This window comes from Komagataeibacter nataicola (assembly GCF_003207795.1).
Lineage (GTDB): Bacteria > Pseudomonadota > Alphaproteobacteria > Acetobacterales > Acetobacteraceae > Komagataeibacter > Komagataeibacter nataicola.
In genome coordinates, this window is record NZ_NIRT01000011.1 from 53,863 (window position 1) to 107,486 (window position 53,624).

Consider the following 53,624-nt stretch of genomic DNA (forward strand, 5'->3'; position numbering starts at 1 on the left):
CGGCAAATCGTTTCGGATTCAATCTATAATTATAGCCAAAACCGGGCCATTCTTCCGCAACGGGTCGGCAGCGGCCAGCACGGTGCGTCATGCCGCGTGGGCAACGGGAGAGGCATATGGAATTGGCACGGAAGTGGCGGTTGAGGTTCTGCCTTGGTGCAGGCCTGGCCATGGCGGGCGGAAGCCACGCGGCCGGGGCTGCGGAGGCCAGGCATGATGAAATTTTGTGGGACACGTTCGGCGTGCCCCATATCTATGCCACGACCGAGGCGGGTGCCTTCTATGGCTTTGGCTGGGCGCAGGCGCATAGCCACGGCAATATCGTATTGAAGCTTTATGGCACCGCACGCGGGCGGGCTGCCGAATACTGGGGTGCGGCGGAAGAAGAGTCGGACCGCTGGGTGCGGGGCAATGGCGTGTATGAGCGGGCCAGAACCTTTTATGCCCGCCAGACGCCGGGCTTTCGCAAGGATCTCGATGCCTTCGCGCGGGGCATCAACGATTATGCCGCCCGCCACCCTGCTGATATTGCCGGTGACATGCGCGCGGTCCTGCCGGTCAGCGGGGTTGATGTCGTGGCCCACGGCCTGCGGCTGATGAATTATGTCTATATTGCCGAGGAGCGGAAAATGCTCGGCGATGCGCCCGAGCGCAGGGCAGGCGGGTCGAATGCCTGGGCCATTGCCCCCTCGCGCACCACCGATGGGCATGCCGTGCTGCTGGCCAACCCGCACCTGCCATGGAGCACGCCGTTCTATACCTATTATGAAGCACAGCTTAATGGTCCCGGGTTCAGTATTTATGGCGCAACGCATGTGGGCCTGCCGGTGCTGCGTTTTGCCTTTACTCCGGATGTCGCCTTTACCAATACCGTCAACACCATTCTGGGCGCGGTGCGCTACCGGCTGACACCCGATGGCGATGGCTACAGGCTGGATGGCCGAAAGAGGAAATTCACCGCCAGAACCCTGTCCTATAAAGTAAAGCAGCCCGACGGCACGCTCGTTACCCGTAGCTTCCTGCAGCGTTATGCAAAACAGGGGCCGGTTTTCAGTGAGGCGGATGGCACGCCCATTGCGCTGTATGTGGCCGGCCTCGATCGCCCCGGCATGCTCAGGCAGTACTGGGATATGGCGCGATCCCACAATTTCAATGAATTCCAGGCAGCGCTCAGAAAGCTGCAGGTGCCCATGTTCAACATTGTCTATGCCGATCATGATGGGCATGTCATGTATATCGACAATGGTATTCTGCCAAAGCATGATAATGGTGACTTCGATTACTGGAACAATGTTGTTCCCGGTGATCGGTCGGATAACATACCCAAAGGCGTCGTGTCCTATGACAGCCTGCCCAAGGTGATCGATCCGCCATCGGGCTTTGTGCAGAACGCCAATGACCCGCCATGGCTCGCCACCTGTCCGCGCGTGCTCGACCTCAAGGCCTATCCCGCCTATGTGGCGCAGACCGGCCCGATGACGTTGCGCGCGCAGATGTCAACCCGCATGCTCGCGGGCGCGGTGAAACTGTCATTTGACGACATCATGGCCCGCAAGCTCAACACCCATTCGCTACTGGCCGAGCGGATCTTGCCCGAACTCCTCGCCGCCGCCCGAAAGGACCGCCGCGCGGATGTGAAGGCGGCCGTGAAAGTGCTGCAAGACTGGGATGGAGCCGATGACGCCACCAGCCGGGGCGCCCTGCTGTTCGAGACATGGGCGCGGCTGTTCATGGGGCCCAGATTTGCCGGGTCTGACGGATTTGCGCGCCAATGGTCGCTTGATGAGCCGATCAGCACGCCATCGGGGCTGAAGGACCCTGCCCATGCGGTCAGCCTGCTGGCACAGGCGGCGGTCGAGACCAGAAAGCTGTATGGCGCAATCGACCGGCCGTTTGGTGATGTATCGCGTTTTCATATCAATAATGTTGACCTGCCGGGCAATGGCGGCTTTGGCAATACCGGCATTTTCCGCACCATTACATGGGGCCCCATGACAAATGGCGAGCGCACGCCACAGCATGGCGAGACATGGGTTTCGCTTGTCAGTTTTTCCACGCCCATGAAGGCGAAGGGCCTGCTGAGCTATGGCAATTCCAGTCAGCCCGGTTCGCCCCATCATTCTGACCAGCTCTCCTACCTGAGCAGCAAGACGCTGCGTGACCTGTGGCTGAGCCGCGATGTGGTGGAGCAGCATGTGGAAGTGGTTGATCCGCTGCCTGACTGAGAGGCTGCGTATCATTAAAAAAGCTTCGGACAGCGCTGCCCTGTTTGAAAACGGGCGCCAGCCGGAAGCTTTTGTTTGTCATCTTTCAAATGATGACTGCGGGTGAGGTTTCGCCTCGTTACACGATCCTGTAATGAAAACCGCGCCATCTGGCATGCCACAGCACATATCGGCCCCCGCTCGGCGGTGATAAGGAGACACCTCATAATGTCAGCCCCCTGCGTAATGCGGTTCTGTTACCTTGTGGCCTGTGGCGTGCTTGTCAGCCTGTCGCCCCGGCCGGTCCGGGCGCAGGTTGCGGTGCCTGATCCCAACCAGATCTTCAGCCCGGTCGTGATGCCGGACCCGGTCAGCGCCTATCGCTCGGGTGATGGCACGCCGGGGCCGATGGCGTGGAAAAATCAGGCTGATTACCGTATTGCCGTCACCCTCGATCCTGCCAGCCATGAACTCTCGGGCGAGGAAACGGTCACCTACCACAACAACAGCCCAAGCAGCCTGCCGGTGCTGTGGGTGCAGCTTGACCAGAACATGTACCGCGCTGACAGCAGGCGTGCCGTCATGTCCGGCGCCTCTGGCGCGCCGCACACGCAGGGGGTGCAGGTCGGGCCGGTGACCATCATGGAGGGCGCCACCACGCATGAGGTGACGCCACTGATCTCCGATACCCGCATGCAGATCACCCTGCCGCACCCGCTGGCGCCGGGCAAAACACAGGTGTTCCGGGTCAGGTGGCACTATACCATGCCCGGCGCATGGGGTGGGCGCACGGCGGTCAGCCCCTCGAAAAACGGCGATATTTATGAAATCGCCCAGTTCTACCCGCGTATGGCGGTGTTCGATGATGTGCGCGGGTGGGACACGCTGCCCTATGTGGGCGATGAGTTCTATCTCGATTACGGCAATTTCGATTACGCGGTTACCGTTCCCGCCAGTTTCATGGTTGCGGGCTCCGGCGCGCTGGTCAACCCGGCGCAGGTGCTGTCAGGCGCGCAGCAGCAGCGCCTGGCTCAGGCCCGCCACAGCGACACGCGCGTCATGATCCGTGACCTGGCGGATGTGGAGGCGGCCGCCCATGCCCCGCCCTCAGGTAGCCGCACATGGCGCTTTCATATGGAGAACACGCGCGATGTGGCCTTCGTCGCCTCACCCGCCCTGTTGTGGGATGCGGCGAAGCTGGACCTGCCGCCGGTCGCTCCCGCGCCGGGCCTGAAGCCCGAGGCCCGGCTTGGCATGTCGGTCTACCCCGTGGAGGCCATGGGGCCGCAGGCATGGGACCGCTCGACCGAATACGTAAAGCATACGATCGAGTATTTCTCGCGCGAATGGTATCCCTATCCGTGGCCGACCGCGATCAATGTGGGCGGCCATGGCGCAGGCATGGAATATCCGGGCATCGTGTTCGATGGCATGCAGGACCGCGATGCCAGGCTGTTCTGGATTACCACCCATGAACTCGGCCACACGTGGTTCCCCATGATTGTCGGCTCGAACGAGCGCCGCAACGGCTTCATGGATGAAGGCTTCAACACGTTTATCGATTCACTGGCGTCGCTGCATTTCAACGGGGGCGAGTTCGCGCCCAAGCATGATGGCGAATACGCGCCCGATACCGGCAGGCCTGCTGATGATATCGTCAAGGTGCTCAAGGACCCGGTCTACCAGCCCATCATGGCGGCCTCCTACATTCCCGGCAGGGGAGACCGGCATGCCATTGCGTATTTCAAGGCGGCTTACGGGCTGGAACTGCTGCGCAGCCAGATCCTTGGCCCCGCGCGGTTTGACCCGGCGTTGCGCCATTACATTGCCGCCTGGGCCTATCGCCACCCCACGCCATCTGACTTCTTCCGGCTGATGGAAAGTGACGCGGGGGAGGACCTGTCATGGTTCTGGCGTGGCTGGTATTTCACCAACGCCGCACCGGATTACGCGCTGGCGGGCCTGGAATATGTCGGGAATGACTCGGCAAAAGGGGTGCAGGTAAAGGTGCGGAACAACGGGGCCCTGCCGCTGCCGGTAACGTTGCAGGTGACCTGGGCCGATGGAGCGACCACCCGGCGCATCCTGCCCACCGAGATATGGGCGAAGGGCAACGAGGCAGTCGTGCGCCTGACCGATGGCAGGCCGGTGCGCTCTGCCATTCTTGACCCCGACCACGCCATCCCCGATATCGACCGCAGCAACGATGCAAGCACGTCCGTAACACCGGTGGCTGATGGCATTGGCATGGGCATGGCTGTGGCGCGGCGCAACCTGAGGCCATGAGGCATGCCCATGAACCGGGGCAGGAGGGAAGAAATAAAGAGGTTTCAGGGGCAATACATAATTACGAATAAGAAATAAATATGGGTCCGGGAGCGTATTTAACGCGCGCTGGGGTGCTTCATAAAAAATTCACACAGATAAACCAATGTTGTTTCATGGGTGTGGCACTGCCGCACCATCATGAAACCTTCACATTAAAAAGAGTAACCGCGCTGATAGACGATGGCTCGCCTTCTCATCGCGGAGACCTTTCAGGTGTCGATCAAGTTACTATGTAATGGTCATGTTGCTTTTGGCCTGTTCTGCTCTGCCCTTGCGCTCTCCACGGCGCATGCACAGACAGTTCAGCCTGCTTCCGGAGAGCAAAAACCCGAGCGGGCACCGTATAAAAAGGTGGTCGGGGCTCATAAAAATGAGGTGCGGTCTTCTTCCGCCAATGTCGAGCAGATCATGGCAACGGCACGCCGCACCCGCTCCGAGCAGACCGTAAACCACACCCAGCTGCAGCGCATCCTGCCCGGCATCAACCCGGTCAAGGCACTCGAGATCCTGCCGGGCGTCGTGTTTGAAAATGCTGACCCATGGGGCAATAACGAACAGAATTCATCGCTCTACATTCATGGCTTCAACCAGAACCAGCTCGGCTTTACGCTTGATGGCGTGCCGTTGGGTGACCAGTCATATGGCAACTACAACGGTCTCTCCCCCCAGCGCGCGGCAATAAGCGAAAACATTGGCTCCGCTACCGTTGCAACGGGTGCGGGCGCGCTTGGCACGGCCTCGACCAGCAACCTTGGCGGCTCGCTGGAATTCACGACACAGGACCCGCTGCACAAGGCCGGTGGCCAGATTTCGCAAACCTTCGGCAGCTGGTCCACCTTCCGCACCTTTGCCCGGGTTGATACGGGCGATTTTGGCCATAACAACTCGGCCTATGTTTCATGGGCGCGACAGGATGCGCGGGCATGGGACTTTGCGGGCCATCAGGGCGGCAATCAGGTCAATGCCAAGTTCGTGCATGATGGATCGCACGACAAGATCACGACTTTCTTTGACTGGTCCGACAAGGTGGAACCCAATGAGGACGGGATTGTCGAGCCATCAGGGGGGAGCATGTACGTGCGCCCGTTCCTGTACCCCAACCTGAACGAAGCCGTGAACTATTATAAGAATGCGGCCAATATTGCAGGAAACAATTACCGTAACTATTACTCCGATGCGCAGCGTGAAGATTTCCTGGCCTATACAAAGTGGACGCATGATTTCAGTGCGCACCTCCACTGGACCAACCAGATCTATTACCATCATGACATGGGTGAGGGCGTGGTCGCCGGTCCGATCAGCGCGGCCGGGCTGCCGACCCTTTTCGGGGCGTACTTCCCCAATGCGTCTTCATCCGACCTGTCCAACGTGTTTGGCGGCTCGGGCATGGCAACGCGCACGACCGAATACTGGGATAACCGCGGCGGCCTGATGTCCACCCTGCGTTATGAGGTTGGCCACCACCATATTGAACTGGGCGGCTGGTACGAGCGCAACAACAACACCCAGGCCCGGCGCTGGTACGCGTTTGACATCAATAACCCCACCACGCCCTATGACCGCCAGCAGAACCCGCTGATCCACCAGTACACCAACTATTTCTATACCAATACCTGGACCACACACCTGCAGGATAGCTGGCAGATCACCAGGAACTTCATGCTGAATGCGGGCTTCAAATCGGAGCTGGTCTATACAAACGGTACCCTGCCGGTTGCTGCCCTGCCGGGGTCGCTTTCCCCCAAAACGGCTGAAACCATTCCCGGTGGCCGGATTGCGGCGGTCAGGCCGTTCCTGCCTTCCTTTGGTGCCCTGTGGAATTTTACGCCGCATGAGCAGTGGTTTGCCAATATTCAGGAAAACATGCGCTCGTTCCAGGATACGGGCTACGGCAATGCCAGCCCCTGGGGCATGACCAGCCAGCAGGCATTCGAGAACTTCAAGAAAAATGGCAAGCCTGAAACATCATGGACCTATGAGACCGGCCTGCGCACCAACCGCAACGTCAAGCTTGGGCCGCTGACCCATATCAGCGGACAGCTTGAATACTATCATGTCCATTTCTCCAACCGCCTGCTGGCCGTGGCCTCCTCGGCTTACAATAGCAATGTTTCCTATATTATCGGTTCATCCACCATCCTGACCAATGTTGGCTCGGTCTCGACCGATGGCATGGATTTCTCGTTCACGGCGCAGTTCGGGCCGCATTTCTCGTTCTATAATGCGCTGTCCTATAACAAATCCGTTTATAATGATGATTATTTCTCAGGCACCACACAGGTGCATACGGCGGGCAAGAATGTTGTCGGCCTGCCTGACTGGACCGAGAAGTTCGTGGCTTCCACCAACTGGGGCAATTTCTATGGCCAGTTCATCGGTGATGTCATTGGTCGCCGTTACACGACCTATACCAACGACCTTTCAGTCAAGTCCTATGCCCTGTTCAGCATCAATGCCGGTTATACCATCAAGGGCATTCCGCATGTGCAGGGGCTCAAGGTGCAGGGCAACATCACCAATCTGACCAACACCCGCGCCTGGTCCACCCTCAGCACCTCGCAGGCCAGCGGGCAGTATACGGCCTACCCGATGGCACCGCGCATGTTCTTCCTGACGGTTGGCGCAAGCTTCTAAGCCAGCCTGCCCGATAAGGCCCCGGTGACATCACGGAACCGGGGCCAAAGTCTTTTTGCAAAAAAGCGGCGTCCTCTGCGGCTTTTTAGAAAAAGCTTCACCAAGAACTTTTATAATTTCAGGATATTATTGAGCCTGACTTTTCAAACAGACTCTAACTTTCAGTCTGGCGCAGAACCGTTCGATCACGCCAGGGAATGCCCGCGCGATAACGATACGGCACGGCCTCGATAAACAGACGGTTATCCGCGGCTGCGCCACCGCCATGCCCTAGAACCCGTTTACCGTTGTCTGTCCCGTGGCCATGGAATACGAGCAGGCGCGGTCCCCATCGGTTACGACCAGCCAGATGATGTTGCGCAGCCCGGTATAGAACTGCCCCGCATCGCGCAGCGAGGTGTAGCCGTGATGGCGGAACCATGAGGCGATGATGGTGGTGGGCTGGCTGCCAAACGATTTACGGATCGTATCAAGCAGCTTGTCGCATTGCGTGCGGCTGAAGCTGTCATGGTTCTGGTACCATATGCCCACCAGGATGCTGTTGCGCCGGGGGTCGAAGTCAGCCACGGGCACCATGTCGCTGTCATAGGTGTCGGGCAGGCTGTCAATTTCGTGCTGCATGGCGCGCTCGGCGCGGATCAGGCCGAGATCCATCATGGTCAGCTTGTCGGAAAACAGGGTGCTGATGACCTGTGAGGCCGGTGTCTGGGCCGCGGCGGTGGCATACCCCCACCCCAGCAGGGCAAGAAACACGAACAGATGGCGCAAGATATCCCCCATGGCGGACTAAGTCGGTTCATCCTTGTCATGGATGGGCGGGCATGATGGCCCGCATCGTGGCAGGCAGCGTTCATGTCATGACAGGAATTAGATAAAAATAACCTTTCAGGCCATATGTGTTGTCTTGAATGTTATGCACATAATGCCTATCTGCTATGAGCATAATAACTGACGTGGCGGTGAACGGGAGTGCGCGCGATATGACACGGATGAAGCTTGCCCTGCGCGGCTGGTTGCAGGTGCTGTGGGGGCAGATCGTGCGCGAAACGGGTTATGCCATCAGCCATGAACGCCTGCAGCGCCGGGGCCTGCTGATCGAAAAACTCGGCCACGGCCTGCTCTATCGCGCCCACCGGCTGGGGGTGGCGCCAGCCGCCCCGGTGGCGGACCCCTACGCCACGCCCTCACGCGCGACCGAAGGCTGAAGCCGGGCAGGCCATCGTGCCTGTTATGTGAAGGATTCGTGACAAGCGTGCCCGTTTTCCCCTGTTTCTGACAGGTCTTTCCACAGGGTTGCCCGAAAATCAGTCCCCCGAATCTGGGGATAAACGGGTTCTCGTATCGCTGATAAGAAAAGGAAAGTTCTTGGGTGCCGCCTTTTTTCAAAAAGGGCGACGTATTCTGAAGCTTTTTGCAAAAAGCTTCACCAGAAACTCTTATCCTTTCACCCGCCTTTAACGGTGCCCGGCCAGGTGCTGCATGTCATCGCCCACATGGCGCAGGGCATCGCGCACCGACATGTGGCGGCGGTTCCCCGCCTCTGACACGACCGTGACGGTGGCGGTCATGCCTGCGGCAAGCACGAGGTCTTTCGGCACGGTATCGATATGTACCCGCACCGGAATGCGCTGGGCCAGCCGCACCCAGGTATAGACCGGGTCCACTGCTGGCAGCCCCTGTATGGAGGTGGCGGCGTTGTTGCTGGCAATGCCGCGCGTAATGCTTTCCACATGGCCGAACAGGGGTTCATGAAACCCCATCAGGTCCAGCCGCACGGGTTCGCCTTCGCGGATGGAATGGATTTTCGTCTCCTCGAAATAGCCATCCACCCAGTAGGAATCCGCATCGATGATCTGGATGTTCACATGCCCCGCGCTGGCATAGTCGCCCGCGCGCATGGTCAGGTTGGTGACATAGCCGTTGAGCGAGCTGCGCACCTCGGTGCGCTCAAGGTCGATGCGCGCCTGCCGCAGGTCGGCCAGGGCCGAGGCATACTGCGCTTCCGCCTGCTGGGCCACGGCCTCGAACTGCTGCTTTTCCTCGCCCGATACCGCCACGCCGGATATTTTCTGGCGGCGTTCGTATTGCGATGTCTTGAACTCAAGATCAGCCCGGCGCTCGTTGACCGCCGCCTCGGCAATATCGACTTTCACGCGGAAGTCGAACGGGTCGATCACGTACAGCACGTCGCCCTTGTGCACGAACTGGTTGTCATGCACGCGCACTTCATTGATCTGGCCTGAAATGCGCGGCGCGATATTGGCCACCTGCGCACGGACCTGCCCGTTCCGCGTCCACGGTGAGGCGGTATAATAATCCCACAGCACGATCACCACGATCGCCGCGACAAAAAGAATGGTCGCGGTAATGGCCAGGCGTACGAAGCGGTTTGCATATGCGAACACGTCAGCAGTCTTTCACAACATCAGGGTATACAGGCCAACAAGGCAGATCAGCAGGCCGAACTGGGCCAGCGGCGGGTTCCACACAAAGCGCCACAGGTTGAACCACGACAGCGCCGCGCGCAGCACGAGCAGCGTGCACAGCGCCAGTCCGAGATTCATGACAAAGGCCGAGACCAGCACGCCTTCCACATCAACGACCTGCCGCATCAGCCTGCCTTTCCTGTCTTGATGATGCCGTAATGGCGCAGCCTGGGTTGGGCTGCGCGCCATGAGTGCAGCACCGCATCCAGCCCGGCCAGCAGGTTGATCGCCGCGACCTGCTCAGGTGGCGGCAGGTGGGGGGAGGGGGCAGGCACGGCGGCACAGGCCTGTTGCAGGCGCGCGTCAAGGTCGCCCCAGGGCGCGTGCAGCCGCAGTTCGCGCGCTGCCAGTTCAGCCGCGGGTCGCAGCAGGGGGGAGCCCGTGGCCTGGCGCGCATAGGCGCGTGCCCGCGCCAGCGCACCATCGAGTTCGGTAAAGGCGGTAAAGCTTTCAAGCTGCCGGGCGCCGCTGGGGCTGGGCGGTAGACGGTCATTCCAGAACTGCATCTGGGCCAGCCGGTCATAGGCGCGGGTGAGGCGGGTCGGGCCATCGGCCTCGCCCTTGCCCGCCATCTGGCGTTCAAGCGCGCGCACGATGGTTGACGCCATCCAGAAGCGCTGCCTGCGCGCCGAGGGCGGAAACAGCAGCACAAGGATGATGAAGGCCAGCAGGGCGGCCAGCAGATAGAAGATGTTGCGGTTGAGGAATTCGGTCGGGTTGTAGCTCTGGTGGTTGTCCAGCCCCAGCATGGCGAAGAAGAACACCCCGTAATTGAACCCGATCGCAGCCGTGCCCGGCCGCATGAGCAGCAGGCAGGCCAGAAAGGTCTGCGGCAAAAGCGCCAGGGCGAGGAAGGGCATGTCCGCCCCGTGCAGCAGCACGAAGAAGTTCAGCGCCGCCGCCGCCAGCACGCTGCACGGAATGCCGATCACCGCCCCCATGCCAAAGCGGGCTGTATCGACATTGGTGGCCGCCAGCGTCAGGGTCAGCGCGGTCTGGGCCAGCGCCACGGTCGCCCCGGGCAGGCCGGTCATCACACACACACCTGCCGCGAACGAGAAGCCCACCAGCACCCGCAGCGCCCCGATGAAGGCGAGCAGGATGTTGGGTTGCGTTGCGATGGCGATGGTCTTGCTGTCAGCAGCGCTGCCGGTGCCTTCAACCAGCATCTGCTGGCCTGCATGCAGGCGCACACGCGCGGTGAGCATGCGGGCCGCGCGCTCGATGGCAAACGCCTCATCGGCATTGGGCACATGGGCAGGAAGCGCCTCACGGATGGCCTCAAGAATGCGTAGCGTAAACCCCGCCTGGTCCAGCCGCAGGTCGGTCTGGCGCGCGATGCGGGCAATGGCGTCCTCAACGGCGGGGTCGATGTTGCCATGGCCCGTGTGGCGGCCAAGGCCGCGCGCGCAGTCCAGCACCGTCAGCATGGACACCATGGCCAGCCGCGCCCCGTTGGCCCGCATGCCGCCACGCTCGAATTCCGTGCGGGCATAGGACAGGCGGGTGGTCAGCGCCAGAATGCCCCCGGCCAGCCTGATGTCGGCCTGCGCACCCCGGTCATACAGGTGCTGGAGCGCCGCGCGCGCGGTCTCGCTGATGGGGCGGGTAAGCTGCTTCAGCCCGGCGGCCAGCCCGCCCGTGGCTTCGGGCGAGCCGGAGAGGATATTGACCACCGCCACCGCAAACACCCCGATGGTAATGGCCGAAGCCCGCGAGACGGCAATGTTGAACACGTTCTGCGGCGTGTCGATGCAGTTGACCGCCACGAGTGCCACCGTATAGCCCGACAGCAGCGCGCCATAGGAGCGGAAGTCACGCTCCAGCGACCCCACGAACGCACACGCTGCAAGCCACAGCGCAACACCGCCCAGGAACGGCCCGCGCTGCTGGTTCCACACCGCCACGAGCACGATGGACACGCCCATGCCCACCACCGTGCCCAGAATGCGGTAAAACGCCTTGGAGAGCGCCTGCCCGCGCAGCGGCTGCGCCAGGATCATCACGGTCACGCCCACCAGCAGCGGGTTGTCGATCTGGACCCAGAACGCCGTGGCCAGCCCGATGACGAGCGAGCACCACGTGCGCAGGCTGAAGCCCAGCCACCCGGCAGGCAACCGCTCGGCCCAGGGAAAATAGAGATGTGCCATGTCGCGCAGGCGATGCCCTGCGTTTGTTGCCGATGTGTCGGACATGGCCTCCCTGACCGTCTGGTGGTCTTGGCATTCCATACAACGGAAGTTGCAGTACATTCATAACAAATGATGTACGGCGGGCTGCCTTTCGGCAGGTTTTATGCCGGCGAGAGCACCCGGTGGCGCACCACTTCGCCCACGATAATCAGCGCGGGGCTGGTCACGCCAGCCTGTGCGGCCTGCGCGGGCAGGTTGCCCAGCGTGCCGGTCAGCACGCGCTGGTCGGCCCGCGTGCCGCGCTCGACAATGGCGGCGGGCCACTGGGGCGGCAGGCCGTGCTCGACCAGTTTTGCGCACAGCGCGGGCAGGGCGGAGACACCCATATAGATCACCACCGTCTGGCCGGGGCGGGCCATGCTGTCCCATGGCAGGTGCAGCGTGCCGTCGGCGCGGGCGTGGCCGGTCACGAACAGGCAGGCCTGCGCGCAGTCGCGATGGGTGAGCGGAATGCCCGCATAGGCCGCGCAGCCATTGGCCGCCGTAATGCCCGGCACGACCTGGAAGGGAATGGCGGATTCAAGCAGCGCCTCGATTTCCTCCCCCCCGCGCCCGAACACGAACGGGTCGCCACCCTTGAGCCGCAGCACGCGCTGGCCCGCCTGCGCGCGGCGGATCAGCTCGGCGTTGATCTCTTCCTGCGGCATGGTGTGCCTGTTGCGCTGCTTGCCCACGAACACCAGCTCCGCATCGCGGCGCACACGGTCAAGCAGGGCGGGCGAGAGAAGCTGGTCATACAGCACGCAGTCGGCATTCTGCATCAGGTGCAGGGCGCGCAGCGTGAGCAGGTCCGGGTCGCCGGGGCCTGCGCCCACCAGCCAGACCTCGCCGCGCGTGGCGGTGGTGGCGATGATGTCATCAAGCACCGCACGTGCGCGGGTGGCATCACCATTGCGCGCGGCCTGGGCGCCCGCGCCATCGAGAAATGTCTCCCACACCTGCCTGCGCCGCGAAATGTCGGGGCAGGCGGCGCCCACATGCTCGCGCTGCTGCTGCATGAACACGGCCAGCGCGCCCGTGCCCTCGGGTATGGTGCTTTCCACCTGTTCGCGCAGGCGGCGCGCCAGCACGGGGGCTGCGCCGCCGGTGGAGATGGCGATGCGCACCAGCCCGCGATGGATCTGGGCAGGCGTGATGAAGGTGGAAGGCTGCGGGTCATCCACCGCGCAGACGGGAATGTTCATGCCGCGCGCGATCGAGGCCGCCGCGCGGTTGACATCCCGGTCATCGGTCGCGGCATAGACCAGCCGGCAGCCGGGCATGGCGGCGCGTAGTGTTGCCTCATCGGCCGTGGGAGCGATGCGGGTGATGCTGCCGTCATCCTCCCAGCGCTGCATCTCGGCATCGAGGCGGCCTGCGATCACCTCAACCCGCGCACGGTGGGCGAGCAGCAGGCGCACCTTGTTGGCGGCGATCATGCCACCACCCACCACCAGCACCCGGACACCGTCCAGCCGCAGCGCGATGGGAAACCATGCGGGTTCGGAAATATTGGTCATGCGCTTAAAGTCGCCGGGCGTGCCGGCATCCTGTCAACTGGGGAGGTGTATCGGTTGCGCGCCGGCTGGCGGCATGGGGCGGTTTAGTGGGAGGCGACGTTCTTCACCCCTTCGGCATAGCCCCAGCGTGCCCATGTCGAGCGGTCCTTGACCGATCCTGGCGTGTTGGTGGCGCAGGCGGCCAGTGACAGCACGATGGCACAGATGCCAAGAACGGGAAGAAAACGGGCCAAAAAAACCTCCTGCACGACGCAGCCGCCAGCCTAGCAGAAAAGCCCCGCCATCACCACGCCCCGCGTAAAGGGATGCGCACGCGCCCCGCCTCTCGCCTGCTGCGGCCAAAAGATGGTAAGCCGCACAGGCATGAAGCCCATGGCATGCCGGGGCGCGAACAGGGGGATTGCCACTGATGGAAACCGTAAGCACCGTGGCCGAACTGCGCGGGCATGTCCGTGCATGGAAAGAAGCAGGCGCGCGCGTGGGCGTGGTGCCGACCATGGGGGCGCTGCATGAAGGGCACCTTTCGCTGGTGCAGGCGGCGCGTGCGCGGGCGGACCGGGTGATTGCCACGGTTTTCGTCAACCCCATCCAGTTCGATAACGCGGATGACCTGGCAACCTATCCCCGCACGCTCGTGGAAGATGGACGGCTCCTGGCCGAGGCCGGGGTGGACCTGCTCTACGCGCCCACCGTGGCGCAGATGTACCCGCCCGGCTTCGCCACGCGCATCAGCGTATCGGGCGTGTCGGAGGGGCTGTGCGGTGGCGCCCGCCCCGGTCATTTTGATGGCGTGGCCACGGTCGTGTGCAAGCTGTTCATGCAGACGCTGGCCGAGTGCGCCTTTTTTGGCGAGAAGGATTTCCAGCAGGTGCAGGTCGTGCGCCGCATGGTGACCGATCTTGACCTGCCCATCGAGATCATATCCTGCCCCACCCTGCGCGAGGCGGACGGGCTGGCCCTGTCCTCACGCAACCGGCGGCTCAGTGCGGCGCAGCGGCAGGTGGCCGTGGCGCTGCCGCGTGCGCTTGCCGCCTGCGCGGATGCGATCGCCACCGGCGCGGATGTGGCCACGGCCCTGGCTGGGGTGGCGCAACAGTTGCGTGCGGCGGGCTTCGGCCCGGTGGATTATGTGGAACTGCGCCACGCAGCCAGCCTGCAGCCGCTGGCCGCCTGCCCGCCCGGCGCGCCCGCGCGCGTGCTGGCGGCCGCATGGCTGGGCGATGTGCGGCTCATTGATGGCATGGCCGTGCCCGTAGCGGGCAGCTGATCAAAGATAAAAGTTTCCGGATGCCGCCTGTTTTCCGGAAAAGGCGGCATTTCCTGAAGCTTTTATGATGTTCAGGCATCCAGCCTGCGGGCTTCATCGGGCAGCATGATGGGAATGCCGTCACGCACGGGAAAAGCCAGTCCGGCACGCTTGCTGATCAGTTCACCCGCTTCGCGGTCATAAACCAGCGGCCCCTTGGTCACGGGGCAGACGAGAATGGACAGAAGCCGGGGGTCGAGGGGCGGCGCAAGGGGCTTTTCGGTCATGGTGGCGGGTTCCATGCAGGTTGTGGTGGATAGTGATTATGCGGGGGATGCACCCTCATCGGGTTCATGTCCAGTCCCTTCCAGCAGGTCGCGCAGGATGCGTGCGCGGTCGGCAGGCGTAGGGGCTTCGAGCATTTTCTGGCGGGGGCCGGTGCCAAAGGGGCAGATCATGGGCAGGGTGACCAGCAGGGCGGCATCATCCATCTGGTGCAGCGCATCCCACTGGGTGCTCACGCCCTGTGCCTCGCAGAAATCATGCAGCGCGTTGAGCAGCCCCTCGCGGTCGAAGGGGATGTCATCCTCGCTGTCGGTCAGGTCGGACACGAAGGACGAGGTATCGACCCGCGCCACCCGGTAGCCACGGCGCAGCCCCGTCTCGCGCAGCAGGCGGAAGCGCGCGATGCCGGTAAGCGTAATGGCGTATGTGCCATCAGCCCGCTCGGTCATGGCGGTGATGCGGCCCACGCAGCCAATGTTGTACAGCGGCGGGGTGTGGCTGTAGCCATCATCCATGCCGGGGTCATCGGCTTCATCATCAAGCGGGGTGTCATCCATGCCATTGAGCAGGCGGGGCTGGATCATGCCGATCAGCCGGTTGCTGGCCAGCGCGTCCTCCACCAGCGCGATGTAGCGCGGCTCGAACACATTGAGCGGCAGCCGCCCCTGAGGCAGCAGCAGGGCCTCATCAAGCGGGAACAGGCCGAGCTCGGCGGGAAAGTCCGCCAGCGTCATTTCATTCACCAGCGGGATGCGGCGGGGGATGTCATCATGAATGACGACCACCCCGCTTTCGTCATGCCGTGTCACGAAAACAGCAGCGAGGACATGCGCCGCCGCGCGGCCACGGTGTCGGGGTCGGTCTGGCCCCATGCCTCGAACAGGCGGATGAGCTGCAGGCGGGCGGCATCATCATTCCACTGCCGGTCCTCCTTCATGATGGTGAGCAGTTCATCGGCGGCCTCGGCGCGCTTGCCTGCGGCGTTGAGCGCGGCCGACAGCTCGAAGCGCGCGGCGTAATCCTTTGGGTTGGCGGCAATGCGCGCGCGGATTTCTTCTGCTTCCTCAGCCGCCTTGCGGCCTTCACGCTTGAGTTCGAGTGCGGCCCTTGCCCCCGTTATCTCGGCATGGCTGGCAATGGCGGCGGGCGCATCGTTCAGCGCGGTCTCGGCACCTTCGTCATCGCCCATCTCGATCAGCGCGCGCGCAAGGCCACCCCAGGCGGCGGGGTTTTCCGGCTCGATTTCCAGCACCTGCGAGAACAGGCCAGCCGCCGCTTCCGCGCGGCCCTCGGCCATGTCCTTGCGTGCGGCCTCGATCAGTTCGGCTGCGGGTAGCGCGCCGCCGCCTGCGGCCTTGAGGGCATTCTCGATAAAGCGCCGCACTTCACTTTCAGGCTTGGCGCCCTGCATCATGTCCAGGATCTGGCCCTGCCAGAACACGGCCACGAGCGGGATCGACTGCACCGGCAGCCCGATCTGGCCAAGCTGCTGCACCAGCGCGCGGTTGGCATCGACATCAATCTTGACCAGCCGCACGCGCCCGCGGGCCGCGCGCACCACTTTTTCCAGCACCGGGGTGAGCTGCTTGCACGGGTTGCACCATGTGGCCCAGAAATCGACCAGCACCGGCATGTCGCGGCTGGCATCCACCACGTCGTGCATGAAGGTGTTCTGCGTGCCGTCCATGACCGGGTCGGGGCCGCCGCCGGGTGCGGCGCCAGCGGGGCCGGAACTGTCGGGGCGGGGGGTCTGGCCGATGATGTAGTCCATATGGTCGTATATCCTGTCGGTCTGGCGGCAGGCATGGGCGGGTCGTTCGCGCATGGCCCGTGCTGCCGGTTCATTCTTGTGCAATAGATTGGCATTCCCCGCGACTGTCGCAACCGCCTTGTGAGGGGATGAAAAAAAACTTCAGAAAACGCATTTTTCCCTCTTGCGGCCCCCACGGGTTTACCGTAAAACCCGCTTCACCGACACGGAGCGCGGGCGTAGCTCAGGGGTAGAGCACAACCTTGCCAAGGTTGGGGTCGTGGGTTCGAATCCCATCGCCCGCTCCAGATTTCCTCAGGAAATCAATTGGATACGAGAAAGCCGCCGCAAGGCGGCTTTCGTCGTTTCAGGGTATTTTTTCCAAAAAGCATCATCAGAAACCGGCCTTGGCGTGAAGGCTGTTTTCCTGTCCTGTCCCCAGGGGCAACCTGTTGCGGTCTTCTGGCGTTGGCATGGTGATGGATGATGGGAAGGATCAGGCCATGACGCATGATGACCCCGAAAAATCTGGGACCAAGGATGACGAAGGCGCGCGCTACCCGGCCCCCGGCGTCAGTTCACCGCCCGAGGCGCGGCCTGATCCGGATGCCAAAAAAACGCCCCGCCCCGAGCCCGTGCCCACCGACCTGCCCGATCCGCTCACCCTGCCGCAGCATGACGGCGAGGAAGATACGGCAGGCTGAAGCAGGGCGCGCTTACAGCAGCTTCATGACCTTGAGCAGGAACCACGTAATCATCATGAAGATGAAGCAGATGCCGCCTGCCTCCACCGTGCCCATGCCGCCCGAGGCCAGGAACATGCCACCCGTGTTCATGCCAAAGAAACCGGTCACGAAGGTGGCGGGCAGCATGAGCGTGGTCACGATGGAGACGGTGTAAAGGCGGCGGTTGGTTTCTTCCGCCTGGCCCGATGCCAGTTCATCCTGCAGCGAGCGCGCGCGGTCCTGTAGCGCGAGAAGGTCATCGAGGGCTGCGTGGATCTGGCGCTGCGAACGGTCGCGTATGTCATCTTCCGCCCATTCGGGCAGTTCAAGATCCTCGTTGTGGAAGATGCGGTCCACTGGCGAAATCACGCGCCGCAGTTCGGTCGAGCGGCGGCGCACGCGCCCGATCAGCCCGCTGATGCGACCGAAATCGGTGTGCTGGTCCAGCGTCAGCAGCAGGTCCTCGGCACGGTCGAGCTGGTCATCGAGCATGGCGATGTTGCGCCGCACGGTATCGGCGAATTCCAGTAGCGTATGATCCACGACCTCGGCGGGGGAATCGAAGGATTCATTGCGTTGCAGCGCGCGGTACACCACGCCAAGCGCCGGCACCGGCTGGCGGCGGGTGGTGATGAGCAGGTCGGGCAGCACGGCAAAGCGCCAGGCGGAGAGGTTCTTGTCATCCTCCGACATGGCATCATCAAAGCCGGGCAGGGCGCCGTAAACGATGTCGCCTTCCGCCTCGACATTGGTGCCGCGATCGGTGCTGCCGAGTGCGAGGCGCACTTCCTCGGGCAGGCAGGGTATGGCCTGAATATGGGCGCGGCTGGCGGTGTGAACGATATCGTAATGCAGCCAGACCCATGAATCGGGGCTGGCGGGCGAGCCGCCTTCAAGTGCGCGCGTGATCTGTTCATCATCGAGGCGCACGGGGCGGTGGCCGGACTGGCAGCCAATGGCCCAGACCAGCCCGTTCGAGATGGATGTGGCGGGCGGCCTGCCCTCCATCGGCATGGCGGCGGCATCCGCTGCGGGAAAGTCGGGAACGGTTTCCATCGCTTGTCCCTCCATCATGCCGCCTGGTGCGGCTGTCGTGTCCGGGCGTGGCTGACATGAAAACGGGCGGGCGGCGGCCGCAGGCCACACGTCCGCCCGCTTCAGGCAACCGCGCCTTATTTCATCAGGTCGGGGGAGACCTTGCCGCCATTGGCCGCAAGCTTCTGCATGACCTGCTTGATCAGCCAGACATTCATGGAAGCGGAATCGTTCATGTCGCCGCTGTAGTGCAGTTCGGTGGCCAGTTCCTTGCGCGCGGCAAGCGAGCTGTCCAGCCCGAGCAGCTTCATCAGGTCAACGATCGAGGTCTGCCAGTTCAGCTTCTCGGGGTTCTTGGCGGCCAGCGCGCTCAGCACGGCATCCACGTCCACCGGCTGGACAGGGGCTGCGGGGGCTGCTGCGGGCGTTGCGGCGGCAGGGGCGGCCGCAGCGGCTGCGGGAGTTGCTGCCGGTGTGGCGGCTGCAGCGGTGTGGCTGCCAAAAATCTTGGACAGGATCGAACCGAAAATGCTCATGGTATCTTTAAACTCCATCAAATTGGCCCGGCGGGCGCCGGGCCTTTCAGGCCGTGTGGCTGGCTTTAGTAACGATAGTCCTTGTTCTTGAACGGACCGTTGACCGGCACGTCAATGTATTTGGCCTGTTCGTCCGTCATCCGCGACAGATGGGCCCCGACCTTGGCCAGGTGCAGGAAGGCCACCTTCTCATCAAGGTGCTTGGGCAGGGTGTAAACCTTGTTTTTGTACTTGCCCTTGGGCGCTTCCCACAGTTCGATCTGCGCCAGCGTCTGGTTGGTGAACGACGCGGACATCACGAACGAGGGGTGGCCCGTGGCGTTGCCAAGGTTCACCAGGCGCCCTTCGGACAGCACGATCAGGCGCTTGCCATCAGGGAAGACGACCTCATCGACCTGCGGCTTGATGTTGTCCCACGTGTAGTTGCGCAGGGCATTGATCTGGATCTCGGAATCGAAATGCCCGATGTTGCACACGATCGCGCGGTGCTTCATCTCGCGCATGTGCTCGATGGTGATGATGTCCACATTGCCCGTGGCGGTGACGAAGATATCGCCGCGCGGCGCGGCCTCTTCCATCGTCACGACCTCATAGCCTTCCATTGCGGCCTGCAGCGCGCAGATGGGGTCGACCTCGGTCACGAGCACGCGGCAGCCCGCGTTGCGCAGCGATGCGGCGGAGCCTTTGCCCACGTCGCCATAACCGGCGACCACGGCCACCTTGCCGGCCATCATCACGTCCGTGCCACGGCGGATGGCGTCCACCAGGCTCTCGCGGCAGCCATACAGGTTGTCGAACTTCGACTTGGTCACGCTGTCATTGACGTTGATGGCCGGAACCTTCAGCGTGCCCTTCTTTTCCATCTCCCACAGGCGGTGCACGCCGGTGGTGGTCTCCTCCGACAGGCCGCGCACGTTCTCGAGCAGTTCGGGATACTTGTCGTGCATGAGGATGGTCAGGTCGCCACCATCATCGAGGATCATGTTCGGCGTCCAGCCATCCGGCCCATGAACCGTCTGCTCGATGCACCAGTTGAACTCGTCTTCCGTCAGGCCTTTCCATGCGAACACGGGTACGCCGGTGGCGGCGATGGCGGCTGCGGCCTGGTCCTGCGTCGAGAAGATGTTGCATGACGACCAGCGCACCTCGGCGCCGAGCGCCGTCAGGGTCTCGATCAGCACGGCGGTCTGGATCGTCATGTGCAGGCAGCCTGCGATCCGCGCGCCCTTGAGCGGCTGGGTGGGGCCATATTCCGCGCGCAGCGCCATCAGGCCCGGCATTTCGCCTTCAGCGATCGAGATTTCCTTGCGGCCCCACTCGGCAAGCGAGATGTCCTTGACCTTGTAGTCGGTGCTGGTGGTCATGTTTTATCCTGTATTCGTTAATTCGGCACAGGATATACCCGTTTGGGCGCGACTGATCCAGAGCGGGCGGGATTTGTGTTCACGCGCCCGTGCGGGCGACCGCATCGGCCTGATCGAGCAGGCGCAGGAAGTTTTCACCCCATAGCGCCGCGATCTGGGCGTGGTCATAGCCCCGGCGCTGGAGTTCGGCGGTGAGGTTGCCCGATTCCGAGGCATCGGCCCAGCCGCGTATGCCGCCACCGCCATCGAAATCCGATGAGATGCCGACATGCTTGATGCCGATTCGCTGCACGGCGTAATCGATATGGTCCACGAAATCCGCCACCGTGACGGGGCGGAGGTCACGCACGTCGCGCGGGCGCAGGAAGGCGTCCATCGCGGTGATGTGGATCACGCCGCCACACGCGCGCAGCGCGTCGAGCTGGCCATCATCGAGGTTGCGGGGATGGTCGCACAGGGCCCGCACGCAGGAGTGGCTGGCAAACACCGGCGCGCGTGAGAGTTCGACCGCCTGCATCATGGTGTCGCGCGCGGTGTGCGACACATCGATGAGCATGCCGGTGCGGTTCATTTCCGCTATTGCCGCCCGCCCCAGCGCCGACAGGCCGCCATGCAGGGTTTCGGGGTCATTGAGGTGGTGCATGGGGCGCGCCGAGTCGGCCAGGCTGTTATGGCCGTTATGGGTCAGCGTCATGTACCGCGCGCCCAGGGCGCGGAACTGCCCGATCAGCGAGAGGTTGTCGCCCATCGCGTAGCCGTTCTCCACGGCGGGCACGATGGCGATGTCACCGGCCGCATACGCCGCGCGCACGCCTGCTGCCGTATCGCACACGCGCACGCCCTCTGTCCGGCCCGCATCATTGATCACGCGCAGCATGGCCAGCGCGCGGGCCGAGGCGGCCGCATGCCCGTCCGCATCGCACGCGCCCTGGCCCACATAGGCCACGAGGCATGCCGCCCGCAGGCCGCCTGCGCGCATGCGCGGCAGGTCCACCCGGCGCGAGGGCGCGCCCGTGGCGAAGTCACCCCGGTCGGGCCACGGAATATCCACATGGGTATCGAGGGTCAGGATCGTGTGGTGCAGGTCGGCGGATGTATCGGTCATTCGGTCCTCGTCTGGTGCTGATAATGAACCACATGCAGCCCAGTCCTGAAAACTGGGCATAAAACAAAAGCCGCGTGATGTCGTTAGGGTGACAGACGGCGACACGTCCTGCCCCGGCCTGGTCGCCACCCTGCCGCCCTTGCGCCGGGGCACCATGCAACGCCGGGGCGCCAGGCGAAGGAACGACCATGACCACCATCCCCCTGCTGACCCTCAATGACGGACGCAAGATCCCCGCAATCGGGTTTGGCACCTATCCCCTCGACAACCCGCAGGCCGAAGCCGCAGTGCGCGAGGCGCTTGCCGCAGGCTACCGCCTGTTCGACACCGCCGCGCGTTACGGCAACGAAAGCGGGGTGGGCACTGGCCTCCTCAGCTTTGATGTGGGGCGTGAGGACATTTTTGTCACCACCAAGCTGCGCGGGGCCGAACAGGGCTTTGACAGCACGCTGCGCGCATTCGAGGCCAGCCTCGAGCGGCTCAAGATGAGCTATATCGATATGTATCTCATCCACTGGCCGCTGCCGGGCAAGGATCTTTACGTGGAAAGCTGGAAGGCGATGATCCGCCTGCAGAAGGAGGGGCGGGTGCGCTCCATCGGCGTATCCAACTTCCTGCCCGAGCACCTGCAGCGCCTTATCGACGAGACGGGTGTGACGCCCGCGGTCAACCAGATCGAGATGCATGTCGATTTCGCGCAGGCCGCGCAGCGTGAAGTCGACAGCAAGCTGGGCATCCTCACGCAGGCCTGGAGCCCGCTGGGGCGTGGCGATATCCTGAAGGACCCCACCCTGGGCCGCGTGGCCGAGCGGCATGGCCGCACGCCCGCGCAGGTCATGCTGCGCTGGGTGGTGCAGACGGGTTCGGTGCCCATTCCCAAAAGCGCCCATCCCGAGCGCATGCGCGCCAACCTGCGTGTGTTCGATTTCCAGCTGACCGATGAGGACATGCGCGACCTCGCCACCCTTGATGCCCCGTCCCACCGCACCGGCGGCGACCCGGCCACCTATATCGAGGAATAACCGCGCGGCACCTGCCCTGCTGCCGCCCGGGCGTGGTGGTGGCGGGGCAGGATTGCACAAGCCGGAACCACGCTGTTATGGTGCGGCGCCCGTTCCCTGCCGGGCGGGCCATGTCGGCACGTCCTTCACGGGTGCGCGGGCATGAGCAGGATCACGGCACGACATGGCAGTAGCGCAGGCATACGCAGCATCCGGTGAAGCGGACAACCGGACCGGCTGGCCCTTCCGCCCTTCGCCCCGCAGCCTCCTGCGCTGGCTGGCGCTCGGGCTTGCGGGCGCGCTTGCCGCCTGCGCCCATAATGGCGCGGGCACCATGAGCGAAGACCAGATGATGCACGAGGCCGAATCCTACCGCGCCCGTGCCCATGCCAATTACACGCCGCCCGGGCCGCCAGATGACCCGTGGGGCCCCTACATCACCGAGGCCTCGCAGCGCTTTGACGTGCCTGCGGTGTGGATACGCGAGGTGATGCAGCGCGAATCGGGTGGCCAGCTTTACCGCAACGGGCAGTTCGTGACCTCGCTGCCTGGCGCCATGGGGCTGATGCAGCTCATGCCGCCCACCTATGACGAGATGCGCGCACGCTACAACCTTGGCCCTGACGCCTTCGAGCCGCATGACAACATCACGGCAGGCACCGCCTATATCCGCGGCATGTATGACATCTATGGCTCGCCCGGCTTCCTGGCCGCCTATAACAGCGGGCCGGGGCGGCTGGATGATTTTGTCGATCACTATCACACCCTGCCCAAGGAAACGCGTGACTACGTGGCCGCCATCGGGCCGCGCATCGCGGGGAGTTCGCCCGTCAACCGCTCGCAGGCCGACCTGCTGATCGAGGCGCGCGCCATGGCCCGCGCGCAGGCCGCCCAGAACAGCCGGGGTAGCCGCAGCCGGGGGCGGCAACTGCTGGCATCCGTGCCCCGAGGGGGCGCGCCCGATACATCCTCGCCCGAGGCCTCCGCCGTGCGGGCGGCCTGGCGCGCGCGTGAGCAGGGTGGCGTGGCCCCCATGTCGGCCGCGGGCGAGCACCCCGGCGTAATCAGCATGGCCAGCGGGCATGGCTGGAGCGTGCAGGTGGGCGCCTATGGCTCGGCAGGGCAGGCGGAGCATGCGGCGGGGCAGGCGCGGGCGCGGGTTTCGCTCAGCGGCGTGCGTACGCAGGTCGCAAGCGTTGCATCCGGGCATGGGCATGTCTATCGTGCAAGGCTGACCGGCCTCTCGCACGATGCTGCGCAGCAGCTATGCCAGAGGCTGGGCGGCTCGGGCTGTCAGGTTCTGCCGCCTGCCACATGATGGCATTGGCCTCCGTAACGGGGTGTGAGGAAACATGAGGTATTTTTACAGGCGTTCACGCGGGGCGCTGCCAGGGCTGTGCCTGCCGCTGGTGGGCCTCATGGCCTTTGCCGGGTTCATCTGCTTCTCGCCCGCGCATGCCGCCCTGCCGGTGGGCAGCCAGGCCCCCCTGTTCGATGCCCAGGCCACGCGCAATGGCAGCGAGTTCAGCTTTCGCCTGGCCGATGCGCTCAGGCAGGGGCCGGTGGTGCTGTATTTCTACCCTGCCGCCTTCACCCGTGGCTGCACCATAGAGGCGCATGACTTCGCCGATGCCATGGACCAGTACAAGGCGCTCGGCGCCACGGTCATTGGCGTTTCCACCGATGACATGCCCACGCTGGACCGTTTTTCGGTCAGTGAGGGGCATGGCCGCTTTCCCGTGGCGGCCGACCCGCATGGCGAGATCGCGCGCAAGTATGACAGCCGCCTGCCGCTGCTCAACCGCGCGAGTCGCACGTCTTACGTCATCGCACCTGATGGCAAGGTAATTTACGCCTACAGCGCGCTTTCGCCTTCCGGCCATGTGAGCAAGACCCTTGATGCGCTCAGGCAGTGGCAGGCGGCACGGGGCCAGGCTACCAAAGTGTCGCTGCCCGCAGCCCCCACGGCTCGGTAACGCTCCCCAAATCGTATCCTGCAGGCCATCGCCTTTCATGATGGCGGCTGGCGCGCACGGTCGCGGCAACATTGACTTGGCACGCCTGCGCGTTATTGACTGCCCCTTCACCCTGCTGCGGGGGGAAGCCGGTGGGATTCCGGCACGGTCGCGCCACTGTGCACCGCATGGACCATGCGGAAGTCAGACCTCCCCGACAGCGCCTTCATCCATTTCCGTTACGGGACGCGCTTTCCCCACAGGAGCACAGCCATATGTTTATCCTTTCCTCCCCTTTGCGCCGGGGCATGGCCTGATGGCCGGTCGCCTGCTGCTGCGTGGCATGCTGGCCGGTATCGTGGCCGCCTGCCTTGCGTTTCTTTTCGCCCGTGTCTTTGGCGAGCCCCAGGTCAATCTGGCCATTGGCTATGAAGCCGCGATGGATGCCGCGGCCGGCGAGCCGCCGGAGGTTGAACTCGTCAGCCGCGCGGTGCAGGCCACGGCAGGGCTGCTGACGGCGGCTGTCATGTATGGCGCGGCCTATGGCGGGGTGTTCGCGCTGGTCTTTGCCGCCGCCTATGGCCGTATTGGCCGTTTTTCGCCGCGCATGCTGGCCATGCTGCTCGCGGCGGGAGGCTTTGTGGCCGTGGTGCTGGTGCCTGACCTCAAATACCCCGCCAATCCGCCTGGCGTGGGCAACCACGAGACAATTGGCCTGCGCACGATGGCCTATTTCGAGATGGTGGTCTTTTCCATCTGCGCCCTGATTATGGCGGTGCTGGCCGGGCGGCAGCTTGCGGCGCGGCTGGGCAACTGGAACGCCAGCCTGTGCGGCGGGGTGGCCTTCGTGGTACTGGCTGGCCTGCTGCAATGGGCGCTGCCCACCGTCAATGAAGTGCCGGACAACTTCCCCGCCCAGGTGCTGTGGCACTTCCGTGAGGCGGCTCTGGGCATGCAACTGGTGCTGTGGGGCAGCATGGGCTTTGGCTTCGGCCTGCTGGCCGAGCGCGTGCTCGGCCGCTCCACCGCCCTACGGCATTACGGCTGAGCTGTCGGCTCATCCGCCCCGGTTGCATCGCCCGCAGGCTGCGGTGCGGCCATGCTGGCTGGCGTAGGCGGGGTGCCCCCCGAGGTATCCTTCATCACGTCGGCCCATAGCGCGCGCAGCCGGGCATCCATTGCGTCATTCACGATGGGGAAGGAGTGGCTCGCCGCGATATAGGCGGGCTGCTGCGCCCAGTGCAGGGCGGCGCGGGTGGCGTCATCAAGCGGAGCGCGCGTGTTGGCGGGCATGCCCCAGTAGCATGATGACGTGGCCAGCCGCGCCTGGGCGGCAGGCGTGCGCAGGTATCTGGCAAACGCCAGCGCCAGCGCCTTGCGCTGCGAGGCCTCGACAATCGAGATGCCATGCTGCCAGCGGATGCCGCCCTGCCGGGGCACGGTAAAGGTCAGGTCCGGCCTGGGCGGAGGGGCATGGGCATCGGCATCGGCTGTTGTCACGGTGCCGCCTTCATCCACGCCCGCCGTGGTCCAGCCGCCGCCACCCACCACAATATCCACCTGCCCGTCGGCCAGGGCCTGCTGCACGCTCGCGGTATCGCCCACCAGGCTCGCATTTGCGCGCAGTGCCGCCAGTTTGTCGTGCAGGGCGGGCAGGTCGGCCTCGGTCAGATGGTCCGGGTCCAGGCCGAGCGCCAGCGCCACGTAGGACAGGATGGGCAGGTAGCTGTCATAGATGGCGATGCGCCCCTTGTAGCGTGGCTGCCAGGGGGCGTTGATGTCGTCCATGTCGGGGGCGGATACGTGGGCCTGGTTGAAGGCCACGGCATGGAAGCCGTATTTCTCCGGCACGGAATAAAGCTGGCCCTGATACGACCCGCTTGCGGGGCTGGCGATGGCGGGGGGAATGTCGGTGGCGGGGAAAACCGCCGGGTCGAGCGGGGCAAGCAGCCCTGCCGCCGCAAGTTGCGGGGCGGCCGTCTCCTCCATGATCACCACATCCCAGTCACCGGCCTGTGCCTGGCGCAGGATGCCGCGCACGGCCTCGGTGCCGTCGATATCCTTGAAGTGGATGCGCACCTTGTTGGCCTGCTCGAACGGACCGAGCAACTCGGGGTCTTCGTGGTCGCACCATGTCAGCACGTTCAGGACCTCGTCAGCCGCCCGCAGCGGTGTGGGAGCCATTGCGGCAAGGAGCGAGAAGGCGGTCGCGGCAGCAAGGATGCTGCGACGGCTGCGTGCGGACATGGGAAATTCTCCTCCAGGATCAACCCCCAGCATGAACGGGTCAGGGAGTGAGGTCCAGTGTACAGGTGGCGTTTCGCGCGGTCATTCCGCACCCACAACGGGAGAGCGCCCGTGTCATGACAGGCGTGGCGTGCAGGACACGCCTAGCTGCCCGCCCGTTTGCCCCATATTGTCGCGCGCCATGATGGCGGGCTATGGATAGCCGCATGATCGCCGATTTCATCCGCCGTCTTGCCCGGCGCCGTTCCCCGTCACCCGCCATGTCCCGATCCGCCCTGCGCGCTTCGCGGCAGGTGATTGCGCCCAGCCCGGGCTCGGAGGCGGCGCGGGCCATCGCCACGACCACGGTCATGCCTTCGGGCCGCCTGCGTGAATATGCCCGCACGGCGCGCGGCGTGGGGCGGCTTGCGGCCATTACGGTGTGGGTGCCGCTTTCGGTCGGGTTCGAGGCGGTGCTGCTGCTCGTGCCCGGCACCGCCAAGATTCGCTGGACGCGCATGGTCTGGGGCGGGCTGTGCCTGCTTCTGTCGCTGCGCATCCGCGTGGTGGGGCGTAGGGCCGGTGGCGTGGGCGGGCGCAGGGCGCGCCAGAATGGCGAGCGGCCCGTCATTTATGTGTCCAACCATTCCACATGGCTTGACGTGCCGGTGCTCGGCACGGTGCTGCCATCGAATTTCGTGGCCAAGGGCGATATCGAGGGCTGGCCCATCATGGGGCTGGTCTCGCGCATCGGGCGCACCATATTCGTCAGCCGCCAGCGCAGCACCACGGGGCGCGAGCGCGACGAGATGCTGCACCGCCTGATGGTGGAAGGCGACAACCTGGTCCTGTTCCCCGAGGGAACCTCATCGGACGGATCGCGCGTGCTGCCCTTCCTGTCCGCCTTCTTCGCCATTGCCAAGCCGCCGCGCCTGCCCAAGGGCAAGGGGCCGGTCGAGCCCGACAGCGAGGCCGCCGCCATTGCCGCGCGCCCGGGCATGACGCCGCTCATCCAGCCGGTCTCGGTCGTGTATGACGAGCTTGAGGGCCTGCCGGTCAACCATGCGCGCCGCCCGGTCTTTGCGTGGTATGGCGACATGGAGCTCGGGCCGCATGTGTGGCAGCTGCTTAAATGGCGCTCCATGCGCGCGACCGTGCTGCTGCACCCCGCACTCGACCCTGACGACTTTCCCAGCCGCAAGGCGCTGGCGCAGGCAGCCTGGCGGGCGGTGGCGGCTGGCGCTGCCGAACTGCGCCAGAACCAGCCCCGGCCCGAGCAGGACAGTGCTTATGCCTGCCGCCCGCTCGCAGGCATGCTGCCACAGGATCTGGAACGCCACGGCAACTGAGATGTTGGCGGCTTTGTGTCAAGATTGAGGCATGTCATGTTTCCGCATGGGCATAAACCATAGTATGATGCCCACGCCGCGTGGTCTGGTGCCCGTTGCCGCATGGCCATGATCGAATCTGGCTGCGTGATGACGCGCCGGGCGGATGCCTGCCCAGGCCAGAAAAATGATCTCACATGGCGCGGTTGGTCGTGCCGATGTTCTGGAGTTTACGGTGGATCAGCCGAAGATTAGCGCCGATGTCCTGCTTTCTGCGATGGAGCAGGCCATTGACCCCATGGTCGTGATTGATGAGCACAACCTCATCATCTTCTTCAACGCGGCGGCCGAGAAGATATGGGGCCGGTCGCGCGCGGATGTCGTGGGCCACAATGTCAGCTGCCTCGTGCCCGAACCCGAGCGCGCCAGCCATGACGGCTACATCAACCGCAACCGCGAAACCGGCGAGGGCCGGATTGTCGGCACCTCGCGCGAGGTCGAATTCCGCCGTGCCAATGGCGACCATGTCTGTGGCGAGCTGTCCATCTCGCGCGTGCAGGTGAGTGATTGCGGCAAGATCTACTACATCGCCGTGATGAAGGACGTGACCGAACCCAGCCGCCAGCGCAAGATCCTGGTGTTGCAGAATGACGTGCTCCAGGCCCTCGCCTCCGACATGAGCATACAGGAAGTGGGCGACCTCCTGTGCCGCCGGGTGGACAGTTTCGTGCCTGGCGCGGTTGGTGCGCTGATGCTGATCGACCGCTCGCGCAAGCTTTCGGTCAGTGCCTCGCCCTCCATGCCCCGGCGCTACCGGGCCGCACTCGACAGCATGGAACTCACCCCCGAACAGCTTGAAACGCTGCGCGCCAACCCCGCGGCCAGCAATACCGTGGTGTGGGATGGCTATGCCTCCCTTGCCCGCTCGCTCGGGCTGGAGCGGTGCTGTTCGTCCGCCATCGTCTCGCGCACGGGGCAGGTCATGGGCGTGTTCGCGCTGTACCTGCGCGGTGATGAGTCCGATCTGGCATGGGCGCAGCGCGTGGTCTCGACCAGCATGCCTTTCTGCGCGCTGGCCATCGAGCAGAGCGAGACGCGCCAGCATATCGCCCAGCTTTCCAATTTCGACAGCCTGACCGGGCTGCTCAACCGCACCTCGCTGCATAACATCATCGAGCGCCTTATCATGCGTGGCGGTGACAGCCAGTTCTCGCTGTTCATGGTCGATATCGATCGTTTCCGCGATATCAACGACGCGCTTGGCCATGTGAATGCCGACCGCTTCCTTATCGAGATCGGCCGCCGCATCCGCCATCTGGTCAAGGATGAATACATTGTCAGCCGCTCCGGTGGTGACGAGTTCATCATTGTCGTGCCCGAATGTTCGCATGAGCGGGCCGAGAAGTTTGCCGAGAACCTGATTAACGCCATCGCCAAACCGTTGCAGGTGGGCGAGAACACGCTCAGCATATCGTGCTGCGTTGGCATCAGCACCTTCCCCGCCAACGGGCCGGACAGCGAATCGCTGCTCAGCCATGCCGATGCCGCCACCCGGCAGGCCAAGGATGACGGGCGCGGCCTGTACCGCTTCGCGGGCCATGAAAAGAACCAGGTGGCGCAGGACCGGCTGGTGCTTGGCTCGGCGCTGCGCGATTCCCTCTCCAAGGGCATGCTCAACCTGCATTACCAGCCGCAGGTCGAGACCATGACCGGCGGGCTTTATGGCGTGGAGGCGCTCTCGCGCTGGCACCACCCCACGCTGGGCAACATCTATCCTTCCCGCTTTATCGCGGTGGCGGAGGAGACCGGGCAGATCGAGGCCATTGGCCGCTGGTCGCTTGAGGAAGCATGCAGCCAGATGGTGAAGTGGGATCGCGACGGCGTGCGGGTGCCGACCGTGGCGGTCAACCTTTCCGCCGTGCATTTCCGCAATCGCGGCCTGCCCGAGCACATCGCCAATCTGCTCAAGCACCATGGCCTGACGCCGGACCGCCTGACGGTGGAAATAACCGAGAGCGTGATGATGGACAGCAGCAGCGAGACCGAGGAGGTGCTGCATGCCATCCGCAGGCTCGATGTCGGGCTGTCGATGGATGATTTCGGCACCGGCTATTCATCGCTCTCGCGGCTGACCCGCCTGCCACTGACCGAGATCAAGATCGACCGCAGTTTCATCAACGATTTCGAGCATGACACCAACGCCCAGGCCGTGACCATGGCGGTGATCGGCATCGGCTCGCGGCTGGGCATGACGGTGGTGACCGAAGGCGTGGAGACCGAGCAGCAGTGGCGCCTGCTGGAGGAATTGCATTGCGATGTGATGCAGGGCTATCTTTTCTCCAGGCCACTGCCCCCGGCGGACCTGGAAAAATGGTTCCGCGAGCGTCAGGAGCGTGGCTCGTTCCTTATTCCAACCACGGCGTAGAGCATGCGGCGCCCCGCAAGGCTGGCGTTGCCAGCGCCATGCGCGGGGGGCGGTTTGAGTTCATGAAGCATAACAGTTTGTTTTTCATTACGGATTCCAGGCGGGGACATGGCATTGCAACACGATGATCGGCTGCGGGCCCTGACGCATCAGGATGCGGATTTCTGGGCTGATCTGGTTGATAATGTCCTGATTGTCGCGATTACGGATAGCGAGGGGGTCATCACCTACGTGAATGACCGCTTCTGCGAGATAAGCCAGTACTCGCGTGAGGAACTGGTGGGGTCTACGCACCGGATCGTCAATTCCGGCTATCATGATACCGATTTCTTCCGCGATCTGTACCGCACCATCAAGGCGGGGCAGTTGTGGCGCGGCAATATCTGCAACCGCGCCAAGGATGGGTCGCTGTACTGGGTGGCCACCACCATCATCCCCAAGATCGACCGGCAGGGCACGATTACAGGGTATGTGGCCAGCCGGTTCGAGATTACCGAACTCATGAACACGCGCGACCGGCTGTGTGAACTCGCCGAGACCGATACCCTGACCGGCCTGCTCAACCGTGGTGGCTTCAACACCGCCCTGGCCGATGAGATCGCGCGCTGCCGCGAGCCGGGCATGACCGCGCACCCCGCGCTCGCCATGTTCGACCTTGATGGCTTCAAGCAGATCAATGACGTGCATGGCCACCATGCGGGTGACATCGTGCTGCGCGCCATCGCCTCGCGGCTGATTGAACTGACCCATCCCGATGATCCGGTCAGCAGGCTTGGTGGCGACGAGTTTGCCGTCATCCTGCACCGCACGCTCGAGGATGTATCGCTTGAGCGGTACATGGACCGCCTGCAGGCCATCCTTGAGCGCCCCATCGATATCGAGACGGTCACGGTGAGCGTTGCGGGCAGCATCGGCGCCGTGCTGCTAGATGGCACCGACACGATGGAAGACGTGCAGAAAAATGCCGACATGGCGATGTATGCCGCCAAGCGCGCGGGCGGCAAGCAGTCGCAGATGTTCACCAAGAACCTGCGCGAACGCGCGCAGGCGCGTGTCTCCATTCTCAGCGAGGCGCGGTGCGGGGTCGAGCGCAACCAGTTCGAGGTCTATTACCAGCCGATCGTGAACTGCAAGACGATGGAAGTGGACCAGATCGAGGCGCTGCTGCGCTGGCAGCACCCCGAGCGCGGGCTGCTCGCGGCGGAAGACTTCTCCGACGTGTTTACCGATGCCGGCCTAGCCCAGGCGATGGGCCCGCGCATGATCGAGGCTTTCCGGCGCGATGTGTGCATGTGGAACGAACAGGGCCAGCCCGCGCGCCAGCTTGCCATCAACCTCTCGCGCATGGACCTGATCCGCGATGACTACCAGCGCGAGCTTGAGGAATCGCTGCGGCGCTTCAACATGTCGCCTGAGAACTTCGTGCTTGAGGTGACGGAAGCCATGCTGCATGGCCGCCGGGCGGAGCAGGGCATCCGCAACCTGCGTGAACTGGCGCGGGCGGGTTTCCGGATCGCGCTCGATAATTTTGGCAAGGGCATCACGGTGCTGAACCATTTGCGTGAGCTGCCGTTCTCACAGGTCAAGATCGACCAGAGCATGGTGGCGAACATCGTGGGCAACCCCGATGCCTGCATGGTCCTGTCCAGCCTGATCGACATGGGGCAGGGGTTCAACATGGAAGTCACGGTCGAGGGTGTTGAAAACCGCGAGCAGTTTGAACTCGTCACGGCGCTCAAACCCGAGCGCATCCAGGGTTTCTTTGTCTCCTCGGCGCTGTCCTCGCAGGATATCCTCAAGCTGCCCAGGCGTTTTGAAGGGGTTACGCTGTGAGTGACGACACGCCCCGCACCGTAGCCGCGCGCATTGGCGATGACCTGCCGCGCGTGGATGTGATTGGCCTGGCCAATACGCGGCGCATCATGCATGCGGAGCGGCATAATGATGGCTCGCGCATGCCGCTGTTCATCCCCACGGCCTCATGGGCGCGGTTGCTGGAACTACATTGCATGGGGGCGGGCGAGCAGCCACGTCTTGCGCCCTCGCGCGTGATGGACGGACTGGAGCGCGCCCTTGGCCGCATCATGACCGAGGTGGTGCGCCATGATGCGGGGCAGGATGCGCCGCTGCGCCCGGCTTATGAAGTGACATCCGACCTGTTCGGGCCGGAAGGGCCGGTCGAGATCCGCATGCTTGTTGACAGCACGACCGGCGTTGCCTGCATGCTGGCGGGGCCGCCTGCGGATATTGCGGCACTGCCGCTTGAGATGACTTCCTGATTATAAGGGGCTGTTTGAAAAGTCAGGCTTTAATATCCTGAAATTATAAAAGTTTTGGTGAAGTTTTTCCAACAAGCTTCAGAAGATGCGGCCTTTTCGAAAAAATTCGGCACCCGGAAACTTTTATTTTGCGCTTGCCGGTGCGGGCGTAACAGGTGTCGGCGGAGGGGCAGGCTGCGCGTCGAGCCTGGGCGAGTGAAAGGCGGAGACGGGGCCGAAGACTCCTGTCTTCACATGCCGCATGGACGGGACCGGCTGGCGCACGCAGCCGCGGGTTACGATGGAGCACACGCCGTCCGTCCCCATCATTTCATCATCATCGCCGCTATAATGCACCTGGGTGACCCTGTCGTTTTCAAAGCGGATATCGGCAATGCAGGTCTTGCCTGCGCCGCCGAGTGTCGTTTCGGTCAGGTTGACGACCGACTGGAGCGGGATCAGCGTCGAATCATTGGTGGAGGGAATATTCAGGGTGCGGGAATATTCAAAAATCTGCACCGTATCGCTGATTTTCTTGGTCTTGTCGGGAATGCCCACGCAGGACTGCACATCCGTGCTGTTCATGCCGATCATGGTCATCTGCGCGCGATGGGCGGCGCGTGAATCCGTATAACCACACCCTGAAAGCCCGCTGAGGCCAGCCAGCCCCGCCACAAGTGCCATAGCCTGCCACAGGTGCAGGCGGTGCCGTAGGGCGGTAAAACGGGCGGCTACGGGTATATTCATATTGCCTCTGTCAAATGTCTGGCCCCGTGCAGGCCCTGTGTGGCGTGAACAGGTGTGTGATGCCGACACAAACCGGTTTGTGAAAGCGGCCTGAAAAGCATGCGCCCGAAACATCCTGCAAACGGAAGGGCGTTTGTGGTGAATATTTTTTCAAAAAGCTTTAATGAACGCCGTCTTTTTGGAAAAAGGCAGCGTTCAGAAACTTTTATTCTTTTTATCAATGCGTTGTTTCGAAACCATCTCGTGTACCGAAATAATAACGCACCAGGGCGGGAAGAGTTCTCGCGGTGTGGGCCTGCGTCTCGTGGCATGCGCAGGGCCGGTCATACGCTTCGCCATGTCTGCGCGAGATGGTCGCCAGATTTGCAGGGAGCAGCGCCGGGATGATCGGGCGCGTTTACGGGCATCATGGCTCCGGACGGGCTGAGCAGGGCCATGGCCGCCCTATCGGTGCTCATCAGATCCCGTGGACCAGAGCAGCAGGGAACCGTGCTGATAAAAAATGTAAGGAAATGATGGTGCTGCTGGACAGGATTGAACTGTCGACCTCTCCCTTACCAAAACACATTACCCCCGCAAAATCAGGGACATTCCATCAATAAAGCCGCCAATAAATTAAACGTGGCAACGATTCGTGCATGTAATTCTGGTCCAGTGGACCAGAGAGACATTTCACGATTCGTTATCGTCGACGTCGATTCGGGTTTCCTACGAGTGGGGCGACCGGGATAGGTTCAAAACACTCCTTTATGGACCAGTTATCAATCATTGCCTCCACCCTCCCACGCAGTTCCTGGCGGTCGGCAATCAGTCGCTTGGCCTCAGCATGCCGGGCATCATCGTTCTGCGCGAACATGGACGCCTCATAGCCAAGCTGCCTGCCCATCTCCACATCCGGCATGGACGACAGCGGCGCATAGGCCACCGGCAGGCTGATCGTCTGCCCGTGTGTCCGGTTGGTATCCGCCTGCATCCCGAATGTAGGTGCAGTCGTAATCGCTCCCACGCTGAACTGACCGCCCTGCGTGAACTGGCCGGAGAGCTGTAACGTCACGTCACCCGCAATCGTGCCCACCACCGGGTCGGGCGTATGCTGGCTGCACTGGGCGGCGCGCACGGCGCGCGTGAACCGGGCATCCTGCTCCGCCGTCCAGTCACCTGCATGCGATACCGACACCACCCCAGCCTGCGCCAGGCTGGACTGGATGCCTGCCATGGCCTGCGGGATGGTGGTGGAGATCCTCGCGGGATGGATTGCGCAGGCAGAAAGCACCATGCAGCAAAACATTACGAGAACAAACTTGACACCGTTTGGCTTGTTCATGTTACGTTCATTTCATATTTGAGAGGGATGGGCGAATCATGTCAGGTGCGTATGCAGGAGACAGGACCACGGGCTTTGCCTCCCCTGCGTCTGACAGCACCGAGGGGCCAATTGACCTGAGCGCTGCTCTCGACCTGCAGCGCCCCAACCGCTACCCCGTCCGCGTAGTGGGGGATGCGCTGGCCGCGCGCGGCATCCTGCATGGAGATATCCTGATCGTGGACACAGCAGCCCGGCCACAGTCTGGCTGCGTGGTCGTGGCGCGCTGGCAGGATCAGACCATCGTTTGCGAGATCACCCGGCAGGGCGGCGGCTGGTGGCTTCGCTCGGGTAAGGGGCAGGACGCCCAAATGCATCGGCTGGACCCGGCGCATGATTCCGAGGTCTGGGCCGTGGTCGCGGCGCTGGTCCGCACGCAGGTCTAGGCCATGCCGGTCTATGGTCTAATCGACGCGAATTCCTTCTACTGCTCATGCCAGCGCGTGTTCGAGGCCAGCATCCGTGCGGTGCCGGTCGTGGTGCTGAGCAACAATGACGGCTGCGCCATCGCGCGGACAAAAGAGGCCAAGCGGCTGGGCATCAAAATGGGGGAGGCTTGGCACCTGGTCAGGCGGCGGCCCGAACTGAAGGGCGTGCGCTGGTATTCCAGCAATTACCCGCTTTATGCCGACATGAGCCGCAGGATGTATCAGGTGCTCGAAAGCCGGGTGCCGAGGGTCGAGCCCTATTCGATCGATGAGATGTTTCTCGACCTGTCCGGGCTGCCCTATGACCTACCGACTTTCTGCCGCCAGTTGCGCCACGAGGTGCGTGCCGTAGCGAAGATTCCGACCTGTATCGGCTGGGGGCCGACCAAGACCATCGCCAAGCTGGCCAACGGGATTGCCAAGGACCGGCCTGAACTGGATGGTGTGTGCGACCTGGATCGCGAGGCCGACCGGCAGGCCGTCTATCGTGAATTACCCATCGGGGAAGTATGGGGCATCGGCCGCCGCATTGCCGAGCGGCTCCAGCGCGCCGGGATCCAGACGATTGCCGATTTCGTGGCCATGGACAGCCGCGCCGCGCGGGACATGCTGACTGTGGTCGGTGCCCGGGTCCAGTCCGAACTGCGCGGGCAGTCCTGCCTGCCGCTGTCCGAGGTCGCGGCCCCGCGCAAGGGGCTGGCCTGCACCCGCACCTTCGGGCGCCTGGTCGATAACTGGACCGACCTGCGCGAGGCCGTCTCCCATTACGCTACCACGGCAGCGGAAAAGCTGCGGGCAGAGGGAATGACCGCGTCGTTCCTGACCGTGTTCATCCAGACCAACCCGCATCAGAAAGATACGAGCTGGTATGCCAACCAGCAGTCATGCGGCATCGAGCCGACTTGCGACACGCTGGTGCTGATCACCGAGGCGCTCCGGCTCCTGCGCAAGATCTGGAAGCCAGGGTATCGGTATTTCAAGGCGGGCGTGATGCTGGATGGCCTGTGCCCAGCCGGGCTGCAGGCTGGCCTGTTCCAGACCCGTGACCCGGTGAAGTCATCCCGGCTCATGGATGCGCTTGATGCGGTGAACGGGCGCTATGGCCGGGGCACGTTGAGGCCGCTGTCCACCGGGCTGGACCGGACATGGCGCGCCCGGCAGAGCCTGCTCTCGCCAGCCTACACGACGCGCCTCGAGGACATCATGGAGGTGAAGGCGTGGTGACGGCTTATGCCACACCCCGCAGATACGCATCATTGGCCGCGACCAGCGCCTCCCAGTCTGACTGGCTGGGTGCCTGAGCCGTGGCGGGCATGAGCTGGCGCCAGGCGAGCGCATGGGCTTCCATGATGCGCGAGCGCACCCATCGCCAGGTGGCGCGCTGCGTGGTGCCCCAGGTGAGCAGGGTCACGATGTCAGTATCGTCCGTGCCGGTATAATCCCAGCCCAGCAGGCAGTGGCCGTTCGCGGGGTTGGGGTTCGGGTCGCCGTGTCCGGCCGGGGTATCGGTATCCCACACCGGAGCCAGCGCGCCGTTCTCGTCCTCCCACAGATCAGCGTCGGCCAGCTGCACACCGAGATAGGCTGCCGACAGTCCGGCCATGACATTGCGCACCCCGTTCAGGTCACCCGGATCCGCGCTACCCCAGAGGGGGAACAGGGTCTGGTTGGTTACGGCATACCCATCGCGCAGCGCGGTGGTCAGCACATCGACTTCTACACCGCCCCGATCCGTGGCCGGGCTGCCCGGCATGTAGCCGGTGGAGCGGGAATAGAACGCCACGGCCTGCGGCGTGGTGATGTCGGTCTGGAACCCGTTCAGGACGGACGTGGCGCGGATATGATTGCCGATCCCGGCCGAGGTGCAGTCGCCCAGTTCGTCATTGCCGAGCAGCAGCGGGGCAGGATCGATATGGCTGCGGTCCAGCCGGACAGGAGCCTGCCGGGCCATGAAACCGTGCATGGTCGACATGGAAGGCTGGCCCGCCCGCGTCTGCGCAGGACGGCAGCCGAGCTTGCGCAGATTCGCAAGCTGGCGATGTTTCTCGTTCATTTGTGAGCGATTTCCGTTGACATTCGCGCATATGTGCGCGATATTGTGGACATGAAAGCCGCTGACCTCCTTGCCCGTCTCCGCCGCCTCGCCAACAAAAATGGCTGGGACATGACCGAACGTAAGGGGAAGGGGTCGCACATCGTGGTGCGGCTGAACGGCAAGCCGACGGTGGTTTCAAACCATCGCGGTGACATTGCCACCGGGACGTTCCGCAAGATCCTCAAGGATCTCGGGCTGACCGAAACCGATCTGGAGGTATGAGGATGCTTTACGCTTATCCGGTCGATCTGGAGACCAACCCGGACGGCACCATCACGGCTTCATTCGAGGGGCTGCCAGGGGCAACTGATGGGACAACCCGGGAGGAAGCACTGCGCGAGGCCCAGGACCTGCTGGTCACGTCACTGTCCGTCTATGTGGATGACGGTGCAGAGGTGCCAGTTCCACCAGCGGCCAATGGTCGCCCGCTGGTTTATGTGCCTATGCTGGAAGCGGCCAAGTTGGCGCTCCATACGGCCATGCTGGAAAACAAGATCAGCAATGTAGAGTTGGCGCGTCGACTGGGCGTGGCTGAATCCTCAGTGCGCCGCTTGCGTGATCTGTTGCATGAAAGCAAGATCGGTCGCGTCGAAGCAGCGCTGCATGCTCTTGGTCGACAGACTGTTGTCCAAGTAATGGAAGTTGCATAAAAAGTTATTGGAGACATCGCATATGGTTAAATTAAATATTCGGATGACGACGGGAAACAAGAGTGCAGCTATATTAGCGGATGGGAAGGTGATTGGTGGAATTACAATGACAGATAAAGAAACTTACACTATAAATACAAATGGGAATATTTCAGATATAGATGGGTTATCTGACACATCTATAAAAAAAGTTTGGGAAAGAGCTAAAATGCAGAATCGATATGGCAGTGAAGTTATAGATCAATCAGATATTGAGGGCGAAGATAAACAGGTACCTCAACCAAACGATGACGATCATAATATCACTTAATTTTTCAACATAATAATTTTTATTTAAGATCATGATCTCGAAATTGTGCAGCCACATAAAACGCATGCAGCTTAAGCGGGATCGTGACCAGCAAGCCGATGAGGACGACAACGCCGCCCGCACCGGAGATGACGCCCTCCATGAAGGGCGTCATCGTGAACTGCTCGCCAGATAGGCCAGCAGGATGAAACCCGCCAGCACGCCACCAATGGTGCTGGCAGCCCAGAGGAAGAAGATTCCGGCGGGCGTCATGCCGTTACCCCCAGCACCTTGAGCGCCTGCTGCACCTGTGCCTGCGAGGGGGCAGGCGTGGCGCTAGTCATTGCCCCGACAGGGCGCCGCACGGCCACGCTATCCAGCAGCCCCTTGAAGGCGGACACGATGGTGCCCAGCGCGCTCAGGGCGGTGTTGGCGTTGGAAAGGTCGGTGCTGGCGATCTTGGTCTCCACCCCGGTGATGGCAGCACTCAGGTCACTCTCTACAGTGCCCAGAGCCGACAGCACGCTATCCACCCGGCTTTTCCAGTTCGTGTCATCATAGGTGATGGTGAGCGTGGATCCGGCCGCCGAGGAAAAGGCGTTCAGGGCCGCGCCCAGGGCGGTATCGCCTGCATTGATGATCGCCACGGTCGGCGCGCCGATGGCGCTGGCCAGGGCCGCGATGCTGAGGATGGTCGAGACGGCATTGAGGCCTGCCTGCCCGTAATCCTTGATGGCTGCCACGTTGAGTGTGAGGGTAGTGACCTCACCATTTTTCGTGACCGTGCAGGCGGGCAGGGCGGCGGCAGCAGCAATCGCGGCGGCAGACATGAATGCCCTGCCGAGGAAACGGCGGCGGCCGCCATCGACGGCCACGAGGTTGACACGCTGGGTCATGGACGAGTTTTCCAGTCTGGATATGAAAATAGCCCACCCGCACCACAACACCGCAGGAAACCGGCGTTTTTCGTGTGATGCAGGTGGACCAGTTTACAGGTGGAGGGGCGCAGGAAGCCCGGCGGCCGGTTTACAGACCGGGCCTATCCGGTTGACAGATCAGCGCACAGGCTGCCCCGGCACCATCGGGCGCGGGGCCTCGACCTTTTCCGGGGCAGGCGCTGCGGCCGGGGTCGCGCTGGCCGTGGCAGGCGTGGTCTCGATTGCCGTTTTCAGGTCGGTGATGCCGGTGAGGATCTTCGTCACGGCGGCATCGATGCCCGCCAGGTCGAGGTTGGGCGCGGCGCGGGCCACGATCACGGGGATCAGCGTCTGCAGCAGGGTGCCTGCCAGCTGGATGTCGGCCTGCGCGGTGGCCGTGTCTTTCTTGCCCAGCGCGGTCTCGATCAGGGTCTCGAGGGCAGGGATGGCGGCGGTGGTGTTATCGTCAGCCATGAGTGGCGTCTCCATACAAAAAAACCGCCTCAAAGGCGGTTGGGGGATCAGGATGACTGAGCCGGGACCGGCCAGTCAGCCGGGCGGGGAAGCGCGTGCGGGCGGCTTGCCAGGGCGCGTGGAGCCGGGCGGCACATCGAGGCGCTGCTCGACCGCGCTGCGCGGAACCGTTGCGGGGACCATCGCCGCCTTCTTGCCCGGCTGGTAGGCAGGCAGGTTCCACCCGCGCGCCTGGGCGATGGCGGTGACCACGGTCCAGACCAGCACCCATTTCGAGGTGGGGTCAGGCGGTCGCCAGAACCGCGCGATCAGGGCGCAGGTCGAGATCAGGAACGACACGATGACCACGACATCCCCGGCATACTGCGCGGGGAGCATCGACAGTACATCCTGCAGGAGCGAGAAAGGGTCCATGTCAGGCCTCGGCAGGCTGGGGCACGGCAGGCGCCGCGTGCAGCGCCTGGTCGATCTGGGGCAGGCCGAGATGGCCCGGCCCGTTCTCCATTGTTGCAATGCCCGCGATCAGCGCCCGCTGGGTAGCCGTATCGTGCAGGTCCAGCACGGTATCGGGCTGCACGCCCATACGGCTGCACAGGGCGTAAATATAGGCCCCGGTGGGGTTCTCGCTGGCGGGCGCATACACCGATATGATGGCACGCACCGTGGTCAGCCCCCGCTCCCCATAGCGCAGCAACTGGTCGCGCAGCGCGCGGATGCCATCCGCCATGGTGGGGAAGGCGGCAAAGCGGGGGCAGGGCACGCCGGTTTCCAGATGCGCGCCGGGCTGGCCCACGTAGTCGAGATTGCCGGGGTTGTTGTTGCGGATGCCGCGCGGGAGTTGGCTCATGGCGTCAGGTTCCTTGTTCGGGGCATTGCCTGGGGTCATGGATGCCCACCGTGCAGGAGCTGGCCGAACCAGTCGCAGAAGGGCGGATAGGCGAACAGGGCGGCGGCGATGGTGCCGATCACGGTGATCAGGCCGACGATGGCTGCCCCGATCTGGCGAAGGGCTTTCATGCCCCCGATGAGCTGGCCCATGCATTCGCGCATCTCGGTCGACAGGTCACGCACCTCGCCGCGCAGGGCGCGCAGGTCGGTCTCGGTTGATTCGACCTTGGTCTCGACGCGGACCAGCCGGTCGCGCAGCTGGGGATCATCACCGAACCCCAGCACTCTCCACAGAATGAACATCAGATTTCCAGGCAATAAAAAACCGCCTCATCGGGCGGTCGGGCAGGTGCGGGGTGTACGGGCGGGTCAGGTCGTGGTGGCAGCCGTTGCAGTACCATTCAGGTCCGCCGGGACGGCAGGTAATGCCGTGCTGGTCGTATCCGTGCCGTTGGCGATGGCCCGCAGGGCGGTGAGATAGGTCACGACATCGGCGGGCGTGCTGGCCCCATACATGCCGTAGGCCTGCCATGTGGCAGATGCGGCGGCGGTCAGGGCGTTCTGCGCCTGCGTGGCGAGAGGTACCGTGGCGGCAGGGTTGACCGGCACCGAACGCGCGGGCGTCACACCGTAGGTATCGCCGGGCTGGTAGATGCTGTCCGCGTCCTCAATCAACACGGTGCTGGCGGGTAGCGTGAAGGCTGCCTTACCGTCCCATTCTATCGTATTGACCACATAATTTGCCGGTTTGTCGCCCGATGCGGCGCTCAGGCAGATCAGATAGCGCGCCATTATGCGTATTCCTCAATAATCACCACGCCGGGCATTCCCAGGCCGCCCGCCTGTCCTACGGACTGATTGTATCCCACGCTTGCACCGCCTCCCCCAGAACCGTAACCAGTGCCGTCGATACCAGCGTTCTTCAAATTAGTACCGGGGCCACCAGTCCCAAGAGGGGTATCTCCTCCATCTCCAGATTTTCCGTTAGATTTACTGAACGTAATCATTGGCGATCGTCCGGCCGTTGTTGGACGGGAAAGCACCACGATACCCTTGGCCGGAGCAGGAGGGGCATCCGTTGAGTATTGCGGGAGGATTTCTCCGACAGATCCCCATGACCCGCCAAAACCGCCCCCACCGCCAAGTAGCGTAACCAGTGAGCCTATTGTGGTAGTCCCGCCGTTGCCCCCCGCTGCGCTCGAGGGGGCCGTACCACCAGCGCCGATTACGATGTCCACTGAGTCACCAAAATCATCGGCAGTGATCCAGAATTCTATATATTGTCCCGACAGGCCACCACCGCCGGATGCCTGGTCATTGCCATCTGTATAAGGAGCACCCCCACCCCCGCCGCCACCGCCGCATGCGCGGATGTGCAGCCATTTTGTCGCGGCGTTCCGGGTGAATGTGAGGCTGGATGTGATTGACGTAACGCCAATCAGTGCATTGGCAATGAAGTTCATTGCCTGCAACTGGCCGAGGGTGACCGGATTTTGCGCAGCGGCCGCGTCAGGAACAGTTGGCGCGACTGCGAAATCGACCTCACCTGTAACCTTGCCGCCGTCTAGGGGCAGGTAACCATTCAGCGCCGTGGTCAGGGCACCGCTGGTGATGTAGCCGTCGAGCGCGGTCGCGGTCAGCAGGCCGACCGTGGTTGTGCCGTAGGTAAAAGCTGGCCCCTTGAGGGCAGCGGAATAATAGAGCACGCTGCCTGCCACGTCGCCTGTAGCCAGCACGCCGGGCGAGCCGAGCACGGCGCCCGAGGCGGCCTGTTTGGCCAGGGCCTTGATGGCCGCTGAGAGCTGCCCCCAGTTGGCCGGGTCCAGCATCAGGCCCGCGTCAAGGATGGGCTGGATGATCTCCGCCATGACCATATTATAGTGCGCGGCCGGGAAATCGGTGGCGGGGATGGTGGCCGCCGGGTTGCCATCCGTGGCCCAGCCGGGCGTGCCGGTAGCGGGCATCGTGTCGCGGTTGGCCTCGGTGACAGTGCCGGTGCCGATGATGAGGTCCATCGAACAGCTATCCTTCGCTGTAGTTGAATATCAGGATGGTGTGGGCGGGTTTGCGCGCGGTCAGCTCGCATTGCAGGACCGTGCTGCCCCATGTGGCAAAGGGCTCGCCAAAAGCATTGCCAAAGCGCAGGGGCGTGACGGTAAACTGCGGGGCATTGACCTGCCACGTATGCGCCCAGGCATCGCCGCCGAAGGGCGTGCCGAACTTGCGGCCAAAGCGGCTGGGCGCGAACTCGGTGATGGTGATGTCGTAACCAAGAGTGGCGGCAAACTGCTCGAAATACGCGATCGAAGCCCCGCCATTATCGGTCAGCCGGGCCACGACCTGCGCGCGGCGCAGCTCCACCGTAGGGCTCTCGCCCGCGCAGGGATCGGGCAGGCCGAGGGTTGCCTCCCATTCCGGCAGCAGGTTGGCCGTCGTGGAGGGGAAGGCGTCGCCGATCAGCTCGCCAGCCGACTGCCCGCTGCGCTGGAAGGTGGGCGCCCACACGCCCGAGATCTGGTAGGGCATGGTATCGGGGTCACGCGACCAGATGCGCCCGCGCGGCAGCAGGTTGAGCAGGGCGGTGCGGAAATCCGCAACCGAAAAGATGGGCGCTACCATGCCACACCATCCGCGCCGCTCACCGTGCCCAGTACGGGCATGGAACCCTGATTCGCACCGACTACGGGATCGGTCGGGGATTTGACCTCGAAGCTGTCCAGCCCGATGGCGGCGATGGCCTCCTGCCAGTCATTGGGGTTGATGGTGCCACCGGGGGCGGATACGCGCCGGAACATGTCGGCCAGCGCGGTCTTGATGGCGGCATGATTGGCCGTGGTGTCGCCCGTGCCGAGATCCGTGATGACGAAGTCCACCGGCTGGGCGATGGGAGCGCAGGTAATGACCAGCGCCGTGACGGGCCGCTCGGCCTGAATGGCGTTGGCCACGGTCAGCTGGTCGCCCGTGGCCGTGGTGTAGCGGGGATCACCCGCCGCCGTGCCGTCGGTGCCAACGGGGAAGCCACCGGTGGCGGCATTGGCCTCATCGAGCATGACATAAACCACCACCGTGCCCGCGCCGAAGCCGTTGCCCACGCACCAGGCGCGGGTGACGCCGGTCACGGCCTCGGCCCAGTCCACGTAATCCGCCTGCTTGCCGTCCTGCCCCTGCGCCTGGAACGCGTCCATCACGCGGGTGCGGAAATCGTCCTCGTTCTCGATGTCGGCGCCGCTGACCGTTACCCCCGTGACCGTGCCACTGGTCTGGATGCCGGGCACCGGGCTGGACAGGGTGACGATGGTGCCCAGCGTGACGCCCGCGCTGCCGGTGCTGCTGGCGGTCCAGTCGACCACGGTCTGGCCATCGGCCGTGACACTCTCGGCCGAGGCCGTGGCCAGCACGCCGCCCTGGAGCGCGAACTGCGTGCCTGCGGGGATGGTGCTGGCGCCGGTGGCCGGGAAGGTGGCCGTGCCGGTCGCGGCCGTGGCCCCCTTGCGGTACACGCCCTTGAGCGCGCCCCATGCGGCGAGATATTCATCCGTAGCCGTCCACGGCACGGATTGCAGGGAAACCCAGTCGATATAGCCGTAATGCAGCCACGCCAGCCCGGCCAGCACCATGGCCAGCACATACAGCACGGAGAAGCGCAGCACGGCCACGACGCCGGGAATGCCACCGCTCACGACATCCTGCAGGGCCTGCTGGCGCAGCTGCGACAGGGTGGGGCGTGGATAGGCCATATCAGGTCAGGCCCTCCCAGGCCCATGAGAAGGTAAAGGTTTGGGGCGTGCTGTTGCCCGGCTGGGTGAGGGTGACGGAGAACTCCGCCATGGTGGGGATGGTGGCGCTCCACCACGCGCTGACCGCGAGCGAGCGGACCACGCCATCATCGACCAGCCATTGCAGGGCCTCGGTGCAGATGCTCTCGATCTCGCGCGGGATGGCCCGGGTGCCCACCATCACCGCGCGTCTGAGCTGCCACAGGCGGGAGCCGATGGGCAGGTCGCCAAAGGCGTCGCCCCACCAGCCGCGCCGGTCGGCCCCGGCAGACCCCGGCGCGCCCGTGGGCGACTGGATGCCTGCCGCCATGTCGGCCGAGGAGGGCTGTTCTGGCGCCACGCGATCGGTGAACAGGGAGACCATGACGGCCGAGCGCAGCGGGTTGTCGAGTGCGAGGTCACCGGACACAATGGGCCAGTCGCCGCGTGCCTCGCGGACGTTCCAGGTGATTGCGATATCCATGGAGAAAGCCTGTATTCTGCGGCCTAGCTGGCCTCGGGCGCACCCGACTTGCCGCTGCCCGCCGTGACGCCGCCATGCGGGTGGGTGGAAAGCTTGATGCCCTGCGCCACGACCTCATTGCCGGTGATGGTGCCGGTGGCCGTCAGGTCGCCGGTCAGGGCCGTCTTGCCGTTGGCGGGAATGATGGCGATCGAACCATCCTCCTTGAGCCAGATCCTGCTGCCGGTTCTGGGGTGGAAGAGGCAGACGTCGCCGGGCTGCAGGTCTTTCGGCCTGCCGCGCTGGTCGCCCGTGGCGACGACGACGCCGCGCGTGCGGTCGCCCCCCAGAAAGACGACAACCACGTCCGACCCCGGCACAGGTCTGCTGGCCAGTCCGTATTCCTGAACCATGGGCAGGTCGGACCGCAGCTCGCCAGCCGCCAGTGCCGCCTGCAGCGTGGGCGTGCTGACCTGTTCGTTCGTGTCGGCCGTCTGGCGGCCGATACCCACCGCCATCATGACGCGGCGGGCCGTGCGGACGAATGCAGAAGTCATGAGGCGGTATCCTGTGGTGGCAGATCCTCGGTCTGGATCGAGCCATCCGTGCTGTTCTGATCGCTGGTCAGGGCCTGAATGAATTTGTCAGCCAGAACCGGATTGAGCAGGGGCTCGGGCGAATAGGCCGCGGGAGGCATAAGCACCACGTCGGCATGCGTGCCGTCATCGACCGTCTGGCGCAGGGTCAGTTCCCCGATCAGCATGTCCTGCTGCATGCCGTCGGCCGCGGTAACGGGTGCCAGCGTGTTCGGAAGCCAGATCTGCCCGGCCTGGTCGCGCCAGCTGTCGCATGTGAGCGAGATGGGATAGGCGCGGCCAATGCGGCGGTTGACCTCCCACTGCACGCGCTGGCGGGTGACGGCGTAATCCTGATCGCCGTTCTCGACCGGGATCAGCATGTTGCGGATGCGGGGCACGCCCGGATCGGTCGCCTCCACACCAACCGTCAGCACACCCATCTGGCTGTCGAGGGCGTTCTCGTTCGGGTCGGTGAACAGCGACACCGTGCCCTGGCAGACGGCCGTCACCTTCGAGTAGCGGCCGCCAAGGCTGCGCACGGTCTGCAGGTGCTCGATGTTCTGCCCCAGCACGAAGCCGCTGGCGGCGCGGGATGTGCCCACGCCTGACATGCAGATGTTGCCATCCGGCCGGTCATAGAACAGCACGGCCGCCAGCCGCGACAACCGCTCGATCACCTCGTAAGCGGTTTCCGTCAGGATAACGGAGAAGGCGAGGATATCGGTATTGCCCGCGCCGTTGATGGAGATCACATCGATGCCCGCGAACTGGCAGACCTTGCGGGCGATGGCCAGCGCGTTGGTGCTGTTCATCTGGAAGGTCGAGAACTCGGCCGCGCATTCGACCAGATCCACGCTTTTGGAGGCGATCTGCACCTCGATCATGTGATCCTCGGGGCCGATGTCCTCTACAACCGTGATGACGTAGCCGGTAAACACGAGCACGCTGCCGATATAGACTTGGCACGTATCACCGGGGTTGAGGCTCGAGGCCCCCACGGCCGAGGCGCGGGCGGACGTCATGCCAAGGGACGCGGTCCATGGCATGATCTCGATGCCCAGCCGGAGCACGGCAGAGGTCCAGTTGGTGATCTGGCGCGCGGTCGAGCCGGATTTGACGACGATCGAGACCTCATCGGACGGGGAATTGTTCCACCCGAGAAAGTCCGACACGGCCGATAATGCACCGCTCATGATGACAGGGCCTCGAAACTGGTGGGCATGAATGCCGGATGGATGGGGTCGGCACGCTGGATCAGGTCGGGCGCGCGGGAGCCGTTGGCATAGACCTGCTGGGCCAGCACCAGCGCGGGCAGGGGCGCGTTGCGGGTGACAGTCACCAGATCGGGTAGCCGGGCCGCGCGGTCGGCCAGGTCCTGCAGCACCTGGGCGCGCAGGTTGCGCAGGGCCTGAAAGGTAGCGTCATCGCCGCTATCCGCCGCAATCACTGCCTCATCATCCAGCATGGCGCCGATGCGCGCGCGCATGGCCTGCGCCTCATCCGACGTGGCGGGCTGCCAGTCCGCCAGGGCGTAGGCCAGCGAGAGCAGCGCGGCCTGCCTGCACAGCGTTGCGGTGGCGGTCTGTGCTGTTGCAATCGCGCCGCCGATCGGTGCGCCCGAGGCCACGACCGATGGGCTGTAGGTGGCCAGTGGCAGGAGCACCGCGATCTGCGCTGCCGGATCAGCAATGGCCGAGCGGACGGATTCAGGGACGGCCATGATGGCTGTCGCCAGCGTGTCGGCATCGGCGGCCCCATCGAGCGCCGATACGTTTCCACTCACGACCTGACTGCTGGCTGTCAGCCCGGCAAGGATGGTGCCCACCGTGGCGCTGTCATCCACCACAGCCCCGCTGCCGCTGGCATACCGCCCGTTATTGCCGGGCAGGGCTGCCATGGCCCCGGCAAAAGCCCTGGGCGAGCGGATGGCGCTGTTGGCCCGGCCGCCCCAGTCCGACGCCACACCGCGCCCGGCATGCAGCACGGTTGCGCCGTAGCTGTAGGGGGTGAGCGTGGTGGCGGCGTAATCAGACGAGATGGCCGAGCCAAACGCTACAGCGGCAACCCCGACGGCGGCATGCAGGGCCAGCATGATGGTGGAGGACAGGTAGGAACTGGCCTCGACCAGCTCCATCTCGACATCCACCACCCCCATGACGCCATCGCGCTCATACCATTCGAAGCGCAGGAGCGCCGCCTGGATGACGCCGATAGTGGGATGCACCAGAAGGCCGGGGCCATTTGTCTCGGCTGCCGTGATCAGCAGGTCGCGCTGCGCAAGGCATTCCGGGCCAATCAGGAAGGCACGGATACGATAGCTGCGGGGCGCGCGCCCCAGATCCTCGGCCCAGACCTTGTCACGGAAGGGGTAACGATGGACCTGAAAATTGCGACCGTTGCTGCCACCGCTGCCCACGACCACGAACGGGATGCCACGAAACGACCCCTGCAGGTATTCTCCTGCAAGGGTTGAGAGCGTGCCGGACATATCAGTTTCCTACGGGGGTCAGATCGGTCGGCATGGCCTGCTGGACCGGGATGCTGCCTGATGTGCGGTTGACGGTCCGGACACCGGGCGAGGCGCTCTTGACGCGGCCTTTTATGCCCGGGGCGGCCTCGAGATGTACGGTCAGTTCCTGCTTGAGCGGAGCGAGCGCCTGCGTTGCCGCACCGGATGGGACGGACATGTCGGTGCCGGAGAAGTACTGCCCGGCCAGCTGGTTGGCGAGCTGGCCCCGGCGGACCATTTCACCCAGCTGATCCCGGGGGCGTTCCACGTAACCTGAGACGACAGCGGCCGATGCCGCAGGGCTGCGCATGCGCCGGAGCAGGTCGCCGCCCCTGCTTTCCGTGGTGTTCAGCTCGTAGTCGAAAAACTTGAGCTGTTCATCAAGGTTCGACTGATGGATGTCGTGACCATACAGGCGCTTGAACAGGGCCTGCCGGTCAGCATGCCACTGGCCGATGCCATAGGCCTGCCCATTATCGCCTGACAGATGCGGGTCCATCCCGCTTTCCTGCACAAGGTTGGCGACAATCCCGGCTGAGTTGGCTCCGGTCCAACCACGGGAACGAAAGAATGCATAGGCATTTTTCGTGTCTTCCTGATTGGAGATCTTGCGTTGCTGGCCATAATTCCGGCCAACCATGCCGCCCGAAAGCCACCACGCGGCATTGTCTAGATGCGAAAACCCGGGAATGTAGCGATCGGGCATCGAGCGTAGGTTATTGTCAGGGTCCGTCGCTCGGATGGTCCGATAGGCTGCATAACCTACTGCCAGCGGTACGCCTGCGCGCATAAGAAGACGCCCAGCCCCAAGCTTTCCAGCAACAGCGGCCTGACCTGCAGCGCCAGCACTGGCTGTCACCGACGTGGCGGCTGTGGCAGCTCTGGCTGCGGGCACGACCGCACGCAGGGCACCAACAACCCCAAGAATATTTGTTGTCAGCTGGAGGAAGCCCCCGAGGATCCTTGCCTCGATCATGAGCTCCATCACACGAACAACGTCTATTCCTACAGCCTTCCAGCCCCCGAGCGCATTCACTACGCCTGTTACCGCATGATAGACGCCAGCCACATCGCCCTTGATCTGGTTCCATCCGCCAGCACGCAGCCAGGTGATGAACTGGCGCACGTAACCGGTAATGTCCTGGGCGATCCATGTCCGGTTGGCGGCGATCCAGTCAGCCATCCCCTCGATGACGGGACGGATGGCGGGCTCGAGTGATTCGGCCAGGCTGTTGCCAAAGCCCTCCACCGCCAGCCCGAGCCGCTGCTGCGCCTGGCGCAGGCGGTTGGCGGCATCCACGCCGTTCTGGTTCATCACGCCGTAGCGTTCAGCCAGCTTGAGATTGTTCTCGAACTCGCGCGCGGTCTGCTGGAAGATCGGCATGAGGCCCTGCGCCGCGCCACCAAAGAGGGTTGTGGCAGCAACGGCCTGCGCAGCGGGGTTGCGGATTTCGCGCAGGCGTGCGGCGACACGCTGGAACAGTTTGTCAGGACTGAGTTTTTCCAGATCCTCTGCGTGTATGCCAATGGCCTTGAACTGGGCGACTGCGACAGGGTCCTGATTATGGAGGGCCGCCCAGCTGGTCTGGGATAACTGCTGGAGCGCGCCGGTCATGGACTCTGCCGAGCCGCCCGCCAGCTTCGCCGCGTTCTGCATGGCCTGCAGCCTTTGTGGGGCCATGCCCATGGTGCGCGAAGTCGTGCGCAGGTCGGTGCCGACCTGTGCCCAGGCGCTGGCAAGGCGGTACACGCCTGCCACGCTGGCAGCGCCTGTCAGCGTGCCCAGCACTGGCACGATCTGGCCGAGGGAGCGGAAGGCACCAACGGCTGATCGCCCTACGCCCACGATCCCGTTGTTCAGCCGTGACAGGCCCGAGAGGCTGGAGAAGCGGCCAAGGGCAGCCTGCACGCGGCGGACGGGAGCCTGCATCTGGGCGATGCGGGTATTGATCCGCTGGATGGTCTGGCTGGCCCGGTCTGCCGCGCTGATAACGAATTTAACGCCGGCGTTGGGCACGTTCGGCCTCCCGCTTGTCTTCCGCCGCGATCACGTTGGCTTTCTCGATCTCGGCGATCATCTCGGTGCCGGTCAGGTTTTCCACATCACGGCGGGACCAGCCGGAGAAAAACCGGCAGAGGTCAGCGCCTAGACGTTCCCATTTGCCGGGCCAGAATAAAAAAAACCGGTCAGGTAATCCGCGCCCTGCGCGAATTTGCTGATCGGCATTTTCAGGATAGCCGCCTTGGGCCATTCGCTGACCGCCTCGAGCATGGCGATCTCGGCCTCGAGGAAGGCTGCCGGCGTGCCCTTGGCTTCCGCAGCCTTCATGATCCGGCGTTCCCGCACCGTGGGCTCGCGCAGTTCCATGTCGGAGAAGGTGCGGCCGGTGGCCTCGATCGGGTCCTCGAAAATTAAAGTCAGGGACGGCGAGGTGTCCGGCAGTTCATCGGGCTTGCGGCGGTTGCGTTCCTCGAAGTCGGTCACGAACATGACCGCGCGGTCGAGCACCGTGGTGGGCAGCTCGATGACCGCCACTTCCGGCATGCCCGAGATGCGGGCTACGAGGCCGATCTGGGAATTGTAGACCGATTCAGGCGTCATCTGCCGGCCCATGGCCTGCGCCGCGCACAGGGTCTGGTACACGTTGGGCTCGTGCAGGCTCAGCTCCGTGAACGTCCCGGCCTTCCTGACCTCAAGCGGCGGCTCGAGATCGATGATGAGGACTTTCTCCCCGTCATCTTCCCCTACCATTTCGTCCCTGACCGGAATAATCGCAGCCAGAACTTCTTCATCGGTCGGCTGCCTGTGATGATGCTGGGTCACGAGACGGTGTCCTCGGTTACGGAATCGCTTTCGACATGCAGTTCGAAGGTGCCTTCCTGCGTGTTCACGGCGATGCGTTCGGTCTGCCAGGCATTATTGGCCGTAATGACCTTGCCGTTGGCATTGACCAGCACGACGGTCAGGCCCGATGCGCCCTGCAGGGAGCTGACGGCAAAGTCCCGGCGGTCACGGCAGGTGGCCTGGATGAAGCCTTCGCCGGGCATGGCGGTGAAGCCTTCGACCGCGCTCTGGCCCTTGGCGGTTTCATTGACATCACCCGAGGCCTGCCACTGGCCTTCGCCTACGACATTGAACTCGATACCGTTGACGGTAAGGGTTGCGGTGCCGCCAAGCGGCCCGCGATAGACGGTTGCGGACATGGCGGCTCCTTACGATTTGACGAACTGGCAGTTGCCAGCAATGACCCAGAGCTGGTTGGCGAAGTCATAGGGCATGAGCAGGAATACCTGGCCGCCGCCCTGATTCTGCGCCTGCAGCTTGACGGCAAAGGTATCGGCGTTCTGCGCCCAGTACTGGCTGCACTGCCAGCGGTATCGCGACACGCAGGCCTTGCCGATCAGCTGGGCTGTGGTGGCCTTGGCACCGGCCGAAATCCGGGTGCCGTCGGCCACGAGGATGAAGCCGCCGAACATCGAGGCGAGGAAGATGCGCATGTCCTGCAGGCAGATCATGGCGGTCATCAGCGTCTCGATGTCGAGGTAGCTGTTATCGGGCACGCCCTCGGCGTTTTCCTGATAGGTGGTGAGCAGGCGCTCGATATTGACCGTGCCGCTGTCATCCACCGTAAACGTGCTCATACCATCCCACAGCAGGCTGTTGCGCTGGGGCAGGGTGAAGCGCCCGGCATCGGTGGGCGGCATGACCGTCAGGGCAACGCCCGTGACCGGCAGGGCCGGGTTGATGCGGATGCTGGCCGCCACCTGTGCGCCGATCTGGGCAGCCCAGACCATGGGGGAGGACGGGCTGTCCGAGATCGCCATGATGGTGGTGTGCGGGTCGTTCTGGGTCAGGCCGAAGGCCGTGGCCTCGCCATACGTGCCCCTGTAGGCGGTGATGCCGTGGCCGTAGAGCTGCTCCATCGGTGCCCAGCGGCCATCGGTGTTGTTGAACACCTGCTTGAAGGCATCGAGGCTGGCCGTGTCGGTGTAGGGATGGAGGAACAGGTCATAGACACGGTCACCCAGCCCGGCCAGCGCTGTGGCCAGCGTGGTGGGGTTCTGCGTGCCGCCGGTCATCTGGCCCAGCGTTACGGCAACGCCCGTGGGCAGGGACTGCCCGCCAGCGGTGCCCAGCAGGTTGACGCCCAGCAGGATGTCATTGCCGCACAGGCCCCTGTTCAGCGCCGTGACGTTGATCTGGCCTGCCGTGGTGGCATCGACCGCAAGCGTGACCGGCAGGCCGGTGACCGCCTGGGCGGCTGTGACCACATTTTCAGCAATGGTGGCCGCCGTGTCGCCTGCCGTGACCAGCGTGGGGATGAGCTGGCCGCCCACATACAGGCACAGCGTGCCGGATGCGGAAGCGGGGCCAGTGATGGTGACCGTGCCCCTGGCGGCAACGGATGCGGCATCATCGGCCAGCGGCAGCACCCAGACCTCGCCCAGCGGGTCGATGGCAAAATACTGCGCGACCATGATCGCGGCCTGCGAGCCCACGCCATACAGGCCCTCGGCATCGGTGATGCCTGCGGACAGGCGCGCCGTGCCAGCAAGGGCAGCGCCCGTGGTGGTCTGGGCCACGATCAGGACGCGGCGGGTATAGGAGGCGGTATTCGCCTTGGAATTGTCCAGGGCAAAATAAAAGCCGGGCACCCGGTTGTTGGTCGGGTAGCCCGGCACCGTGATGGAGCCGCTCATGCGTGGGCCTCGGCAGGTTCAGGGACTGCCGCGGCACCACCTGAAAGATGGGAGGGCGAAGGGGCTGCCGTTACGACGGCGGCTGATGCGGCAGGCGGTGTGGACTGCACCACGTCGCCATTGCGCAGGAGCAGGAGCCAGAAGCCCGTTTGGGGCACGGTCTCGCCCTGCGCCTTGAGCAGGCGCATCGTGCCGGGCCAGCGCACTGCGCGGCCCGGGGCGGGTTTTACAAACATGTATGGAACCTCAGTTGAGGGTGGGCAGCACCTGCATGCCGGCAAAATCGGCGTTGCCGTTTGCCTGCATCTGGCCGGTGAGGGTTGTCAGGGGCGTGCCGGCCGGGGGATATTCCTCGATGTATTCCAGCCCGAACAGGAACCGGATTTCGCCAGTATGTTCGCGGGTCTGGCTGGTAATGATCTGATCGGTATCGATCGTGACCACCTGGGTGATCATGCCCTGCAGGTTGAGATCCTGCATGATGGCCAGTTCGATCTGTTCGGCCAGTTCATCGAGATACGTTCCGACTATTTCGGGCGTTTCGCCGCAGAGCTGCCCACGGATTGCGAGCGTCGTGACCCGCGTGTAATCGGTCGCCCCCCGATTGTTCGAGGTTGCCCGGTCGCGGGGCGCCGTGACCGCAATGGCCGGCAGTTTATCAAGGGCTGTCGGGAGGCTGTGGTTGACCAGAATGTTCGATCCGGCCAGCGTATTGGCAGCCTGCAGGGCTGCGACTGCGGCATCACGCAACTGCACGCGGTACAACGTCATGAGGGATTGATATCCACCAGGTTGAGTTCCAGACATGCCCCGCCATGGCTGTCGGGCTGGACCTCGAGGATCTCGTAGGTCTGGCCGTTGATGACGAATTCATCGCCCTGGGCAGGGGCTACCGGGAAATCCGATAGCCTGACCCCAAGGCGGGGCATGCTGGTGGTGATGTTCGTCGGGGTTACCCCCGGCATTTCCCCCAGCGGGTCCAGCGACTTGAAGCCATCATCGAAAATGCCGTTGATGGGCTGCGATGATGCAAGGGACTGGGATTTCCACTGATAGGGATTGCCGAAGGCATCCAGGCATGGGCCTAGCAGCCTGTCGGGTTGGGCATTTTGCGGCTGATAACGCCGAGGCTGACCCGGCTTATGCTGCCTGAAGCCGTGCCATTCTTTTGCAGTTGTATGCGAG

59 protein-coding genes, 1 tRNA gene and 1 pseudogene are annotated in these 53,624 nt (G+C 63.7%); 21 read left to right on the plus strand and 40 right to left on the minus strand.

The window, feature by feature from the left end:
• Positions 1 to 116 precede the first annotated feature (116 nt).
• From CDI09_RS08185 to CDI09_RS08195, 3 genes are all read left to right on the plus strand, one after another.
• A complete protein-coding gene (locus CDI09_RS08185) occupies positions 117 to 2,225 on the plus strand; it encodes a penicillin acylase family protein (protein ID WP_078526056.1) in 2,109 nt (702 codons plus the stop codon).
• Between the two features lie 207 nt (positions 2,226 to 2,432).
• Positions 2,433 to 4,490, plus strand: a complete 2,058-nt coding sequence (locus tag CDI09_RS08190; protein ID WP_236944467.1) for a M1 family metallopeptidase — start codon at positions 2,433 to 2,435, stop codon at positions 4,488 to 4,490.
• Between the two features lie 222 nt (positions 4,491 to 4,712).
• Complete coding sequence (locus CDI09_RS08195) at positions 4,713 to 7,166, plus strand: TonB-dependent receptor (protein ID WP_078526060.1); 2,454 nt, start codon at positions 4,713 to 4,715, stop codon at positions 7,164 to 7,166.
• Positions 7,167 to 7,350: 184 nt separating this feature from the next.
• Here the strand turns inward: CDI09_RS08195 and CDI09_RS08200 are convergent.
• Positions 7,351 to 7,440, minus strand: a pseudogene (locus tag CDI09_RS08200) (transposase); the annotation flags it as partial.
• Positions 7,437 to 7,946, minus strand: coding sequence for a hypothetical protein (locus CDI09_RS08205; protein WP_078526062.1), 510 nt, complete (start codon positions 7,944 to 7,946; stop codon positions 7,437 to 7,439). The pseudogene CDI09_RS08200 and the gene CDI09_RS08205, both read right to left, overlap by 4 nt.
• Positions 7,947 to 8,146: 200 nt before the next feature.
• On the opposite strand from CDI09_RS08205, the gene CDI09_RS08210 reads away from it, so the two are divergent.
• On the plus strand, positions 8,147 to 8,371 hold the full coding sequence (locus tag CDI09_RS08210; RefSeq protein WP_078527979.1) for a hypothetical protein: 225 nt from the start codon (positions 8,147 to 8,149) through the stop codon (positions 8,369 to 8,371).
• A 249-nt stretch (positions 8,372 to 8,620) separates the two neighbouring features.
• Here CDI09_RS08210 and CDI09_RS08215 read toward each other — a convergent pair whose 3' ends face one another.
• The 5 genes from CDI09_RS08215 to CDI09_RS18135 all read right to left on the minus strand — a co-directional run bounded on the left by CDI09_RS08215 (position 8,621) and on the right by CDI09_RS18135 (position 13,576).
• Complete coding sequence (locus tag CDI09_RS08215; protein ID WP_078526064.1) at positions 8,621 to 9,571, minus strand: efflux RND transporter periplasmic adaptor subunit; 951 nt, start codon at positions 9,569 to 9,571, stop codon at positions 8,621 to 8,623.
• A 12-nt stretch (positions 9,572 to 9,583) separates the two neighbouring features.
• The gene (locus CDI09_RS08220) at positions 9,584 to 9,778 is read right to left on the minus strand and encodes a DUF1656 domain-containing protein (RefSeq protein WP_061273645.1); all 195 of its coding nucleotides are present in this window, start codon (positions 9,776 to 9,778) and stop codon (positions 9,584 to 9,586) included.
• Entirely contained in the window at positions 9,778 to 11,847 is a 2,070-nt protein-coding gene (locus CDI09_RS08225) for an FUSC family protein (protein WP_078526066.1), read from the minus strand. The genes CDI09_RS08220 and CDI09_RS08225 overlap by 1 nt, the downstream gene beginning before the upstream one ends.
• Before the next feature lie 98 nt (positions 11,848 to 11,945).
• The gene (gene cysG / locus CDI09_RS08230; RefSeq protein ID WP_078526068.1) at positions 11,946 to 13,343 is read right to left on the minus strand and encodes a siroheme synthase CysG; all 1,398 of its coding nucleotides are present in this window, start codon (positions 13,341 to 13,343) and stop codon (positions 11,946 to 11,948) included.
• A gap of 83 nt (positions 13,344 to 13,426) precedes the next feature.
• Entirely contained in the window at positions 13,427 to 13,576 is a 150-nt protein-coding gene (locus CDI09_RS18135; RefSeq protein ID WP_019087433.1) for a hypothetical protein, read from the minus strand.
• Positions 13,577 to 13,752: 176 nt separating this feature from the next.
• On the opposite strand from CDI09_RS18135, the gene panC reads away from it, so the two are divergent.
• Complete coding sequence (panC, locus tag CDI09_RS08235; RefSeq protein WP_110571250.1) at positions 13,753 to 14,610, plus strand: pantoate--beta-alanine ligase; 858 nt, start codon at positions 13,753 to 13,755, stop codon at positions 14,608 to 14,610.
• Between the two features lie 71 nt (positions 14,611 to 14,681).
• Here the strand turns inward: panC and CDI09_RS08240 are convergent, their stop codons facing one another.
• From CDI09_RS08240 to CDI09_RS08250, 3 genes are read right to left on the minus strand one after another with little or no spacing between them, the layout of a single operon-like run.
• Entirely contained in the window at positions 14,682 to 14,876 is a 195-nt protein-coding gene (locus tag CDI09_RS08240; RefSeq protein ID WP_061273711.1) for a Trm112 family protein, read from the minus strand.
• 36 nt (positions 14,877 to 14,912) lie between these two features.
• The gene (locus CDI09_RS08245; RefSeq protein ID WP_078526071.1) at positions 14,913 to 15,683 is read right to left on the minus strand and encodes an LON peptidase substrate-binding domain-containing protein; all 771 of its coding nucleotides are present in this window, start codon (positions 15,681 to 15,683) and stop codon (positions 14,913 to 14,915) included.
• Positions 15,680 to 16,645, minus strand: a complete 966-nt coding sequence (locus CDI09_RS08250; RefSeq protein ID WP_078526073.1) for a tetratricopeptide repeat protein — start codon at positions 16,643 to 16,645, stop codon at positions 15,680 to 15,682. Before CDI09_RS08250 ends, CDI09_RS08245 begins: the two co-directional genes overlap by 4 nt.
• Positions 16,646 to 16,857: 212 nt before the next feature.
• Between CDI09_RS08250 and CDI09_RS08255 the strand changes: the two genes are divergently transcribed.
• The 3 genes from CDI09_RS08255 to CDI09_RS08260 all read left to right on the plus strand — a co-directional run bounded on the left by CDI09_RS08255 (position 16,858) and on the right by CDI09_RS08260 (position 17,328).
• A tRNA-Gly gene (locus CDI09_RS08255) sits at positions 16,858 to 16,932 on the plus strand.
• Positions 16,905 to 17,111 (plus strand): hypothetical protein, encoded by a 207-nt coding sequence (locus CDI09_RS17575; protein WP_146220825.1) that lies wholly within the window; start codon positions 16,905 to 16,907, stop codon positions 17,109 to 17,111. Before CDI09_RS08255 ends, CDI09_RS17575 begins: the two co-directional genes overlap by 28 nt.
• Positions 17,104 to 17,328 carry a hypothetical protein gene (locus tag CDI09_RS08260; RefSeq protein ID WP_249034008.1) on the plus strand — a complete coding sequence of 75 codons (225 nt, stop codon included), beginning with the start codon at positions 17,104 to 17,106 and terminating at the stop codon, positions 17,326 to 17,328. The genes CDI09_RS17575 and CDI09_RS08260 overlap by 8 nt, the downstream gene beginning before the upstream one ends.
• 12 nt (positions 17,329 to 17,340) lie before the next feature.
• Here CDI09_RS08260 and CDI09_RS08265 read toward each other — a convergent pair whose 3' ends face one another.
• The 4 genes from CDI09_RS08265 to CDI09_RS08280 all read right to left on the minus strand — a co-directional run bounded on the left by CDI09_RS08265 (position 17,341) and on the right by CDI09_RS08280 (position 21,389).
• Positions 17,341 to 18,405 carry a transporter gene (locus CDI09_RS08265; protein WP_408884491.1) on the minus strand — a complete coding sequence of 355 codons (1,065 nt, stop codon included), beginning with the start codon at positions 18,403 to 18,405 and terminating at the stop codon, positions 17,341 to 17,343.
• A 116-nt stretch (positions 18,406 to 18,521) separates the two neighbouring features.
• Positions 18,522 to 18,920, minus strand: a complete 399-nt coding sequence (locus CDI09_RS08270; protein ID WP_078527983.1) for a DUF3597 domain-containing protein — start codon at positions 18,918 to 18,920, stop codon at positions 18,522 to 18,524.
• 65 nt (positions 18,921 to 18,985) lie between these two features.
• Positions 18,986 to 20,284 (minus strand): adenosylhomocysteinase, encoded by a 1,299-nt coding sequence (gene ahcY / locus CDI09_RS08275; protein ID WP_078526077.1) that lies wholly within the window; start codon positions 20,282 to 20,284, stop codon positions 18,986 to 18,988.
• Between the two features lie 79 nt (positions 20,285 to 20,363).
• A complete protein-coding gene (locus CDI09_RS08280; protein WP_078526079.1) occupies positions 20,364 to 21,389 on the minus strand; it encodes a dipeptidase in 1,026 nt (341 codons plus the stop codon).
• A 188-nt stretch (positions 21,390 to 21,577) separates the two neighbouring features.
• Here CDI09_RS08280 and CDI09_RS08285 point away from each other — a divergent pair, with 188 nt between their 5' ends.
• From CDI09_RS08285 to CDI09_RS08300, 4 genes are all read left to right on the plus strand, one after another.
• Positions 21,578 to 22,411: an aldo/keto reductase gene (locus tag CDI09_RS08285; protein ID WP_078526081.1), complete on the plus strand. Its 834-nt coding sequence runs from the start codon at positions 21,578 to 21,580 to the stop codon at positions 22,409 to 22,411.
• Between the two features lie 163 nt (positions 22,412 to 22,574).
• A complete protein-coding gene (locus tag CDI09_RS08290) occupies positions 22,575 to 23,708 on the plus strand; it encodes a lytic transglycosylase domain-containing protein (protein ID WP_078526083.1) in 1,134 nt (377 codons plus the stop codon).
• 34 nt (positions 23,709 to 23,742) lie between these two features.
• Entirely contained in the window at positions 23,743 to 24,366 is a 624-nt protein-coding gene (locus CDI09_RS08295; protein WP_078526085.1) for a peroxiredoxin, read from the plus strand.
• A gap of 295 nt (positions 24,367 to 24,661) precedes the next feature.
• Positions 24,662 to 25,393: a CbtA family protein gene (locus tag CDI09_RS08300; RefSeq protein WP_078526087.1), complete on the plus strand. Its 732-nt coding sequence runs from the start codon at positions 24,662 to 24,664 to the stop codon at positions 25,391 to 25,393.
• Here CDI09_RS08300 and CDI09_RS08305 read toward each other — a convergent pair.
• Positions 25,384 to 26,592 (minus strand): ABC transporter substrate-binding protein, encoded by a 1,209-nt coding sequence (locus CDI09_RS08305; RefSeq protein ID WP_078526089.1) that lies wholly within the window; start codon positions 26,590 to 26,592, stop codon positions 25,384 to 25,386. The two genes, CDI09_RS08300 and CDI09_RS08305, sit on opposite strands and share 10 nt — an antisense overlap.
• A 206-nt stretch (positions 26,593 to 26,798) precedes the next feature.
• Between CDI09_RS08305 and CDI09_RS08310 the strand changes: the two genes are divergently transcribed.
• The 4 genes from CDI09_RS08310 (at position 26,799) to CDI09_RS08325 (ending at position 32,603) form a co-directional block, all read left to right on the plus strand.
• Positions 26,799 to 27,920 carry a lysophospholipid acyltransferase family protein gene (locus tag CDI09_RS08310; RefSeq protein ID WP_249034009.1) on the plus strand — a complete coding sequence of 374 codons (1,122 nt, stop codon included), beginning with the start codon at positions 26,799 to 26,801 and terminating at the stop codon, positions 27,918 to 27,920.
• Positions 27,921 to 28,086: 166 nt separating this feature from the next.
• The gene (locus CDI09_RS08315; protein WP_078527985.1) at positions 28,087 to 30,324 is read left to right on the plus strand and encodes an EAL domain-containing protein; all 2,238 of its coding nucleotides are present in this window, start codon (positions 28,087 to 28,089) and stop codon (positions 30,322 to 30,324) included.
• Between the two features lie 108 nt (positions 30,325 to 30,432).
• A complete protein-coding gene (locus CDI09_RS08320; protein ID WP_078526093.1) occupies positions 30,433 to 32,157 on the plus strand; it encodes a putative bifunctional diguanylate cyclase/phosphodiesterase in 1,725 nt (574 codons plus the stop codon).
• A complete protein-coding gene (locus tag CDI09_RS08325) occupies positions 32,154 to 32,603 on the plus strand; it encodes a hypothetical protein (RefSeq protein WP_078526094.1) in 450 nt (149 codons plus the stop codon). The genes CDI09_RS08320 and CDI09_RS08325 overlap by 4 nt, the downstream gene beginning before the upstream one ends.
• 123 nt (positions 32,604 to 32,726) lie before the next feature.
• On the opposite strand, the gene CDI09_RS08330 is transcribed toward CDI09_RS08325, so the two are convergent.
• The 3 genes from CDI09_RS08330 to CDI09_RS08340 all read right to left on the minus strand — a co-directional run bounded on the left by CDI09_RS08330 (position 32,727) and on the right by CDI09_RS08340 (position 34,605).
• The gene (locus tag CDI09_RS08330) at positions 32,727 to 33,329 is read right to left on the minus strand and encodes a hypothetical protein (RefSeq protein ID WP_236944469.1); all 603 of its coding nucleotides are present in this window, start codon (positions 33,327 to 33,329) and stop codon (positions 32,727 to 32,729) included.
• A gap of 323 nt (positions 33,330 to 33,652) precedes the next feature.
• Positions 33,653 to 33,787, minus strand: coding sequence for a hypothetical protein (locus CDI09_RS18815; RefSeq protein ID WP_257788362.1), 135 nt, complete (start codon positions 33,785 to 33,787; stop codon positions 33,653 to 33,655).
• A 224-nt stretch (positions 33,788 to 34,011) separates the two neighbouring features.
• Complete coding sequence (locus CDI09_RS08340) at positions 34,012 to 34,605, minus strand: hypothetical protein (RefSeq protein WP_408884492.1); 594 nt, start codon at positions 34,603 to 34,605, stop codon at positions 34,012 to 34,014.
• Between the two features lie 86 nt (positions 34,606 to 34,691).
• On the opposite strand from CDI09_RS08340, the gene CDI09_RS08345 reads away from it, so the two are divergent.
• Both CDI09_RS08345 and CDI09_RS08350 read left to right on the plus strand, forming a co-directional pair.
• Positions 34,692 to 35,078: a LexA family protein gene (locus tag CDI09_RS08345; RefSeq protein WP_078526099.1), complete on the plus strand. Its 387-nt coding sequence runs from the start codon at positions 34,692 to 34,694 to the stop codon at positions 35,076 to 35,078.
• A gap of 3 nt (positions 35,079 to 35,081) precedes the next feature.
• Positions 35,082 to 36,344 (plus strand): Y-family DNA polymerase, encoded by a 1,263-nt coding sequence (locus tag CDI09_RS08350; RefSeq protein ID WP_078526101.1) that lies wholly within the window; start codon positions 35,082 to 35,084, stop codon positions 36,342 to 36,344.
• 4 nt (positions 36,345 to 36,348) lie between these two features.
• Here the strand turns inward: CDI09_RS08350 and CDI09_RS08355 are convergent, their stop codons facing one another.
• A complete protein-coding gene (locus CDI09_RS08355; protein ID WP_078527987.1) occupies positions 36,349 to 37,092 on the minus strand; it encodes a hypothetical protein in 744 nt (247 codons plus the stop codon).
• Positions 37,093 to 37,224: 132 nt separating this feature from the next.
• On the opposite strand from CDI09_RS08355, the gene CDI09_RS08360 reads away from it, so the two are divergent.
• From CDI09_RS08360 to CDI09_RS17580, 3 genes are read left to right on the plus strand one after another with little or no spacing between them, the layout of a single operon-like run.
• Positions 37,225 to 37,437, plus strand: a complete 213-nt coding sequence (locus CDI09_RS08360) for a type II toxin-antitoxin system HicA family toxin (protein WP_110571252.1) — start codon at positions 37,225 to 37,227, stop codon at positions 37,435 to 37,437.
• A gap of 2 nt (positions 37,438 to 37,439) precedes the next feature.
• The gene (locus CDI09_RS08365; RefSeq protein WP_078526104.1) at positions 37,440 to 37,865 is read left to right on the plus strand and encodes a type II toxin-antitoxin system HicB family antitoxin; all 426 of its coding nucleotides are present in this window, start codon (positions 37,440 to 37,442) and stop codon (positions 37,863 to 37,865) included.
• Positions 37,866 to 37,887: 22 nt separating this feature from the next.
• Positions 37,888 to 38,175 carry a hypothetical protein gene (locus CDI09_RS17580; RefSeq protein ID WP_146220826.1) on the plus strand — a complete coding sequence of 96 codons (288 nt, stop codon included), beginning with the start codon at positions 37,888 to 37,890 and terminating at the stop codon, positions 38,173 to 38,175.
• Positions 38,176 to 38,194: 19 nt separating this feature from the next.
• On the opposite strand, the gene CDI09_RS18820 is transcribed toward CDI09_RS17580, so the two are convergent.
• The 21 genes from CDI09_RS18820 to CDI09_RS08465 form a co-directional block, all read right to left on the minus strand.
• A complete protein-coding gene (locus CDI09_RS18820) occupies positions 38,195 to 38,317 on the minus strand; it encodes a hypothetical protein (protein ID WP_282956655.1) in 123 nt (40 codons plus the stop codon).
• A gap of 106 nt (positions 38,318 to 38,423) precedes the next feature.
• Complete coding sequence (locus tag CDI09_RS08370; protein WP_078526105.1) at positions 38,424 to 39,050, minus strand: hypothetical protein; 627 nt, start codon at positions 39,048 to 39,050, stop codon at positions 38,424 to 38,426.
• A gap of 159 nt (positions 39,051 to 39,209) precedes the next feature.
• A complete protein-coding gene (locus CDI09_RS08375; protein WP_236944470.1) occupies positions 39,210 to 39,545 on the minus strand; it encodes a hypothetical protein in 336 nt (111 codons plus the stop codon).
• Positions 39,546 to 39,620: 75 nt separating this feature from the next.
• Positions 39,621 to 39,959 (minus strand): hypothetical protein, encoded by a 339-nt coding sequence (locus tag CDI09_RS08380; RefSeq protein ID WP_078526109.1) that lies wholly within the window; start codon positions 39,957 to 39,959, stop codon positions 39,621 to 39,623.
• Between the two features lies 1 nt (position 39,960).
• Positions 39,961 to 40,392: a structural protein gene (locus tag CDI09_RS08385; protein ID WP_236944471.1), complete on the minus strand. Its 432-nt coding sequence runs from the start codon at positions 40,390 to 40,392 to the stop codon at positions 39,961 to 39,963.
• 35 nt (positions 40,393 to 40,427) lie between these two features.
• Positions 40,428 to 40,751 (minus strand): hypothetical protein, encoded by a 324-nt coding sequence (locus tag CDI09_RS08390; RefSeq protein WP_236944472.1) that lies wholly within the window; start codon positions 40,749 to 40,751, stop codon positions 40,428 to 40,430.
• Between the two features lie 51 nt (positions 40,752 to 40,802).
• Positions 40,803 to 41,225, minus strand: a complete 423-nt coding sequence (locus CDI09_RS18440) for a hypothetical protein (protein ID WP_205836592.1) — start codon at positions 41,223 to 41,225, stop codon at positions 40,803 to 40,805.
• Positions 41,225 to 42,448, minus strand: coding sequence for a glycine-rich domain-containing protein (locus tag CDI09_RS18550; RefSeq protein ID WP_236944473.1), 1,224 nt, complete (start codon positions 42,446 to 42,448; stop codon positions 41,225 to 41,227). The genes CDI09_RS18440 and CDI09_RS18550 overlap by 1 nt, the downstream gene beginning before the upstream one ends.
• 7 nt (positions 42,449 to 42,455) lie before the next feature.
• Positions 42,456 to 43,052, minus strand: coding sequence for a YmfQ family protein (locus CDI09_RS08405; protein WP_078526115.1), 597 nt, complete (start codon positions 43,050 to 43,052; stop codon positions 42,456 to 42,458).
• Positions 43,046 to 44,170, minus strand: coding sequence for a baseplate J/gp47 family protein (locus CDI09_RS08410; protein WP_078526117.1), 1,125 nt, complete (start codon positions 44,168 to 44,170; stop codon positions 43,046 to 43,048). The genes CDI09_RS08405 and CDI09_RS08410 overlap by 7 nt, the downstream gene beginning before the upstream one ends.
• A 1-nt stretch (position 44,171) precedes the next feature.
• Positions 44,172 to 44,672, minus strand: a complete 501-nt coding sequence (locus tag CDI09_RS08415) for a phage GP46 family protein (protein ID WP_078526119.1) — start codon at positions 44,670 to 44,672, stop codon at positions 44,172 to 44,174.
• A gap of 23 nt (positions 44,673 to 44,695) precedes the next feature.
• Positions 44,696 to 45,208, minus strand: coding sequence for a phage baseplate assembly protein (locus CDI09_RS08420; RefSeq protein ID WP_078526121.1), 513 nt, complete (start codon positions 45,206 to 45,208; stop codon positions 44,696 to 44,698).
• Positions 45,205 to 46,422 (minus strand): phage baseplate assembly protein, encoded by a 1,218-nt coding sequence (locus CDI09_RS08425; protein WP_078526123.1) that lies wholly within the window; start codon positions 46,420 to 46,422, stop codon positions 45,205 to 45,207. The genes CDI09_RS08420 and CDI09_RS08425 overlap by 4 nt, the downstream gene beginning before the upstream one ends.
• Entirely contained in the window at positions 46,419 to 47,717 is a 1,299-nt protein-coding gene (locus CDI09_RS08430; RefSeq protein ID WP_078526125.1) for a DNA circularization protein, read from the minus strand. The genes CDI09_RS08425 and CDI09_RS08430 overlap by 4 nt, the downstream gene beginning before the upstream one ends.
• A gap of 1 nt (position 47,718) precedes the next feature.
• Positions 47,719 to 49,755 (minus strand): phage tail tip lysozyme, encoded by a 2,037-nt coding sequence (locus CDI09_RS08435; protein ID WP_078526127.1) that lies wholly within the window; start codon positions 49,753 to 49,755, stop codon positions 47,719 to 47,721.
• 129 nt (positions 49,756 to 49,884) lie between these two features.
• On the minus strand, positions 49,885 to 50,562 hold the full coding sequence (locus CDI09_RS08440) for a phage tail assembly protein (RefSeq protein ID WP_249034010.1): 678 nt from the start codon (positions 50,560 to 50,562) through the stop codon (positions 49,885 to 49,887).
• Positions 50,559 to 50,942 carry a phage tail tube protein gene (locus tag CDI09_RS08445; protein ID WP_078526131.1) on the minus strand — a complete coding sequence of 128 codons (384 nt, stop codon included), beginning with the start codon at positions 50,940 to 50,942 and terminating at the stop codon, positions 50,559 to 50,561. Before CDI09_RS08445 ends, CDI09_RS08440 begins: the two co-directional genes overlap by 4 nt.
• Positions 50,943 to 50,951: 9 nt before the next feature.
• Positions 50,952 to 52,439, minus strand: a complete 1,488-nt coding sequence (locus tag CDI09_RS08450; RefSeq protein WP_078526133.1) for a phage tail sheath subtilisin-like domain-containing protein — start codon at positions 52,437 to 52,439, stop codon at positions 50,952 to 50,954.
• Positions 52,436 to 52,675: a DUF2635 domain-containing protein gene (locus CDI09_RS08455; RefSeq protein WP_078526135.1), complete on the minus strand. Its 240-nt coding sequence runs from the start codon at positions 52,673 to 52,675 to the stop codon at positions 52,436 to 52,438. Before CDI09_RS08455 ends, CDI09_RS08450 begins: the two co-directional genes overlap by 4 nt.
• A gap of 10 nt (positions 52,676 to 52,685) precedes the next feature.
• Complete coding sequence (locus tag CDI09_RS08460; protein WP_078526137.1) at positions 52,686 to 53,210, minus strand: hypothetical protein; 525 nt, start codon at positions 53,208 to 53,210, stop codon at positions 52,686 to 52,688.
• Positions 53,207 to 53,624, minus strand: a 418-nt coding sequence (locus CDI09_RS08465; protein WP_249034011.1) for a head-tail joining protein, incomplete at its 5' end; no start/stop codon positions are given. The genes CDI09_RS08465 and CDI09_RS08460, both read right to left, overlap by 4 nt.

Bases quoted from the DNA above. Each gene is read 5' to 3' on its own strand.
- CDI09_RS08280 (WP_078526079.1), bottom strand. From the start codon at position 21,389: ATGACCGATACATCCGCCGACCTGCACCACACGATCCTGACCCTCGAT.
- CDI09_RS08315 (WP_078527985.1), top strand. From the start codon at position 28,087: ATGATCTCACATGGCGCGGTTGGTCGTGCCGATGTTCTGGAGTTTACG.
- CDI09_RS08415 (WP_078526119.1), bottom strand. From the start codon at position 44,672: ATGGATATCGCAATCACCTGGAACGTCCGCGAGGCACGCGGCGACTGG.
- panC (WP_110571250.1), top strand. From the start codon at position 13,753: ATGGAAACCGTAAGCACCGTGGCCGAACTGCGCGGGCATGTCCGTGCA.
- CDI09_RS08270 (WP_078527983.1), bottom strand. From the start codon at position 18,920: ATGAGCATTTTCGGTTCGATCCTGTCCAAGATTTTTGGCAGCCACACC.
- ahcY (WP_078526077.1), bottom strand. From the start codon at position 20,284: ATGACCACCAGCACCGACTACAAGGTCAAGGACATCTCGCTTGCCGAG.
- CDI09_RS08320 (WP_078526093.1), top strand. From the start codon at position 30,433: ATGGCATTGCAACACGATGATCGGCTGCGGGCCCTGACGCATCAGGAT.
- CDI09_RS08405 (WP_078526115.1), bottom strand. From the start codon at position 43,052: ATGGTAGCGCCCATCTTTTCGGTTGCGGATTTCCGCACCGCCCTGCTC.
- CDI09_RS08205 (WP_078526062.1), bottom strand. From the start codon at position 7,946: ATGGGGGATATCTTGCGCCATCTGTTCGTGTTTCTTGCCCTGCTGGGG.
- CDI09_RS08355 (WP_078527987.1), bottom strand. From the start codon at position 37,092: ATGTCGACCATGCACGGTTTCATGGCCCGGCAGGCTCCTGTCCGGCTG.
- CDI09_RS08305 (WP_078526089.1), bottom strand. From the start codon at position 26,592: ATGTCCGCACGCAGCCGTCGCAGCATCCTTGCTGCCGCGACCGCCTTC.
- CDI09_RS08380 (WP_078526109.1), bottom strand. From the start codon at position 39,959: ATGGACCCTTTCTCGCTCCTGCAGGATGTACTGTCGATGCTCCCCGCG.
- CDI09_RS08290 (WP_078526083.1), top strand. From the start codon at position 22,575: ATGGCAGTAGCGCAGGCATACGCAGCATCCGGTGAAGCGGACAACCGG.
- CDI09_RS08385 (WP_236944471.1), bottom strand. From the start codon at position 40,392: ATGAGCCAACTCCCGCGCGGCATCCGCAACAACAACCCCGGCAATCTC.
- CDI09_RS08430 (WP_078526125.1), bottom strand. From the start codon at position 47,717: ATGTCCGGCACGCTCTCAACCCTTGCAGGAGAATACCTGCAGGGGTCG.
- CDI09_RS08210 (WP_078527979.1), top strand. From the start codon at position 8,147: ATGACACGGATGAAGCTTGCCCTGCGCGGCTGGTTGCAGGTGCTGTGG.
- CDI09_RS08345 (WP_078526099.1), top strand. From the start codon at position 34,692: ATGTCAGGTGCGTATGCAGGAGACAGGACCACGGGCTTTGCCTCCCCT.
- CDI09_RS08225 (WP_078526066.1), bottom strand. From the start codon at position 11,847: ATGTCCGACACATCGGCAACAAACGCAGGGCATCGCCTGCGCGACATG.
- CDI09_RS08365 (WP_078526104.1), top strand. From the start codon at position 37,440: ATGCTTTACGCTTATCCGGTCGATCTGGAGACCAACCCGGACGGCACC.
- CDI09_RS08265 (WP_408884491.1), bottom strand. From the start codon at position 18,405: ATGGAAACCGTTCCCGACTTTCCCGCAGCGGATGCCGCCGCCATGCCG.
- CDI09_RS08260 (WP_249034008.1), top strand. From the start codon at position 17,104: ATGGATGATGGGAAGGATCAGGCCATGACGCATGATGACCCCGAAAAA.
- CDI09_RS08300 (WP_078526087.1), top strand. From the start codon at position 24,662: ATGGCCGGTCGCCTGCTGCTGCGTGGCATGCTGGCCGGTATCGTGGCC.
- CDI09_RS08220 (WP_061273645.1), bottom strand. From the start codon at position 9,778: ATGCGGCAGGTCGTTGATGTGGAAGGCGTGCTGGTCTCGGCCTTTGTC.
- CDI09_RS08285 (WP_078526081.1), top strand. From the start codon at position 21,578: ATGACCACCATCCCCCTGCTGACCCTCAATGACGGACGCAAGATCCCC.
- CDI09_RS18820 (WP_282956655.1), bottom strand. From the start codon at position 38,317: ATGGAGGGCGTCATCTCCGGTGCGGGCGGCGTTGTCGTCCTCATCGGC.
- CDI09_RS08250 (WP_078526073.1), bottom strand. From the start codon at position 16,645: ATGGACTACATCATCGGCCAGACCCCCCGCCCCGACAGTTCCGGCCCC.
- CDI09_RS08190 (WP_236944467.1), top strand. From the start codon at position 2,433: ATGTCAGCCCCCTGCGTAATGCGGTTCTGTTACCTTGTGGCCTGTGGC.
- CDI09_RS08350 (WP_078526101.1), top strand. From the start codon at position 35,082: ATGCCGGTCTATGGTCTAATCGACGCGAATTCCTTCTACTGCTCATGC.
- CDI09_RS08330 (WP_236944469.1), bottom strand. From the start codon at position 33,329: ATGAATATACCCGTAGCCGCCCGTTTTACCGCCCTACGGCACCGCCTG.
- CDI09_RS17580 (WP_146220826.1), top strand. From the start codon at position 37,888: ATGGTTAAATTAAATATTCGGATGACGACGGGAAACAAGAGTGCAGCT.
- CDI09_RS08455 (WP_078526135.1), bottom strand. From the start codon at position 52,675: ATGTTTGTAAAACCCGCCCCGGGCCGCGCAGTGCGCTGGCCCGGCACG.
- CDI09_RS08370 (WP_078526105.1), bottom strand. From the start codon at position 39,050: ATGACCCAGCGTGTCAACCTCGTGGCCGTCGATGGCGGCCGCCGCCGT.
- CDI09_RS08410 (WP_078526117.1), bottom strand. From the start codon at position 44,170: ATGGCCTATCCACGCCCCACCCTGTCGCAGCTGCGCCAGCAGGCCCTG.
- CDI09_RS08445 (WP_078526131.1), bottom strand. From the start codon at position 50,942: ATGTCCGCAACCGTCTATCGCGGGCCGCTTGGCGGCACCGCAACCCTT.
- CDI09_RS08185 (WP_078526056.1), top strand. From the start codon at position 117: ATGGAATTGGCACGGAAGTGGCGGTTGAGGTTCTGCCTTGGTGCAGGC.
- CDI09_RS08420 (WP_078526121.1), bottom strand. From the start codon at position 45,208: ATGACTTCTGCATTCGTCCGCACGGCCCGCCGCGTCATGATGGCGGTG.
- CDI09_RS08310 (WP_249034009.1), top strand. From the start codon at position 26,799: ATGATCGCCGATTTCATCCGCCGTCTTGCCCGGCGCCGTTCCCCGTCA.
- CDI09_RS08460 (WP_078526137.1), bottom strand. From the start codon at position 53,210: ATGACGTTGTACCGCGTGCAGTTGCGTGATGCCGCAGTCGCAGCCCTG.
- cysG (WP_078526068.1), bottom strand. From the start codon at position 13,343: ATGACCAATATTTCCGAACCCGCATGGTTTCCCATCGCGCTGCGGCTG.
- CDI09_RS18440 (WP_205836592.1), bottom strand. From the start codon at position 41,225: ATGGCGCGCTATCTGATCTGCCTGAGCGCCGCATCGGGCGACAAACCG.
- CDI09_RS08240 (WP_061273711.1), bottom strand. From the start codon at position 14,876: ATGACCGAAAAGCCCCTTGCGCCGCCCCTCGACCCCCGGCTTCTGTCC.
- CDI09_RS08425 (WP_078526123.1), bottom strand. From the start codon at position 46,422: ATGAGCGGTGCATTATCGGCCGTGTCGGACTTTCTCGGGTGGAACAAT.
- CDI09_RS08195 (WP_078526060.1), top strand. From the start codon at position 4,713: ATGGCTCGCCTTCTCATCGCGGAGACCTTTCAGGTGTCGATCAAGTTA.
- CDI09_RS08295 (WP_078526085.1), top strand. From the start codon at position 23,743: ATGAGGTATTTTTACAGGCGTTCACGCGGGGCGCTGCCAGGGCTGTGC.
- CDI09_RS18815 (WP_257788362.1), bottom strand. From the start codon at position 33,787: ATGAGCACCGATAGGGCGGCCATGGCCCTGCTCAGCCCGTCCGGAGCC.
- CDI09_RS18550 (WP_236944473.1), bottom strand. From the start codon at position 42,448: ATGGACCTCATCATCGGCACCGGCACTGTCACCGAGGCCAACCGCGAC.
- CDI09_RS08375 (WP_236944470.1), bottom strand. From the start codon at position 39,545: ATGGCTGACGATAACACCACCGCCGCCATCCCTGCCCTCGAGACCCTG.
- CDI09_RS08450 (WP_078526133.1), bottom strand. From the start codon at position 52,439: ATGAGCGGCTCCATCACGGTGCCGGGCTACCCGACCAACAACCGGGTG.
- CDI09_RS08340 (WP_408884492.1), bottom strand. From the start codon at position 34,605: ATGGTGCTTTCTGCCTGCGCAATCCATCCCGCGAGGATCTCCACCACC.
- CDI09_RS08360 (WP_110571252.1), top strand. From the start codon at position 37,225: ATGAAAGCCGCTGACCTCCTTGCCCGTCTCCGCCGCCTCGCCAACAAA.